The organism is Psychromonas sp. MB-3u-54 (assembly GCF_002836415.1).
Taxonomy (GTDB): Bacteria; Pseudomonadota; Gammaproteobacteria; order Enterobacterales; family Psychromonadaceae; genus Psychromonas.
The window spans coordinates 1-54,248 of sequence record NZ_PJBP01000164.1 but is presented as its reverse complement, the minus strand read 5'-3'; the positions used below and the strand labels follow the sequence as shown (position 1 = coordinate 54,248).

The 54,248-nt window shown below is 40.9% G+C and carries 45 protein-coding genes and 3 tRNA genes; 24 read left to right on the top strand and 24 right to left on the bottom strand.

Annotated elements, in window-relative coordinates; all coding sequences use genetic code 11:
- Positions 1-141 precede the first annotated feature (141 nt).
- From CXF72_RS12295 to CXF72_RS12260, 7 genes are all read right to left on the bottom strand, one after another.
- Positions 142-600, bottom strand: a complete 459-nt coding sequence (locus tag CXF72_RS12295) for an META domain-containing protein (RefSeq protein ID WP_101039305.1) — start codon at positions 598-600, stop codon at positions 142-144.
- Complete coding sequence (locus CXF72_RS12290) at positions 597-2,744, bottom strand: RelA/SpoT family protein (protein ID WP_101039304.1); 2,148 nt, start codon at positions 2,742-2,744, stop codon at positions 597-599. Before CXF72_RS12290 ends, CXF72_RS12295 begins: the two co-directional genes overlap by 4 nt.
- An 803-nt stretch (positions 2,745-3,547) precedes the next feature.
- Positions 3,548-4,672: an anhydro-N-acetylmuramic acid kinase gene (locus CXF72_RS12280; protein WP_101039303.1), complete on the bottom strand. Its 1,125-nt coding sequence runs from the start codon at positions 4,670-4,672 to the stop codon at positions 3,548-3,550.
- A complete protein-coding gene (gene hemN, locus CXF72_RS12275; RefSeq protein WP_101039302.1) occupies positions 4,662-6,029 on the bottom strand; it encodes an oxygen-independent coproporphyrinogen III oxidase in 1,368 nt (455 codons plus the stop codon). The genes CXF72_RS12280 and hemN overlap by 11 nt, the downstream gene beginning before the upstream one ends.
- Positions 6,030-6,039: 10 nt before the next feature.
- A complete protein-coding gene (locus CXF72_RS12270) occupies positions 6,040-6,525 on the bottom strand; it encodes a DUF2489 domain-containing protein (protein WP_101039301.1) in 486 nt (161 codons plus the stop codon).
- A gap of 169 nt (positions 6,526-6,694) precedes the next feature.
- Positions 6,695-7,264: a Der GTPase-activating protein YihI gene (gene yihI / locus CXF72_RS12265; RefSeq protein WP_101039300.1), complete on the bottom strand. Its 570-nt coding sequence runs from the start codon at positions 7,262-7,264 to the stop codon at positions 6,695-6,697.
- Positions 7,265-7,479: 215 nt separating this feature from the next.
- Complete coding sequence (locus tag CXF72_RS12260) at positions 7,480-8,082, bottom strand: c-type cytochrome (RefSeq protein ID WP_101039299.1); 603 nt, start codon at positions 8,080-8,082, stop codon at positions 7,480-7,482.
- A 330-nt stretch (positions 8,083-8,412) separates the two neighbouring features.
- On the opposite strand from CXF72_RS12260, the gene yihA reads away from it, so the two are divergent.
- Entirely contained in the window at positions 8,413-9,069 is a 657-nt protein-coding gene (yihA, locus tag CXF72_RS12255) for a ribosome biogenesis GTP-binding protein YihA/YsxC (RefSeq protein ID WP_101039298.1), read from the top strand.
- A 253-nt stretch (positions 9,070-9,322) separates the two neighbouring features.
- Positions 9,323-11,374, top strand: coding sequence for an oligopeptidase A (gene prlC, locus CXF72_RS12250; protein ID WP_101039297.1), 2,052 nt, complete (start codon positions 9,323-9,325; stop codon positions 11,372-11,374).
- Between the two features lie 103 nt (positions 11,375-11,477).
- On the opposite strand, the gene cobO is transcribed toward prlC, so the two are convergent.
- The 4 genes from cobO to leuA all read right to left on the bottom strand — a co-directional run bounded on the left by cobO (position 11,478) and on the right by leuA (position 16,324).
- Positions 11,478-12,074: a cob(I)yrinic acid a,c-diamide adenosyltransferase gene (cobO, locus tag CXF72_RS12245; protein WP_101039296.1), complete on the bottom strand. Its 597-nt coding sequence runs from the start codon at positions 12,072-12,074 to the stop codon at positions 11,478-11,480.
- A gap of 61 nt (positions 12,075-12,135) precedes the next feature.
- On the bottom strand, positions 12,136-13,455 hold the full coding sequence (gene nhaA / locus CXF72_RS12240) for a Na+/H+ antiporter NhaA (protein WP_101039295.1): 1,320 nt from the start codon (positions 13,453-13,455) through the stop codon (positions 12,136-12,138).
- Positions 13,456-14,053: 598 nt separating this feature from the next.
- Complete coding sequence (locus CXF72_RS12235; RefSeq protein WP_157823251.1) at positions 14,054-14,686, bottom strand: MBL fold metallo-hydrolase; 633 nt, start codon at positions 14,684-14,686, stop codon at positions 14,054-14,056.
- Positions 14,687-14,764: 78 nt separating this feature from the next.
- Positions 14,765-16,324 (bottom strand): 2-isopropylmalate synthase, encoded by a 1,560-nt coding sequence (leuA, locus tag CXF72_RS12230; RefSeq protein WP_101039293.1) that lies wholly within the window; start codon positions 16,322-16,324, stop codon positions 14,765-14,767.
- A 352-nt stretch (positions 16,325-16,676) separates the two neighbouring features.
- On the opposite strand from leuA, the gene msrB reads away from it, so the two are divergent.
- From msrB to CXF72_RS12200, 6 genes are all read left to right on the top strand, one after another.
- Complete coding sequence (msrB, locus tag CXF72_RS12225; protein ID WP_101039292.1) at positions 16,677-17,120, top strand: peptide-methionine (R)-S-oxide reductase MsrB; 444 nt, start codon at positions 16,677-16,679, stop codon at positions 17,118-17,120.
- A gap of 274 nt (positions 17,121-17,394) precedes the next feature.
- On the top strand, positions 17,395-18,459 hold the full coding sequence (gene murB, locus CXF72_RS12220) for a UDP-N-acetylmuramate dehydrogenase (protein WP_101039307.1): 1,065 nt from the start codon (positions 17,395-17,397) through the stop codon (positions 18,457-18,459).
- Positions 18,447-19,415, top strand: a complete 969-nt coding sequence (birA, locus tag CXF72_RS12215) for a bifunctional biotin--[acetyl-CoA-carboxylase] ligase/biotin operon repressor BirA (protein WP_101039291.1) — start codon at positions 18,447-18,449, stop codon at positions 19,413-19,415. Before murB ends, birA begins: the two co-directional genes overlap by 13 nt.
- 214 nt (positions 19,416-19,629) lie before the next feature.
- Positions 19,630-19,705, top strand: a tRNA-Thr gene (locus CXF72_RS12210).
- A 10-nt stretch (positions 19,706-19,715) separates the two neighbouring features.
- Positions 19,716-19,799 (top strand) — tRNA-Tyr (locus CXF72_RS12205).
- A 111-nt stretch (positions 19,800-19,910) separates the two neighbouring features.
- Positions 19,911-19,985 (top strand) — tRNA-Gly (locus CXF72_RS12200).
- Between the two features lie 147 nt (positions 19,986-20,132).
- Here CXF72_RS12200 and CXF72_RS12195 read toward each other — a convergent pair.
- Entirely contained in the window at positions 20,133-20,357 is a 225-nt protein-coding gene (locus CXF72_RS12195; protein WP_232784974.1) for a helix-turn-helix domain-containing protein, read from the bottom strand.
- Positions 20,358-20,397: 40 nt separating this feature from the next.
- Between CXF72_RS12195 and CXF72_RS12190 the strand changes: the two genes are divergently transcribed.
- From CXF72_RS12190 to CXF72_RS12185, 3 genes are all read left to right on the top strand, one after another.
- A complete protein-coding gene (locus CXF72_RS12190) occupies positions 20,398-20,658 on the top strand; it encodes a hypothetical protein (RefSeq protein ID WP_101039289.1) in 261 nt (86 codons plus the stop codon).
- 102 nt (positions 20,659-20,760) lie between these two features.
- Positions 20,761-20,931: a hypothetical protein gene (locus CXF72_RS19370; RefSeq protein ID WP_157823250.1), complete on the top strand. Its 171-nt coding sequence runs from the start codon at positions 20,761-20,763 to the stop codon at positions 20,929-20,931.
- Positions 20,932-20,949: 18 nt separating this feature from the next.
- Positions 20,950-21,219, top strand: a complete 270-nt coding sequence (locus CXF72_RS12185) for a hypothetical protein (RefSeq protein WP_101039288.1) — start codon at positions 20,950-20,952, stop codon at positions 21,217-21,219.
- Between the two features lie 129 nt (positions 21,220-21,348).
- On the opposite strand, the gene CXF72_RS12180 is transcribed toward CXF72_RS12185, so the two are convergent.
- The 3 genes from CXF72_RS12180 to CXF72_RS12170 are packed head-to-tail and all read right to left on the bottom strand — an operon-like array spanning position 21,349 to position 24,188.
- Positions 21,349-22,629, bottom strand: coding sequence for a TRAP transporter large permease (locus tag CXF72_RS12180; protein WP_101039287.1), 1,281 nt, complete (start codon positions 22,627-22,629; stop codon positions 21,349-21,351).
- Positions 22,626-23,153 carry a TRAP transporter small permease gene (locus CXF72_RS12175; protein ID WP_101039286.1) on the bottom strand — a complete coding sequence of 176 codons (528 nt, stop codon included), beginning with the start codon at positions 23,151-23,153 and terminating at the stop codon, positions 22,626-22,628. Before CXF72_RS12175 ends, CXF72_RS12180 begins: the two co-directional genes overlap by 4 nt.
- Before the next feature lie 39 nt (positions 23,154-23,192).
- A complete protein-coding gene (locus CXF72_RS12170) occupies positions 23,193-24,188 on the bottom strand; it encodes a TRAP transporter substrate-binding protein (RefSeq protein ID WP_101039285.1) in 996 nt (331 codons plus the stop codon).
- Positions 24,189-24,596: 408 nt separating this feature from the next.
- On the opposite strand from CXF72_RS12170, the gene CXF72_RS12165 reads away from it, so the two are divergent.
- From CXF72_RS12165 to CXF72_RS12155, 3 genes are read left to right on the top strand one after another with little or no spacing between them, the layout of a single operon-like run.
- A complete protein-coding gene (locus tag CXF72_RS12165) occupies positions 24,597-25,733 on the top strand; it encodes a hypothetical protein (RefSeq protein ID WP_101039284.1) in 1,137 nt (378 codons plus the stop codon).
- Positions 25,733-26,524, top strand: a complete 792-nt coding sequence (locus CXF72_RS12160) for an HpcH/HpaI aldolase family protein (protein WP_198552584.1) — start codon at positions 25,733-25,735, stop codon at positions 26,522-26,524. The genes CXF72_RS12165 and CXF72_RS12160 overlap by 1 nt, the downstream gene beginning before the upstream one ends.
- The gene (locus CXF72_RS12155; RefSeq protein WP_101039283.1) at positions 26,524-27,222 is read left to right on the top strand and encodes an alpha/beta fold hydrolase; all 699 of its coding nucleotides are present in this window, start codon (positions 26,524-26,526) and stop codon (positions 27,220-27,222) included. The genes CXF72_RS12160 and CXF72_RS12155 overlap by 1 nt, the downstream gene beginning before the upstream one ends.
- 269 nt (positions 27,223-27,491) lie before the next feature.
- On the opposite strand, the gene otnI is transcribed toward CXF72_RS12155, so the two are convergent.
- The 3 genes from otnI to otnK are packed head-to-tail and all read right to left on the bottom strand — an operon-like array spanning position 27,492 to position 30,165.
- Positions 27,492-28,280: a 2-oxo-tetronate isomerase gene (gene otnI / locus CXF72_RS12150; RefSeq protein ID WP_101039282.1), complete on the bottom strand. Its 789-nt coding sequence runs from the start codon at positions 28,278-28,280 to the stop codon at positions 27,492-27,494.
- Positions 28,280-28,912, bottom strand: a complete 633-nt coding sequence (otnC, locus tag CXF72_RS12145) for a 3-oxo-tetronate 4-phosphate decarboxylase (protein ID WP_101039281.1) — start codon at positions 28,910-28,912, stop codon at positions 28,280-28,282. Before otnC ends, otnI begins: the two co-directional genes overlap by 1 nt.
- Positions 28,909-30,165, bottom strand: a complete 1,257-nt coding sequence (gene otnK, locus CXF72_RS12140; RefSeq protein WP_101039280.1) for a 3-oxo-tetronate kinase — start codon at positions 30,163-30,165, stop codon at positions 28,909-28,911. Before otnK ends, otnC begins: the two co-directional genes overlap by 4 nt.
- 356 nt (positions 30,166-30,521) lie before the next feature.
- Here otnK and CXF72_RS12135 point away from each other — a divergent pair, with 356 nt between their 5' ends.
- Positions 30,522-31,280 carry a DeoR/GlpR family DNA-binding transcription regulator gene (locus tag CXF72_RS12135; protein ID WP_101039279.1) on the top strand — a complete coding sequence of 253 codons (759 nt, stop codon included), beginning with the start codon at positions 30,522-30,524 and terminating at the stop codon, positions 31,278-31,280.
- A 459-nt stretch (positions 31,281-31,739) separates the two neighbouring features.
- On the opposite strand, the gene CXF72_RS12130 is transcribed toward CXF72_RS12135, so the two are convergent.
- The gene (locus tag CXF72_RS12130; RefSeq protein ID WP_101039278.1) at positions 31,740-34,091 is read right to left on the bottom strand and encodes a bifunctional diguanylate cyclase/phosphodiesterase; all 2,352 of its coding nucleotides are present in this window, start codon (positions 34,089-34,091) and stop codon (positions 31,740-31,742) included.
- Between the two features lie 576 nt (positions 34,092-34,667).
- On the opposite strand from CXF72_RS12130, the gene CXF72_RS12125 reads away from it, so the two are divergent.
- Together CXF72_RS12125 and CXF72_RS12120 are read left to right on the top strand one after the other, a co-directional pair.
- On the top strand, positions 34,668-34,982 hold the full coding sequence (locus CXF72_RS12125) for a DMT family transporter (RefSeq protein WP_101039277.1): 315 nt from the start codon (positions 34,668-34,670) through the stop codon (positions 34,980-34,982).
- Positions 34,983-35,058: 76 nt separating this feature from the next.
- Entirely contained in the window at positions 35,059-35,385 is a 327-nt protein-coding gene (locus CXF72_RS12120) for a Na+/H+ antiporter NhaA (protein ID WP_232784972.1), read from the top strand.
- 213 nt (positions 35,386-35,598) lie between these two features.
- Here the strand turns inward: CXF72_RS12120 and CXF72_RS12115 are convergent, their stop codons facing one another.
- From CXF72_RS12115 to argE, 4 genes are all read right to left on the bottom strand, one after another.
- Positions 35,599-36,282, bottom strand: a complete 684-nt coding sequence (locus tag CXF72_RS12115; protein WP_101039276.1) for an SDR family oxidoreductase — start codon at positions 36,280-36,282, stop codon at positions 35,599-35,601.
- Positions 36,283-36,674: 392 nt separating this feature from the next.
- A complete protein-coding gene (gene tusA, locus CXF72_RS12110; RefSeq protein ID WP_101039275.1) occupies positions 36,675-36,911 on the bottom strand; it encodes a sulfurtransferase TusA in 237 nt (78 codons plus the stop codon).
- Between the two features lie 171 nt (positions 36,912-37,082).
- On the bottom strand, positions 37,083-39,719 hold the full coding sequence (gene ppc / locus CXF72_RS12105) for a phosphoenolpyruvate carboxylase (RefSeq protein WP_101039274.1): 2,637 nt from the start codon (positions 39,717-39,719) through the stop codon (positions 37,083-37,085).
- Between the two features lie 143 nt (positions 39,720-39,862).
- Entirely contained in the window at positions 39,863-41,011 is a 1,149-nt protein-coding gene (argE, locus tag CXF72_RS12100; protein ID WP_101039273.1) for an acetylornithine deacetylase, read from the bottom strand.
- A gap of 327 nt (positions 41,012-41,338) precedes the next feature.
- Here argE and CXF72_RS12095 point away from each other — a divergent pair, with 327 nt between their 5' ends.
- The 7 genes from CXF72_RS12095 to argH all read left to right on the top strand — a co-directional run bounded on the left by CXF72_RS12095 (position 41,339) and on the right by argH (position 53,394).
- A complete protein-coding gene (locus tag CXF72_RS12095) occupies positions 41,339-46,105 on the top strand; it encodes an ATP-binding protein (protein WP_101039272.1) in 4,767 nt (1,588 codons plus the stop codon).
- A complete protein-coding gene (locus CXF72_RS12090) occupies positions 46,105-47,190 on the top strand; it encodes an HD-GYP domain-containing protein (protein ID WP_101039271.1) in 1,086 nt (361 codons plus the stop codon). The genes CXF72_RS12095 and CXF72_RS12090 overlap by 1 nt, the downstream gene beginning before the upstream one ends.
- Positions 47,191-47,409: 219 nt before the next feature.
- Positions 47,410-48,420 carry an N-acetyl-gamma-glutamyl-phosphate reductase gene (gene argC, locus CXF72_RS12085; protein ID WP_101039270.1) on the top strand — a complete coding sequence of 337 codons (1,011 nt, stop codon included), beginning with the start codon at positions 47,410-47,412 and terminating at the stop codon, positions 48,418-48,420.
- Between the two features lie 15 nt (positions 48,421-48,435).
- Positions 48,436-49,218, top strand: coding sequence for an acetylglutamate kinase (argB, locus tag CXF72_RS12080; RefSeq protein WP_101039269.1), 783 nt, complete (start codon positions 48,436-48,438; stop codon positions 49,216-49,218).
- Positions 49,219-49,228: 10 nt separating this feature from the next.
- A complete protein-coding gene (locus CXF72_RS12075) occupies positions 49,229-50,137 on the top strand; it encodes an ornithine carbamoyltransferase (RefSeq protein WP_101039268.1) in 909 nt (302 codons plus the stop codon).
- Positions 50,138-50,161: 24 nt separating this feature from the next.
- Positions 50,162-51,370 carry an argininosuccinate synthase gene (locus CXF72_RS12070; protein ID WP_101039267.1) on the top strand — a complete coding sequence of 403 codons (1,209 nt, stop codon included), beginning with the start codon at positions 50,162-50,164 and terminating at the stop codon, positions 51,368-51,370.
- Positions 51,371-51,513: 143 nt separating this feature from the next.
- Positions 51,514-53,394, top strand: coding sequence for an argininosuccinate lyase (argH, locus tag CXF72_RS12065; protein ID WP_101039266.1), 1,881 nt, complete (start codon positions 51,514-51,516; stop codon positions 53,392-53,394).
- 48 nt (positions 53,395-53,442) lie between these two features.
- On the opposite strand, the gene CXF72_RS12060 is transcribed toward argH, so the two are convergent.
- Positions 53,443-53,982 carry a gamma carbonic anhydrase family protein gene (locus CXF72_RS12060; RefSeq protein ID WP_101039265.1) on the bottom strand — a complete coding sequence of 180 codons (540 nt, stop codon included), beginning with the start codon at positions 53,980-53,982 and terminating at the stop codon, positions 53,443-53,445.
- Between the last annotated feature and the right edge of the window lie 266 nt (positions 53,983-54,248).

Sequence of the window (54,248 nt, the reverse complement as noted above, 5' to 3'; positions counted from 1 at the left end):
TCTTTTTCCCGTTTAGTGGGACTTGTGCGAAGCCAGTCAGGTTAAGAGATTCAATTCCGGCTCTGCTAAAGCGTCTTTTTTCCGTTTAGTGGGACTTGTGCGAAGCCAGTCAGGTTAAGAGCTGCATGTTATTACAAAAATCTACCTGTCAGCGCGATAGATAAGGCTGTGCTTCTTACCTGCAAGAGATAATCTATTCTTCGTTAAGCTAATTTCTGAGCCGTTATTTAACACACTGGAAACGATCATTTCCACCCGATTCATTATCCCGGCACAAAGCATGCGTGTGCTGCCCATCTGCTCAATCTTAAGCATGTTATCTTTTAATGCCAACCTGCCAAAAAAGTGATTGCAGGCAAGTCTTCCGGTTGCCTGTCCCTGTGCATCGACCGCTAAGGTTGAGTTTATTTCCGCGCTAACAGGCGTGCCGTCAATGCTCTCTAATTGCCATTTTTTTTGTATCTGTGGGATTGTTATATTTTGCGACACCCTGTTTTCCGATGTGATGTTTTTCGATGACATGCTGTCAGCTGTTTCTACGCTGCAGGCGAACAGTGCTAATGAGATGAATAATAGCGAAAGCAGTTTAAAAAATTTCAATTAATTTGCCTTTTTGATCTGTCTTTTTGATTACTGCGTTTGACGCTTTTCACACTGGATAGTTTTTTAATTTGACGCATTACTTTGGACAAATGAATCCGGTTAATAACCACTAGGGTTAAATTTATCGAATAGAGATGATCGGGTAATTCCGTTGTTTGTATCTCAACAACATTCGCATTACATTTGGAAATCAGGTTAAATAGCTCGGCAAGGCCCGCTTTATGGTTAATCATCATGACTATCAGGTCAGTAGAGTATTCAAACTGATTCATGACATTCATGTCCCACTCAACAGGAATATATTTGTCCAGTTCACCTTCAAAGCCAGCAACATTATGGCAATGCTTGGCATGAACAACCAATCCTTTGCCTGGACTGGTATGTGCAATAACGGCATCGCCCGGTAAGGGTTTGCAGCATTTTGCATAGGAAACCATCATACCTTCTGTGCCTTTGATAGCACTTCTTCGATTCTGTTGTTTGAGCTCAGATTCCGTTAATTCAGCTGCATTGCCACGCAAACGGCGGGCAACAATAATGCTCATCAATTTACCGCTGCCTATTTCATTTAATAAACTGTCAAAATCATTGAGACGATGATCGGCAAGGAGTTTGTCGATATTTTCCTGCGGAATATCGGTTAAATTGGTAGTACCGAGTGCCTGTTTTAATAAACGTCTGCCTTCTGGCACCGTATGTTCCTGAGGTAGTTGTTTCAGGTACTGGCGAATATTGAGGCGGGCTTTATGGGTGGCAACAAAATTTAACCAATCGCCACAGGGATGTTCTTCATCCGATGTGATTATCTCAATGGTTTGTCCGCTTTCCAATTTATTACTCAGCAGGGCAAATTCGTTATCCACTCTTGTACCGATACATCTGTGACCTATTTTGGTGTGCAGTGCATAGGCAAAATCAACGGGAGTTGCATGTGCCGGCAAGACAATGATCTTACCCTGCGGGGTCAAAACATGTATTTCATTTTTTCCCAACTCTTGTTTTATATTTTCTAACATTAAAACTGAATTAGTTGTATGGTCTTCTTGATCAGACAAGCCCTGGAACCAGTTGCGGGTTTGTAACTGCGCTGTCATATTATTATTATTACTGCCCTCTTTATAACCCCAGTGTGCCGCTATGCCATACTTAGCCACTTCATCCATATCTTCAGTACGAATTTGAATTTCAATATTTACGCCATGATGAGTGAGCAGGGTAGTATGTATTGACTGATAACTATTGGCTTTGGGGATTGCGATATAATCTTTAAAGTGGCCCAATTTAGGCTGATAAAGATGGTGTACCTGGCCTAACGCCCGATAACAACTATCAAGGTCTTTGACTATAATTCGAAAAGCATAGACATCCATCACATCATGAAACTGGCAGCCTTTTTGACGCATTTTTGTATATAAACTATAAAGATCTTTTTGGCGGCCAATTACTTTTGCTTCCATCGGCAGGGTTTGCAGTTTATCTGCAATCTCAGCACAAATATTTTGGATAAAGTCTTTACGATTCTTCTGGGCTTTGTTAATTGCCTCTTTTAAGACATTATAACGTGCCCTATTTTGTGCTTTAAAGGCTAAATGCTCTAATTCGTTTTTGAGATTATGAAGACCTAATCGGTCGGCGATCGGTGTAAATATTTCAAATGTTTCCTGGGCGATACGACGGCGTTTATCTGGTCGCAGTGAACCTAAAGTGCGCATGTTATGGACACGATCCGCAAGTTTAATCAACATCACGCGAAAATCTTTGGACATTGCGATCAGCATTTTTCGGATATTTTCGGCTTGCGCTTCTTTGTGGTTTCTAAAGTTTACTTTATCTAACTTGGTTACCCCTTCAACGAGCTCCGCCACACTGCTATTAAATGCATCTGCGAGTTCTTTGTGGGTTGCATCGGTATCTTCCAGAACATCATGCAGTAAAGCAGCTGCTATTGCTTCATGATCAAGGTGCATCTCTGCCAGAATCTCAGCAACAGCAACGGGATGGGTAATATAAGGTTCGCCACTGGCACGCTTAACACCTTCATGGGCAAGATAAGCAAAGCGATAGGCACGTTCAATAAATGCACATTGCTCTGCCGAAAGGTAAGATTCAGTAAGATCTTTAAGTGTTTGAAATATGGACATCTTTTTCCTTTTATAACTCACTGAGTGTGCCATGATGGTTGTTCAAGAATTAAGTATTAGTAGTTTTTATATAGAACAATAACATAAAGATCAATCCTGCATTGCACAATATGTTGCCGTGATTCAAGCTGCAATTTATTATTATAATAATAAACACAGTTTGCAAGAGATAAAATATAACTTGTGGTCATTATCTGTCAATAAGAGAACTATTAATCTGCCGTAAATTATGTCTATTTTTTCAATTGCTGTATTTCTTGCGAGCAAATATTGGAATGGGTTGTTGCTAACAGCAATGGGATATTATCAAATCGGCTGTCCTGCATAATCAATATCAACCCATTTCCCCTACACCTAAGGAAGCAGTGCTGCCTTGCTATCATTAATGTGCATGGCAGTTAGAAACTCAAAGCCAAGGATATTTGCAAAGGCTGTAAAAAGGCTTGCCGGCTGCACCGATCATAACCTACTGTAAATACGTGGCAGGCATCAAGACACACACCAACCCGTGTTTTATCTTCAACATTTGGCTAACTGCTCAAAACGATACCCTAAGTTATACCAAAATAATTAATTAAGTGAGCAATGATTTTAACCAGCAAGGGTGATCACCTTTTTAGTTCTTTTGGTATTAGTACCTTGTCCTGCTGTATTTGCCGGGTTAATGCTTCAAGTTCACAGGGAATTGCAATTCTCTGCTGAGAGGTTTGATGGAAGTGAAAATCATTGGTAACGGTTTCAAAGACTCGCGGAGCTTTACTCTTGGAAAATACGAGGCATAAATGAAGTGTTAGCAAATAATATTAGGGTAGGTATACACAGCCCAATAGTGCATTCCGCCGGGCACCCGTTACGGCTTTTAGTGGGATTGTATTTTCTAATAGACGTTGTTCGGCAAGCCAGGCGAAAGCGATCGCTTCGACAAACATCGGGTCAATATTCAAAGCCCTTGTATCGCAGACCCGGTAGTCCGGCATTAAGGCTTGTAAGCGTTGCATTAACAGGGAATTCAATGATCCCCCTCCGCAAACAAAGACTGCACATGCAACGCTATTTTCTTGAATCTGGTCGCTGATCGAGACAGCACTGAGCTCTAACAAAGTACGTTGAATATCCGCATTCGAATTTGAACCGCTATCAAGTTGAGCTAATTGCCGTTCTAACCAAAGCAGGTTGAATTTTTCCCGCCCCGTACTCTTAGGTGGAGATTGGCTAAAGTATTGTTCGCTGAGTAACAACTTTAATAAGTCCGGTAAAACCTCACCTTGGAAGGCAAATTCCCCATCTTTATCATAGGACTCTCCATTTACTTTCTCACACCAGGCATCCATTAAGCTATTACCTGGACCGGTATCATAACCTAATACTTTTTTATCAGATTCGAGAATACTAATATTAGCAATACCACCAATATTAAGGATAACCCTATTTTCCCCGGCTTTTGCAAATAATGCCTGATGAAAAGCAGGTACTAAAGGCGCACCTTGTCCACCATAGGCCATATCCATACGCCTGAAATCGGCAACACAGGTAATGCCCGTTTTAGCGGCAATTAAATTGGCATCTCCTATTTGCTGGGTAAAAGGACAAGCGCCGTCTGGGGAGTGAAAAATAGTCTGCCCGTGACTGCCAATTGCCTCGATCTGCGCGGCACTAAGTCCGCTGTCTTTGAGCAGTTGATTAACCACTTGTGCGCAGGCACTGGCAAATTGAAAATCAACTTCTCCCAGTGTTTGCAGTTCAACTTTTTTATCCTGGCAGATAGTTAAAATTTGTTGGCGTAACTTATTATTCAACGCGGGTGCTGCCGCTGCAATTTGTACAAAACCATTCCGGGTGCGTTGGGCAATGGCCACATCAATCGCATCCAGACTGGTACCGGACATAATGCCGATATAATAGTTGCCAATAATAGGGTCAGATAACACGAGAAAACTGCTGCTGACGTGCCTTGTTACGTAAATAAATATCAAAACACATACAGATATTACGAATCAGTAATCGTCCTTTGGCTTGGACTATTATGCTGTCAGCGGTTATTTCAATAAGCTTATCATCAATAAAACATTGTAATAATTTAATGTCTTCAGCAAAATAATCTGTAAATTTCAAATTGAAACTTTTCTCTATCTCAGGGATATCTAACTTAAAGTTGCAAATCAGTTTTTTAATCACTTCCCGACGGATTAAATCATCTTCATTCAACCCAACACCACGCCATTGCGCATGTCCTGATTGTTCAATTTGTTTGTAATAGGTGGAAAGTTTTTTCTGGTTTTGTGAATAACTATGACCAATTTGACTGATCGCTGACACGCCCATCCCTAAAAGGTCGGCATCTTCCTGGGTGGTGTAGCCTTGAAAGTTACGATGCAAAACATCTTTTTGTTGTGCGATAGCCAGTTCATCGCTTGGCTTTGCAAAATGGTCCATCCCGATGAACTGATAACCCGCCTGAGTTAAAAATTCAATGGTATATTGTAGAATGTCCAGCTTTTCAGCGGGGCTGGGCATATCATCTTCATTGATTTTACGCTGTGCCGGAAAAATACTCGGCATGTGAGCGTAATTGAAAATAGATAAACGCGCGGGATCAAGCTCGACTATTTTTTCTAGAGTATGCGCAAAACTTTCTTTTGTCTGCAGTGGCAAGCCGTAGATCATATCCAGATTTGTTGATTGAAAACCTTGCTCTTTAGCGCGCTTTAATAACGCAACAATAAAGTCTTCGTCTTGATCGCGGTTGACCGCCTTTTGCACTTCTTTGTTAAAATCTTGTACACCAAGGCTGAGACGATTAAAACCCTCTTTAGCAAGGTGATCTATCGTGCTTAATTCAATTTCACGCGGATCGACTTCAATACTTAATTCCGCATTCGGGTTAAAGCTAAAGTTTTCACGAAGAATGGTCATTAAACGTGTGATTTGAGCGGGTAATAAAAAGGTTGGTGTTCCGCCGCCCCAATGTAACTGACTGACATGACGATTTTTAAAGTGGGGTGCTTGTTGTCTGATCTCTTTTTCTAAATAATCGAGATAAATATCTGCTTTTCCCTGATGACGTGTAATTATTTTATTACAACCACAAAAATAACAAATTTTATGACAAAACGGAATATGGATATACAGAGAAAGCGCTCGCTCGGGATAAACGTCAGTTGCCGCAATGGACTCCTGATAAGTAAAAGCTTGGTCAAACTCTAAGGCCGTAGGATAAGAAGTGTATCTTGGTCCACTGTAATTATATTTTTCGATTAATGCTTGATCCCAAATGAACTTATCCATGTTTTAGCCTTTATTGTGATACTGAGAAATTGGCGAGTTGTTGTGCTTCTATCATTATTTGTTGTTCAAGTTTAGATTCCACTTTTTCGCGTTTTTTATCCAATGCTTTGAGCTCTTTAGCCGGCACTTTTTTACGCTGATCGTGGGTTGGCATATCTTTTACTTGATCAAACATCTCAGATATAGCGGGGTAGCGAGTCATCATGTCAATGGGTTGCTTGAGCAATAAAGTTTCCAGCAGGACAGTCAGGCGGATTGCCGCTTCAGAAACATTACACTGTTGTTGCGCTGTCGCGAGCGCAATGACACGGATACTTTCGCAAATAGTGTCATTTCGTTGTTGTTTTGAGGCAGCTTGTTGCTTTTGTTGCTCAGCGACCATTTTCAGCTGATTAGCCTTTTGCACTTTGATCTTGTTAAGCAAAATGCCGACGTAAAAAGCTAAGCCAATAATGATGACAACCAAAAATATTGCTAATAAAACATCGAATTGCATTATAATCTCCCGTTATACCATAAGAATTAATGAAGTGATTGCGCAGGACAAATCAGACTAACAAAGCGTGAGTTGCAGAAGATCGTTGTTTTCTCTTCAACACTCACAACGCAGTTAGGGATGATTTTAACCAGCAAGGGTGATCATCTTTTTAGTTCTTTGGGTATTTTTATTTAAATTCATTTAACGCAGAGCCTGCGTCTTCAAATTGCTGGAGAAGATCTTCTTCACCTTTTTCGTCTAACCAACCGAGCTGTTTCATCAACTGTTGATGACGCAGCATCTGTTTATCAATCCAAGATTGATCCGTTTTCGAAATCTGTTCCCCATTATCAAGTTGTTCAAGCAGTTCATTGAGGCGTTGATCATTCTCAATTTCAACGATCTCTTGTTCAGGCGCTTGTTTTACTTCCGCTGGTGTTTTTACTTCAGCCGGGCTTTTTACAACTTTGGCTTTTGGCTTGGCAGTTACTTTGGCAACGTCGGCAGGTACTTCTGGAGTCGGCCTCATTAAAGGCACCGCTTTTTGGCTGCCGAGACGTTTATCATTGATGCCTTTTTGGGCATTTTGTTGTTGTTTTGGGGCTATCGCATTACGGGCGCCGGCTTTATTGCCTTTTAATTTAGACTGACGTTTATTTTCACGAGACTCCTGCGATTGTGAAGAGGATTCTTTTCGTTGGCCATCAAATTTTGCGTCTGAATTGCCTGCGGTGCGAGTTTTTTTAGTACGTGACATGCCAATTTACCTTTAGCTGTTATTTTTTATAGGGTGTTTAAATAGGGTATTAATATGTACGCAGAATAACAGATATTATCGTGTTTAAAAAGCAGATAGAAAAAGCGTTTCTAGGGGGGATAAAGAGATATAAATGCTTTTATACCCAATCTATCTCGAGATATTAATACATCTTGAGGTAGATTGGGTATCGCTATTGATCTAAGCTATTGTGCTTAATGTAATGCTGAAATGTACTTAGAAAGTAACTCGATATCCGCGTCACTTAATTTAGCCGCCACATCGGACATCATGCCGTTCGGTGAATTAGCGCGCTCTTTGCTGCGGAAGCTTTCAAGCTGTGCTTTTATATAAGCGGGATGTTGACTGGAAATTTTAGGAAATTTAGCAAGCTCCAGACCATTGCCACGCGGTCCGTGACAAGCGGTGCACGCAGCCATTTTCCGTTCTGAAGCGCCACCCATATAAAGTTTTTCCCCTGCTGCAACGATCTCAGATGAAACTGTTACAGGCGTCATTGTCTTGCTTGCATAATAGGCTGCCAGATCCTGCATATCTTGCGCTGAAAGCGCACCGGCCATGCCCATCATTATTGCATTTGCTCTTTCGCCATTTTTAAACTGCTGCAATTGTTTTTCTAAATATGGTGCATGCTGCCCCGCTAATTTGGGATATAGATTTGATGGGCTATTTCCATCAGCACCATGGCAAGCGGCACATGCTGCAGACTTTACTTTACCTGCTTCAATATTTCCTTGTGCTTGTACAAAGCTGGAGAAGCTCAGTACCGCAACTAATGCTATTAATAATTTATTCATAACTGTCCATTTTTTATTAAAAATATGTATTGGCCAAAACCATTTGCAAATCAGAATCCGTCACTCAACCCTAGCGATAACCTTAGCTGTCGATATTGTAACGTCAGTTAGCTTAACTGTTTAGTGACAATAGGGAAAAACGAGAGATAACTATCCTTGTTGTTGTATAAACGTCATTTAGCGTTGTTTAAGTGTTCTATTTTTTTCTGATTTCCGCGTTTGCAAATGATTTGGGTATATGTTTAAGCATGCTATAATCCGCCCAAACAGTAGTTTACACCAAATTTAATACAAGTAACAATTTTGCTACATGGCATAACGAGGCATATCTTGGAATTTCAAAAAATACATTTTCAAAAAGCGCATTTCTTAATCAGTGCGCCGGATATTCGTCATTTAGATAAGCACTTACCGCCTGAAAGCGGTATTGAAATTGCATTTGCCGGGCGTTCCAACGCAGGTAAATCCAGTGCGCTTAACCGATTGACTCGTCAGAAAGGCTTAGCACGTACCAGTAAAACACCTGGTCGTACCCAATTGATCAATGTTTTTGAGATTGAAGAGGGCAAGCGTTTAATTGATTTACCGGGATATGGTTTTGCTAAAGTACCGCTGGCAATGAAGTTGAAATGGCAAAAATCCTTAGGGGAATATTTACAGGAACGTGAATCATTAAAAGGTTTAGTTGTTTTAATGGATATTCGTCAACCCTTCAAAGAGCTTGACCAGCAATTGATTTATTGGGCAATTGATGCTGATATTCCGGTGTTAGCTTTATTAACTAAAGCTGATAAATTAAAGCAGGGTGCACGTAAAACAACCTTGTTGAAAATGCGTGAAGAAGCTAAAAACTTTGAAGGTGATGTGCAGGTGGAGTTATTTTCCTCCTTAAAAGGGATTGGTCTGGAGATGTTAGAGCAAAAAGTGACATCTTGGTATGCACAGGGCGAAGCCCCAGCTTTAGCCTTAAACGAGGTCAGCATTTAAGCCATGCTCCACCTTAGGTAAAGCGCCTCGCTAGCCTATCACCGATAAAACATTGCCGATAATAGATCGGCAATACTCATACCGATAATGACCTCTGCAAAAGTGAACCTTGAATCTCTATTAGCGAAGGCTTGATTTCTTCATCAAATGCCCCTATCTCTTTATAATAATCTATATCCAAATTACTTGAAGACTGGATCTTTAAGTCGTTTGCATATAAAGCCGTAATTTTTTCTTTATATAGAAGACTGCTATGAATAATTCTGAAATATCAAGTATCAAGCAAACAGATGGTTTGCCTTTATTTAGCCAAATAACACCCGATCAGATAGTACCCGCTGTGACCGAAGCGATCGCGGATAATAAGGCGCTAATCGAAGAGAAACTGCACAGCTTAACGCATTTCACCTGGGATAATTTTGTTAATGTATTGGATGAAGCGGATGATCATCTCGGCAAGTTATGGTCACCGATTGGACACATGAATGCGGTTGTCAGTAATGATTTGCTCCGTCAGGCACATGATGCCTGCGTACCTTTGTTTGCTGAATACGGAACTTTTGTGGGGCAACATCAAGGTCTCTATGATGCCTACCTCAGTATTTCAGAAAGTGATGAATTTGAGAATTTAAAAGAGGAACAGCAGAAGGTGATTAATAATGCCCTGCGTGATTTTAAATTATCGGGTATTGCTTTGCCTGAAGATAAAAAACGACGTTATGGTGAGATCAGCCAACAACTTTCGCAGTTGCAATCCCAGTTTAGTAACAATGTCATGGATGCGACACTAGCCTGGAGTAAATTAATTTCCGATGTTAAGGAATTAGACGGTTTACCTGAAAGTGCCTTAGCCGCTGCGCAACAAGCAGCTCAGGAAAAAGAGCAGCAGGGTTATTTATTAACCTTGGATTTTCCAAGTTATTTGCCGGTAATGACCTATGCGAAAAATCGTGCATTACGCCAGGAGGTCTACCAGGCTTTTGCAACGCGCGCATCTGATCAAGGTCCGCATGCCGGTGAGTTTGATAATTCAGATATTATTGAAAAAATATTAGCGCTGCGTCACGAATTGTCTTTATTATTAGGTTTTGAGAACTTCGCTGAATACAGTTTAGCCACTAAAATGGCGGAAAAACCACTGCAGGTTATTAATTTTTTAACCGAGCTTGCTGAAAAATCCTATCCTCAGGGGGAGCGAGAGCGCGACCAGGTATTGGCCTTTGCTAAAGGGTTAGACGGGATTGAGCATTTAGAGTCTTGGGATTTAAGTTATTATGCCGAACGTCTAAAGCAGCAGAAGTATGCTATTTCCGATGAGGCGCTGCGTCCTTATTTCCCTGAAAATAATGTAGTGAAAGGTTTGTTTGAAGTTGTTCACCGTCTCTTTGGATTAACTATCAAGGAGATTCCCGGGGTTGATACCTGGCATGCGGATGTACGCTTTTTTGCTATCTACGATCAACAGCAAACTCACCTGGGTAACTTTTATCTGGATCTCTATGCACGTGCCCATAAACGAGGTGGTGCATGGATGAACGATTGCCGGGTACGCCGCCGTTTAGTCAATGGAGAGCTGCAATTACCCGTGGCCTATTTGACCTGTAATTTTAATAAACCGATCGGTGACCAACCGGCGTTATTTACTCATGATGAAGTCATTACCCTGTTTCATGAGTTTGGTCATGGTCTCCACCATATGCTAACCAAAATCGAGTCTGCTTCGGTATCTGGCGTTAATGGGGTGCCCTGGGACGCGGTAGAGTTACCGAGTCAGTTTTTAGAAAATTGGTGCTGGGAACCACAAGCATTAGCCTTAATTTCCGGGCATGTGAAAACAGGTGAAACTCTGCCAAAGGAGTTGCTTGATAAAATGTTAGCCGCTAAAAACTACAACGGGGCATTAATGATGCTGCGTCAGATAGAGTTCTCTTTATTTGATTTTGTATTACATCATCAATACCAGCCGGAGAAAGGCTCGCAGGCTGAAAAAGTCTTGAGTGATGTGCGCGATCAGGTGGCCGTTATTAGACCGCCATCCTTTAACCGTTTCCAGCATGGTTTTAGCCATATATTTGCGGGCGGTTACGCGGCAGGTTATTACAGTTATAAATGGGCAGAAGTTTTATCCGCAGATGCCTTTTCCCGCTTTGAAGAGTTCGGTATTTTTGATCAGGAAACGGGTCGTGAATTTCTTCAGGCGATTTTAGAAAAAGGTGGCAGTTCCGACCCAATGGAACTGTTTAAAAACTTTATGGGCCGTGAACCCAATATTGATGCTTTATTACGCCATTCTGGCATAGAATAAGCATTCGAGCTTCGAGCTTCGGGCTTCGAGCTTCGAGCTTCGAGCTTCGAGCTTCGAGCTTCGAGCTCGTGACTCGTGACCCGTAGCTCGCAGCTCAATGCTTCTACCATTCAATCCCGGGCTGTGCTTTTACGCCCGCTTTAAAAGCATGCTTTTCATCTAAAATATGGCTATAGGTATCCACCGCATCAATTAACTCCTGCTTAGGACCTCGGCCGGTTAAAATGACATTCATTTTTTCAGGGCGATTTTTCAGCGCTTCCAAAGTTGGCTGGAGATCTAAATAGTTAAATTTGAACATATAGGTGATTTCATCAAGAATAACCAATTGGTAACGGTCGTCGGCTAATAAAGCTTCGGCTTTAGCCCAGGCTTTTTTTGCACTGGCAATATCCTGCTCTTTATTTTGCGTCTCCCAGGTAAAACCATCTCCCATAGCGTACCAATCAACATTATCCTGCTGACTAAAAAACATCTCTTCTCCGGTCGACATTGCACCCTTTAAAAACTGTACCACGGCCACTTTATGACCGTGCCCTAGGGAGCGCGCTAACATACCAAAAGCGGAGCTGCTTTTACCTTTACCCGGTCCTGCCAGTAAAATGGTGATACCGCGTTCCTGATCCGCAGCTGCGATTTTTTGATCTTGTTTTTCTTTAATGGCTTTCATTCTTTTTAAGTATTTCTGATCTGCGTTCATAAAAAATTCCTGTTGTAAAAAAGCCCGCGAAAGTCGCAGGCTTTGACTCATTAGACAATTTCTAAATATGTAATTTATTGTCTTTTTTAATAGACGGGACGCTGATCAAAATCACGTAACCTAAAATACCCGATATGATTGATGCTAACAGCACTGCAACTTTAGCGATGATCTGCTGCTCCGGATTAGAGAATGCCAGATCGGTAATAAATAAAGACATAGTAAAGCCCATACCCGCGAGGAAACCCGCACCGATAATATGTGTCCAGGTGACACCCTCGGGGAGTTGTCCCAATTTCATAATGGTCAGAAACTTGGCGAACAGGAAAATACCGAGGGGTTTACCAATAATAAGACCCGCTGCAATGCCTAATACAATAGGGTTAGTTAATTGTTCCAGCATGCTGTTATCAACAATAACACCGGCATTACCCAGTGCGAACAATGGCACAATAAACAGGGCTGAAATAGGGTGTAGTGCTTCCTCTTTAAGTTGTAAGGGGTTCGACGCCTGATAGCTTAATACTTTGATTTCGCGTAAAGAGGCGATAGCATGTTTAGTTAACACATCGGTTTTACTGTGGCGTTCCTTTTCCAGGCCACCAAGTAATTCTCGAGTCCGAACTAAATAATTACCCATGGAAATTTCCCTGCGTGAAGGGATGGTAAAGGCGACGGCAACGCCGGCAATAGTCGCATGGACGCCGGAAGCCAAAAAGCTGATCCAGACAATGATTAAACCAATAGAGTAATAAACTAAGCGGTTGCGTACGCCCATTTTATTGGCGACCGCCAGAATAATTAATCCGAAGAAACCAACCAGCAGTTCATTAACAAAGATTTGTTCGGTATAAAAGATAGCAATAACCAAGACGGCCATTAAATCATCACCGATCGCCAATGCTGACAGGAAGACCTTTAAAGAAAGAGGTACACGACTCCCCACCATTGCCAGCACACCTAATGCAAAGGCAATATCCGTAGCCATTGGAATACCCCAGCCATTAACGGTATCGGTCCCCATATTGAAAAAGTAATAAATACTGGCGGGAAAAACAACGCCCCCTAGGGCAGAAAACAAGGGTAAAGCGGCTTTTTTAAAACTGGAAAGGTCATCATCTAACAGTTCACGTTTCATTTCTAAGCCAATGAAAAAGAAGAAAATCGCCATCAAAAATTCGTTTACAATCTGATGGAGATTAATCGAGTAGATGGTGGCGCTAAATCCCGAAGAAACCGTGAATAGGGAATCATGCCAAGCGTGATGGTAGAGTGTAGGGGCTAAATTTGCCCAGAACAGTGCAGTTGTTGCTGCAATAATTAAAAGAATACCACCTGTTATAGGGCTGTGTAGCCAGGACCATTTACCATGAGAACTCATTGTTACTCCTAAAAAAATAATGCTGCCAATCGACATAAATATCCAATCAATCCTGTTAACCGTTATCTTTTTATTATTGATTTTACGGTGTTATTTCAGGCGAATTAATTATATTGATTGGTGTTATAAAAATAAAATGCACTTATACCCAAACTACTTGCCGATGCAGAGTTTCGCTCGAATGCTAGAACAAGGCGTAACATGACCTTTCGAGCGATTAACTGCGTTAATCCTCTCGCGGGAGATGTAAATGCAACCATTTACATCTTAAATGGTTATTCCCTTCTCAAGTGTTACAACGCAGTGCTAGTTTTCGGGCGAATCTCCCGAAGGGCAAGGCGATAAACGACGATCTTCGTTGTTAGAAAGCGTCGATTTAGAATAACGAGATCATCAGCCTTCTGCCTAGAATTTCATCATTTATCGTCTTGCTGATTCTTGCATCTTCAAATAATTTGGGTATATACATCTGTATGTTTGCACTCGGGTGTTTTAATTGTAAATAATACTCATTTACATAAAAAATGAAAAGATTAATTCGCCTTACAAAGTGGACAATGCCTGATTAAAAAAAAGAAAATCTGGCAAGCCCTCTCTTTTACAAACGTAAAAAAGGATTGCTTGCTTTCTCTTTACCAATAGTAGTAGTGGGGCCATGGCCCGGATAAACCCTTGTTTCAGGCGGCAGTGTTAATAATTTCTCTTTAATGCCGCTGATAAGCTGGGAGCGATTGCCGCGGGGGAAATCAAAACGACCAATGCCGCCGTTAAATAAAATATCGCCAACAATAACCTGTTTGCTTTGCTTATCATACAGGGCGATATGACCGGGTGTATGACCCGGAATATGCAGTACTTTTAGTTTTATTCTACCGACGTTAAGCACCTCTCCCTCTGTCAACCAGCGCGTCGGAGAAAAACTTTCCGTTGCGGGTAAACCAAAACGCTGACTTTGCGCTTCTAATTGATCTAACCAGAATAAATCTTCCTTTTCCGGGCCGATTACCGGCACATTCAATTTACCGGCAACGGCCTGAGTGCCACCGACATGATCTAAATGACCATGAGTTAATATGATTTTATCAACTTTCACACCTTGTTTTTCAACTACATTTAAAATGTGCAACGGATCTCCACCGGGATCAACTATGGCGGCTATTTTCGTTTCCTCACAAATAATCAGACTGCAGTTTTGTTCATAGGGAGTAACGGGTATAACGATAATTTTCATGCTGTTATTACTCATAGAAATAAAAAAAGGCAACCCATAGGTTACCTTATGAATTTGCAACTTAGCTGCAAGGTTAGTTTAAACTTGCTCCGTATTAATAAGTTGTTTTTTCTCGATGGCAACGGCTTTTGCCAGATGGATATGATTCATGACATGCACCATCGCTTTGGTAGATGATTCTACGATATCCGTCGATAAGCCTAAACCGTGAAATTTCTGCCCTTTGTAGGTGGCGACAATATCGACCTGGCCAAGAGCGTCTTTACCGGCACCTTTAGCATTAATATGGTAATCATCCATGTTAATGTCTAAACCCGAGATGCGCATTAGACACTGGTATGCGGCATCAATAGGCCCGTTACCGGTGGCTGCTTCAACTACTTTTTTATCCTCACCAAGACTCATCACAATGGTCGCCGTCGCAACTAACCCTGAACCGGACTGCACATTAATGCTTTCCAGTCTGTAGTACTGCGGATCCGAATCGACTTTATTAAAGAACATTAAGGCTTCTAAATCATAATCGAAGACTTGCCCTTTTTTATCTGCTAATTCGACAAAGCTAGCATACAACTGTTCCAGGTCATAGTCTGTATCACGGTAGCCTAATTCCTGCATGCGATGCTGGATAACATGGCGGCCGGAGCGTGACGTTAAGTTCAACTTGTTGGTTGAAATGCCGACACTTTCAGGGGTCATAATCTCATAGGTATTCTGTGATTTTAGAACACCATCCTGGTGAATACCCGAGGAGTGTGAAAACGCATTAGCACCGACAATTGCTTTGTTTGCTTGAATGGGCATATTACAAAGTTGGCTGACCAGTTGACTGGTACGCGAAATTTCCATGGGATTGATGTTGGTGGTAAATCCCAATTTATCTTTGCGAGTCTGTAAAATCATAGCCACTTCTTCAAGTGAGCAGTTCCCTGCACGTTCACCGAGGCCATTCATAGTACATTCAATTTGACGCGCCCCATTTTCAACTGCGGTAATAGAGTTGGCCACGGACATACCCAAATCGTCATGACAATGCACCGAAATAATGGCTTGATCTATATTAGGTACGCGATTAAATAAGGTTTTGATAATGCCGCCAAATTCACTCGGGTAGGTATAACCTACGGTATCCGGAATGTTAATGGTGGTTGCGCCCGCCTTAATGGCTTCCTCAACGATCCGGCATAAATTATCGATTGGGGTACGACCTGCATCTTCGCAGGAAAACTCAACATCATCGGTATAGTTACGCGCATGTTTTACCGCATTAATACCCATCTCCAATACCGCATCAAAGGTACGTTTTAATTTATTTTCTACATGGATGGTGGAAGTAGAAATAAAAGTATGGATACGGAAGGCATCCGCCCCCTTTAATGCATTCCATGCTGCATCGATATCTTTTGGCAATGCGCGAGATAATCCACAGACCCGGCTATTTTTAATTTCTCTGGCAATGGTTTGCACAGACTCAAAATCACCGGGAGAAGAGATAGGAAAACCAACCTCCATCACATCAACACCTAAACGTTCGAGAGCAAATGCGATCTGTAGTTTTTCTTTAACGGTCAGGCTAGCACTTAATGCCTGCTCTCCATCACGAAGTGTAGTGTCGAAAATTATTACTTGATCGGACATAAAACATCCCTCTTTTTATTAATATTGTGTATTTATCGCGGATATAAAAAAACCCGCGCATGGCACGGGTTTTTTGAAGATTTAACTGATTTTATTCAGCCGCCGAGCACCCGTACGCATTTGGCATCAGGAGTAAGGATAGCAGGATAGGGCTGAACGCTTTCATCGCTTAATCTCAAAAATTAGTTTATCTATATTGGAAGTTAAATTAATACCGTTTTTTATTATATTCGTCAAGCAGTTCTTAACAATAAGTTTACAAATCCAGCTTGAGTTTTGATATTATTTGATCCGTATCGCTAAAAGTAATTTGGGTCTAAATAATGACAATAATGATAATAAAGGTAAAAAAATGACTGAATATAAAAAACCAGATGAGCAGAAATTACGAACACAATTAAATGACGTTCAGTATCGGGTCACTCAGCAGGATGCTACCGAGCCGCCTTTTGAAAATGCCTACTGGGATAATCAAGCCGCCGGAATTTATGTTGATATTGTTTCCGGAGAGCCTCTGTTTAGCTCGCTAGATAAATTTGATGCACACTGCGGATGGCCTAGTTTTACCCAACCCATGCAACCCAGCAAAGTGGTAGAAAAGGTTGATACACAATTATTTGCAACGCGAACGGAAGTGCGCAGTACTGTTGCAGATTCACATCTGGGGCATGTCTTTGACGATGGCCCGGCGCCCGGTGGATTACGTTATTGTATCAATTCTGCCTCACTGCGGTTTATTAAACTTGAAGATATGGCCGAGCAGGGTTACCAATCATTGCTTTATCTTTTTGATTAATTTATTGATATCAGCCTCTAATTAATCGGATAACAGATTCGTAACGCCATTTTTGTGAATAACGGGCAGGCGTTTTATCGGAGTGGCAGCACCAAACCAGGCTGTCATTAAATGTTTTCACCCGCTCAGCTCTCCCCGGGGTTATTATTGTCGCCGGAGCATTTTGTTTGCAGGTTAGGGATAAGGTAAACTCAGTGAAAATACCTAAACGGCCTGAAGATGCTGATGCCTGAATCTGCAGTACAGGGTTTACACTTCACATAGCGGGATAATGATGATCGAAACTAATACTTCTCTCAAGGATTTTAATACTTTTTCTATTGATGTTAACGCACAGCTATTATTTCATTTTAACAATCTTAAACAGATTCCCGAACTGTTAGATTTAGTAAAAACCACCCGTGCCCAAAATAAACCGGTCTTAATTTTAGGTGGCGGCAGTAATATATTATTCTGTGAAGATTTTTCAGGCTTAGTGATCAAAGTTGATTTGTCGGGAGTCGATGTAACTGAATCTGCTGATAGTTATTTATTGAAGGTCGCAGCGGGAGAAAACTGGCATCAGTTAGTGGCCGACTGTATTGATAAAGGCATCGATGGACTGGAAAACTTAGCCTTGATTCCTGGGGTTGTTGGCGCTGCACCGGTGCAAAATATCGGTGCCTATGGCACCGAATTTAAAGATTTTTGTGAGTCGGTTGAATATCTTGATTTGAATTCGGGATCATTACAGCGTTTGAGCGCCAAAGAGTGTTTATTTGCCTATCGCGACAGTATTTTTAAAACACTAAAAATGCAGGATGCATTAATCACCAGCGTATCCCTTAAATTAACTAAGGACTGGCAGGCGCATAATCAATATGGTCGCCTGAAAAATGCAGCCGAACCGGCTCAAAAACCGAGTGCAAAACAGATTTTTGCTTCTGTGTGTCAAATTCGCAGTGAAAAATTACCCGATCCGGCCAAGTTGGGTAATGCCGGCAGTTTCTTTAAAAATCCATTAGTAACAGCGCAACACTCCGCACAGTTACTGGCTTTATATCCGCACATGCCCCATTACCCGCAGGCGGATGGACAAGTGAAGTTAGCGGCGGGGTGGCTTATCGAGCAGGCCAATCTGAAAGGGGCTCATATTGGCGGTGCAGCTGTGCATCAGCAGCAAGCATTAGTGTTAATTAATCAAAACAACGCCTGCGCTGCAGATGTTATTCAATTGGCGAATTTGGTGCGGACAACCGTCAAAGAAAAATTTAATATAAACTTAGAGCACGAAGTGCGCTTTATCTGCGCGATGGGCGAGAGCAACTTAACGAAGGCGGTTAACAAATGTCGGAACTGAATGAACAGGGTAATCTTCTCTTAACGTTACTTGCCGATGGTGAGTTTCATTCGGGTGAAAAAATAGGGGAACGTTTAGGTGTTTCACGCACTTCAGTCAATAACTATATCAAAGGGTTACAGGGGATTGGTGTGGATATTTATAAAGTCCCCGGACGCGGTTATCAAAGTGCAACGCTGATCAAATTATTAAATGAGCAGAAAATTCGCCAACTTTGCGGGTATGACAATATAAAAGTTGAGCAAATTGTTGATTCAACAAATCAAATTTTATTAGATCAAATTCCTAATTTAGAAAATGGGCAAACCTGTATTGCTGAATATCAGTTAGCAGGAAGGGGAAGGCGAGGCCGTACCTGGGTTTCACCCTTTGCTTCGCATCTGTATTTTTCATTTTATTGGTATTTCGATTCTGGTCTGGATAAAATCTCGGGGCTGAGTTTGCTGGTCGGGATCGCCGTGGTTAATACTCTGGAAAAAATGGGCATCCAGGGTGTTTCATTAAAATGGCCAAACGATATTTATTATCAGGGCAAAAAATTGGCGGGTATTCTAATTGAGCTAAATGCTCAGGCAACAGCTGCTTGCCACTGCGTGATAGGTATCGGCATTAATATTAAAATGCCGCCTGAGCAGGCGAAATTAATAAGCCAACCCTGGGCAGATTTAAATGCATTAATGCCGACGGGCGTGGATAGAAACGAATTAAGTGCAACTTTAATTAAAGAGCTGCAATATTTATTACCCCGTTATGAAAAATTCGGTTTAACACCCTATTTACCCCGCTGGTTTGAATTAGATTGTTTTTTAGATAAAAAGGTCAACTTACTGATTGCAGATACCGTCACCACGGGCATCTGCCGCGGTGTTAATACTCAGGGTGCCCTGTTATTGGAGATAGAGGGACAAGTTAAAGAGTTTATCGGCGGAGAGATTTCCCTGCGTTTGGCAAACTAAGCCCTTATTTTAAATAGTTGAGTGCAAAAACTAAAAATTGTATTGCGTCACCATAAAATCAAACGGACCTAAAAACAGATGGTTGTTTGATTAGTAAACGAAAACAGGCATTGTTGATTTTTTTTTAAGCAAACAGTCAATAAATGCCAAGTATTTCCAAGAAAGGCTTGCAAGCCTTGCCCAACTTCTCTATTATTCGCACCACTTAGACGGAGCCGACTTAGCTCAGTTGGTAGAGCAACTGACTTGTAATCAGTAGGTCACCAGTTCGATTCCGGTAGTCGGCACCATTTAAGTCTAGGAGGGGTTCCCGAGTGGCCAAAGGGAGCAGATTGTAAATCTGCCGCGAAAGCTTCGATGGTTCGAATCCGTCCCCCTCCACCATATTTATTTCACAACGCCACATTGTGAAACGCAGCGCATTTATGCATTGCAACGTAAATTACAATGCCTGGCATTGTTTTTTGCTATTTAGAATAAAATTTAAAATATTATGCGGGCATCGTATAATGGCTATTACTCCAGCCTTCCAAGCTGATAATGCGGGTTCGATTCCCGCTGCCCGCTCCAATTATTCTTAGTAATAAGAATCTCAAAATCAACCTATAGGGTTGATTTTTGCGTTTTAGCCTTCCTAAAATAATTTCGGTGACTGGATGCTGTCCAATCCGTTTTTGAGCATAAAAAAACGGTGCCGGAATTGAAGCACTTAAAATCCTAATCTTCTATTTTTCCTTCTATATTTTTCTTCGCAAGTTCATAAAGATCCCCCTCTTCAATTTTTAAATATTCATCTAGCGTTTCAACCATATTTAATTCAACTCTTGTTGCTGTTTCATTAAATATACCTCTAAGAGTATCTGAATTAATTCCAGTATTACGAGAAAAATCACTCATTTTTAAGCGTTTTTCTCCCAATATTTTTGATAAATGACACTTCAAAAAAGTCTTCTGTATGCAAATCAAGTTATTAGGAAATTGGATGATGGATATTACATATATGACAACTTCAGAATTATCCGATATTTGCTTTAATGAAAAAGAGGTCGAATGGCGTAAAAGTCATAAAGAATCTATTGAGGAGATTTTAGAGCTGCATATTCTGTCTGCATTTGGACAAATGAAGAGCAGCGCTATCACAAAACAAGATATCCTAACGGTCCGAGATACCCTCGCAAAAGTTCAGAGTCGAACTAAAAAACAGTATCTGCTTCACGCATCAATCATCTTATTATGCCATTAAGAATGCTGCTTAATGAAGCCGCTGATCGATAGGAGTTTACCTCGCCTCGGAAAAAATTAAAAACACCGCGTACAGAAGTAAATCCATTCTCCTTAAGGGGAGGTGGAAAAATTAATTAAAGTCGCTCCTGATGATTTTAAACCTGATCACACAGTACTTTTTACAGGACTGCGTACCGGTGAAATTGATGCTTTGCACTGGGGCAAAGTCGATTTAGAGAATAAACTGCTTTATATTGATCAAAGCTTTGTTAAAGGGGAGAAGAGCACCTAGCACTTGAAGAGTTAGAGGATGATAAATATTTACGCAGCATTGCCAAAAATGCACCTTTTTGAAATCTCTAAAGTCTGCCATTGGCAAGGTGTTCGTGCAACAATTACTAGCGTAGGTGCTGCAATCGAAAGCGCTCTGCGTGGTATAGAACAAGCTAAGCAAAAATTCCTTTATCGCATATTTGGTGATGCACAGTGGAGCAACAAAAATAAGCAGTCGAATACCTTACTCATTAACTTAGTAGGGTACTTTCCATCGTGTATCAATAGTACTCTTGTTTTTTTATAATTAAGCTATAGAGCTAGCAGTATTGCCTCTAGCTCTATAGCGGTCTTATTATTGAAAATTAATGTGTCTATAAAATAGGCCTTAAGTGCCATTTTCACTCAATAGCTTTCATTAAAGGTAATGCTTATATTACGACATTATATTCGGTAACCATAAAGAAATACCTGGTATGAAAGTGATTAATAAAAGTGCTGCAATCATCGTCATTATCCAACCTAAAACTGCTCTGGATAAATCTTCAAATGGTATTTTTCCGACTTGCGATGCCATGAATAAGTTTGCACCTAATGGTGGCGTGACAAACCCAATCGCTAAGTTCACCACCATAACAATACCAAAGTGGACAGGATCCATTCCGACAGATGTCACAACAGGTAATAATATTGGTGTGAGTATTACAATTGCAGCTAGGGTTTCTAAAAATGTACCAATAATTAACAGTAAAATATTGATGGCAAGTAATATAAGAATTTTATTGTCAGTGAGATTAAGAATAAAATCAGTGATCATTAATGGAATTCTTTCAATGGTCAGTATACGGCCGAAAGATACCGATGCACCAACAATAACCAGTACCGTTGCAACTAATAACGCTGATTCAAGGGTTATTTTTGCTAAGCCTTTTAATGTTAATTCTTTATAGTAGAGCATGCTTAATACTATCCCGTAAGCAACAGCAACAGCTGCTGATTCAGTTGGTGTAAATAAGCCACTATAAATACCTCCTAAAATAATTACAGGGAGTAATAACGCCTCTTTAGCATATTTAAATGCATTCCATCGTTCATTCCATGTAGCTTTATTATCTAACCCCTTATAAGAGTGCTTTTTAGACTGAATATAATTATAACCTAATAGAAATAAACCAACGAGGATGCCTGGTATAACGCCCGCCATAAACATTTTAGAGACGGATTGACCAGACACAATCGCATAAACAATCATCACCACACTCGGTGGAATGATGACACCTATTCCACCGGCAGTTGCGATCATTGCGCCAGAATAGGCTTTGTCATAGCCATTCTTTACCATCATTGGGATCATCGTTAAGCCTATTGCTGCAACAGTCGCTGAGCCTGTTCCAGAAATTGAAGCGAAGAATATACATGAGGTAATAGCAACAACGCCCAGTCCACCGGTAAGGTGTCCAAAAACTGATTGGCAAAGTGCTAATAACCGCCCTGATATTCCGCCATGGCTCATTATATTAGCGGCTAGAGTAAATAATAAAATTGCAATCAGTGGAAAAGAATCAAGACCTGAAACCAATCCTTGGGTATAAAAGTTGATGCTTAAAAATGGCAAATTTAATATAGATAAAATACTAGCAGAGCCAAGTGCCATGCCGATAGGAACACCAACGGCCACAAGTAATGCAAATGAGAAAAACAATATGAAAGAAGTCATGTGATAACCTTATGCTTTACATTCTCGATAGAAGATGAATCTTTTTTTGAAAATAAGTTTTTAAAATCTAACTTTATATTATATGAGAGACGAATGATGGACAGAAATGCACTCATAATTAAGCAGCTATATAATACAGCAAGTGGTATTTCCATTGCCGGAGCAAGTTGCCCCAGCCGATAACTTTTTTCTGTTATTTTTATAGCGTAAAAAAATACAATGCCTTGATAAGATAAAAAAACTAAATTACTAAAAAGGTTGAGGAACAACTGAACCTTAATTGGAAATAATTTAACAAGAGAAAGGACTCTTATATGTCTGCCATCCCGGATCGCATAACTAATACCTAGATAAACAATCCAAACAAATAGGTATCTTGCTGCTTCACCCGACCATGCCAATGATATGCCAAATGGTCTTAAAATTATTTCTGCGAATATGAATGAAAACAAAAGAAATGTGAATGAGACTATGATTGATGGTTCAAAATACTTATCCAGTAAGTGGAAGATTCTTTTTATCATGTGATAATGCGGGTATATAGCTACCCGCCTCCAATTAAATTAACGAAGTTCTTTAGTTGCTTTGATAACTAAATTATATAGTTCTGTACCTGTTTTTTGCTTAATCTCTTCATAAATTGCAGAGTTTAATGAAGATTTTAGTTTTGCACGGACCTCTGGACTGACGGTGTTAAAGATGACTCCTGCTTTCTTAAGGATATCTAGGGTGTCTTCGTTTTGTTGTCCAGCTAAATCTCTTTGATTTTTAATGAATTTCTTTATTGAAGCATTAATTAAATTTTTATCTTTATCTGATAGTGATGACCAGAATTCATTGTTAGTGAATAAAACATGATTACTATACATATGATCAGTTAAAGATAGGTATTTTTGAACTTCGTAAAATCGTTGCGTGTAGATAGAGTCAATGGCACTTTCTTGTCCATCAATTAAACCTTGTTGTAAAGATGTGTATATTTCCCCCCAAGCAAGTGGAATGGGTGAAAGACCTATTGCTTTCCATGCTGCTATTTGACTTGGATTAGCTGCAGAACGAATTTTTAAGCCTTCAAAGTCTTTAACAGTTTTTAATGGGTGATCGTTATTTGTGAAGCTACGGAAGCCTAGTTCAGGGTAGCCTAAACCATGGTATCCTTTTTTATCCATTGCGTTAAGTAAGGCTTGGCCTGCTTCACTGTCTAAAACTCGGTGAGCATGCTCTCGATCATCAAACATATAAAATGTATCTAGAACACTAAACTCAGGAATGATGGGAGAAAGTAAAACAGATGCAGCTGTAGTCATTTGTAAATTATTTTCTTGTACCATTTCAGCCGTTTCTCTAACTCCTCCCAGTTGGCCAGCACCATAAAGTTCAACGTCAATAGTGCCATTAGAAGTTTTCTCAAGGTCTTTTTCAAAGCTTGTAAAGGCCTTGTCTAAAGGAGAACCTGGCTGGCTATCGTGAGCAATCCGTATGACGGTATCTGCGTAGACAGAGAATGAAGCAATACTGGTAAGTGAAATTGCAAGTAAAGTTTTATTTATAATATTCATATTAAAATTCCATTTGAGTCATAAGCTTGGAGTTAGAAACCTAACACTAAGTCAGGTTACGGTTTTATGTTCATCGACATGTTCATCGATATGTTCATAATTTAACAAAAGAGTGTTACTTGCAATATATATTTAACAAAATATCACAAACAATGAGATTGATCACTCTTTGAACGGGGGGGGGGATTAATTGGAATATTTAAATGTTTTTTGTTAACCTATTGATTTGCAATTCTTTTTAATGATTTTTTGATGTGCGCGGGCTTTATTTGTAGAGATGTTAATCACAATTTACAAATTTTGAAAGTAACAATTATGTTAATTATTGTGATTAAAAGGTATTATGTGATAATTAAAATAAAAAAATGAAGACTGTATGTAACATCTAACATATTAAGGAAGAATTTTATGAAGGTAACACAGAGCGAAGCGATAGAACGCTTAATTAAAAATGACGAATATACTTCGTGTACTGAAGCTTTTCTTGACTGTCGCTTACCAGGAGCTGTACCTAAAGGTAACTATTCTATTATTGGGCCAGGTGTGACACAAAGTGAGCATCAAGTGGTCAATTTTCGAGAACCACACAGTTTCAATATTGGTGCGGCTTCTATGCCAAATGGTGTGACGAATAATTTACATATTCATTTTTCGGCGGAAGTCTTTATGTGTACTTATGGGGAGTATACTTTTCGCTGGGGGTCTAATGGTGAATATGAATATATAGCAAAAGAAGGGGATATTCTTTCTGTCCCGACTTGGTTATTCCGAGGGTTTACGAATACTGGTCCTGATGGTAGCTGGCTATTTACCTGTTTAGGTGAAGATAATACAGGAGGGGTAATCTGGCACCCCGGTATTATGCAAGCGGCTAATGAATCTGGTATGTATTTAACAAAAAACAACATGCTGATTGATTTAAAAAATGGCGGCCACTTGCCAGAAGATAAAACGCAGTTAATGGATCACTTTCCTGAAAGTGAGTTTGTTAATTTAAGAAAAGTTAGTTTAGCTGATATGTCACAACGTGTTAGTGCTCGTGATAATAGAGTATTTTCTTCTTGTGCATTGTTAGATTCTGTTATTCCAGGACATAGCTGCGAGATAGCTCCAGTTATTGGTTACGGTGTATCACAAGACCGAAATTCACAACCCCCGATTACTAATCCCCATAATTTCACCATTGAAGTAGTTAAAATTCCTGCTGGGAATGAAATAGGCTCATTCAGAATTGATGAAAAAATGGTCATTATTCAAACGTCAGGGGAAGTTGAAATTATATTTAATCAAGAAAAAGATATTAGTATTACGGTAGGAGATAAAGACACTTATTCAATTCCTAAAAATGCATGGCGTACTATTGCAAATAAATCTGCAAACGAAGCTGAGTTTATAATGATTACAGCAGGAGATATGCGTAAACGTCCTGAGTTTGAAAATAAAATCAAAACCCTAGCTTATGAATTAGGTTACACAATTGATAGTAGTGGTTATGTGGTAAAAGCTAACCTTATTATTGAAGATAGTCTTCTTTTGGATGAATAATGATGAAAAAAAATCAAATTTTACAAAAATACGCTGAGGGTAAAACCCTAGTTAATGGCTGGATTTCTATTCCTAGTAGCTATGCCGCTGAAGTGATGGCGCATACAGGTGTTGATAGTGTTACTGTTGATATGCAACATGGGATGATTGGTTTTGCAGATTTAATGCATATCTTGCAAGCAGTCTCAAGTTCTACAGCTACTCCGCTTGTTAGGGTTCCTTCAAGTGAACCTAGTATGATAATGAAGACATTAGATGCTGGCTCATATGGCATTATTTGTCCAAGTGTTGATGATCCAAAAATCTGTAAAACCGTTGTCGATGCTTGTCGTTATCCTCCTTTAGGTAATCGTTCATTCGGGCCTTCACGAGGCCTCACTTATGGTGGCGCTGACTATGTAAAATACGCAAACGATGAAATTATGATACTTGCCATGATTGAGTCTCAGCAAGCCTTAGATAACCTGGACGAAATTTTAGACACACCAGGTTTGACAGGTATTTACATTGGGCCGAATGATCTTGCTTTTAGTTTAGGGGTAATACCTGGCTCAGCTAGCGATAAAGTTGAGACTGCTATCTCGCATATTTTATCTGAAGCAAAGAAACGGAATTTATTTACAGGTATATTTTGTTCCGGGTTAGAAAATGCCCAATACCGTAAAGAGCAAGGCTTTAATTTGGTCACTCCTGGAAATGATGCTGGGGCTCTTCGGAATGCTTATCAGACATTTGTTGGTAAGTTGAATGATGAGGACAAGTCGGAAATCGAGAGTACTGGTGGCTATTGATGAAGACTCCTTCTGTTGTTTTATTATCAGGTACGTTATGTAATGAGAAAATGTGGAATGAAATAGGTAACACTATTGAACATAAATATAATGCGATCGCACTTTCAATTGGGCATAGTTCAAATTGGAAGCAAGAATTAGACGAACTAATTAAATTTTTACCAGAAAAGTTCATCTTAGTCGGCTTCTCTTTAGGTGGCATAGCGGCATTAGCTATGCTTTCCCAATATAAAGAGCGAATTATAGAGCTTGTTTTAATTTCTTCAACGGCAAGATTGGATCCACCTGAATCTCAGCAGAAACGTTTAAAAATATTGTCAGAAGTATCGGCCGACGACAACTTTTTACGTATAGCTAATGAACAAATATCGGATGTTGATCGCGCTAATTTAGGTAATGATAAGGTTAATTTTATTACGGATATGGCGCAAGATATATCACTGACACAATTTGAGCACCAAACGATGCTAGCTTGCTCTCGCAAGGAAAGTTTGTCATTACTTGCTAAGTGTGATCTTCCTATACATTTAATATATGGGACAGAAGATAAAGCTTGTGGTGAAGATAAACAGATAGAGATTGTAGAGGTTTGCTCAAGTGCTACCTTATACCCTATTCATGGTGGTGGGCACTGGCTGCCTTTATCTCACCCTAACTTAGTGGCTACGTTGATAAAAAAGATTACCAATTCAATATAAATATAAAAGAGGAGCAAATGATCAGCTCCTCTTTTATATTTCAATCGTGATCTGCTTTATAATACCAAAGGAATTAATAGCATGGCAAAAGATAAATGAGCACTAACAAGGCGAGAGTTGCAGGAGATAGTTGTTCTCACTTCACAAAAATCGTATGGAACGATTTTGAACAGCTTTAGCTGGCCACGAAGTGGTGAAGAACAGGACGTTCTGAATAAAACTCACAACGCGGTTAGGGCTAATTTTAACCAGCAAGGCTGATCACCTTTTTAGTTCTTTTGGTATAAGTAAGATCTGACCCAGTATAAACCGACTTCAGTATTGTTTTTAGGATTGTATTCACAGCCAATCCAGCTGTTGTAGCCAGACTCATCTAATACACTAAATAAGTGAGGATAATTAATCTCTCCTTCAGAAGGTTCACTTCTTTCAGGTACTGACGCAATTTGGATGTGTCCAATATAAGGCGCAAGATCTTCGATTAAACGAGTTAAATCCCCATCCATAATTTGTGCGTGGTAGAGATCGAGTTGCAGTTTCACATTCGCTCGGTCGACTTGTTTGATTAACTCGACAGCCACTCTTTGGTGAGCCACAAAGTAGTTGGGTACATCTCGATTATTCAAAGGCTCGATCATGAGCGCTATATCGTGTTTGGCAAAAACATCAGCCGCGTAACGAATATTGTGAATAAAAGTGCTTACATGCTCGTCATAAGAAAAGCGAGGGTCGATTAATCCAGACATGGCATGCACTTTTTTGCAGTTAAGCGCTATCGCATAAGTGAGGGTAATTTCAACACTTTGTTGAAATTCATCTTCACGACCAGGAATTGCGGCAAAACCTCGTTCACCTGTATCCCAATCACCGGGAGGCATATTAAAAAGTACTTGTTCCAAGCGATATTTCTCAAGTGTTTGAGCCAAAGTTTGTGCTTCAAACCCATAAGGAAATAAAAACTCAACCGCTTTAAAGCCGGCGTTGTGTGCTTTTTCAAAACGATCTAAAAAAGGTACCTCAGTAAATAGCATACTGAGATTTGCTGCAAACTTAGCCATTATTTCCCTGTTCCTTTTAAATCTATGACTTCTTCACCTGTTAAGTAACGAGTCGCTTTTCCACTTAATAAGAAGGCGAGTTTTGCAGTTTCTTCTAATTCTTCTGCGTTATCGACAGCGTCAACAAAGTCTGTTCCTGTAATAATTGGGCCATGATTCGCGAGTAAGAACGCGCGATATTTACCTGCCAATTTCGATAATTCTTTTGCAATTTGAGGGTCGCCAGGGCGAAAATATTTCACTACGGGTAGCTCACCGACACGCATAACGTAATAGGGTGTAAAGGCTTGAATGGCATTGTTGTGGTTTAAACTGTCTAAACATGAAAGCGCCGTTAGGTAAGTTGAATGCAGATGAACAATGGCATTACAACTCGAATCTTTTTTATAAATAGCCAAGTGGAAAGCGACTTCTTTAGAGGGGCGTTTGCCTGAAATATAGTTGCCATCTTTATCAACAACAGAAAGATCATCGGCGATTAAACGCCCAAATGAAGATCCTGTTGGGGTTGCTAGAAAATGTCCGTTAGGCAGCTTGAGTGATAGATTTCCAGCACCACCGGTGGCGTAGCCTCGCTCAAACATCGAACGGGCAAGCTCAACCATTTGCTGTCTTAATTCAGCTTCGTTCATTGAAAATACTCCTGAGCGGTAGTGAAGAAGGATTCATTTCCAAAATTTCCAGATTTTAGAGCAAGCGAAAGTTCGCTGTTTATTGATTTCACCCAAGGTACACCTGGAGCGATTTGAGGGCCAATATGAAAGCCGTTTACTTGTAAACTTTGTGTTACGATCCCAGAGGTTTCACCACCAGCCACAATAAAGTTACGAATACCAAATGCTTGAAGTTTAATGGCCAGTTGACTGAAAAATTGCTCAACCGCTTGACTAGATACTCGTGCGCCGTACTGCTGTTGGATATCTTTTAATTCATTCGCATCGGCAGTGGCATAAATCATTGGTGCCATAGCATGATTTAAGTGGTTAACGACCCAATGAAATACTTGATCACTGTAATTTTCTTGATTTAGGCACTGCTCTATATTGATGGCGAAATGTGGCGCTTTGGCTTTATAAGCATTCACTTGTTGGTTAGTCATAACAGAGCAAGAACCCGAGAAAATGACAGTAGCGGCTTTTTGTGGGTAGCCAGCTTGTTTCGCATTTGTTTGATCTTGTAAGTGTTTGCTCCAGCTTTTTGCAATACTCGCAGCTAAGCCTGAACCGCCAGTTATGAGTTTTAGGTCGGTAATTGATTCTCCAATGGCATCCAGATGTTCTGCTCTGAAAGCATCAACTACGGCATAACGCTTGCCTTCTAATTTGAGTTGAGTAAAGCGATCTTTTATATGGCTAACACCTTTTTCAATCGTTTGATAGTCAACAAGGCCACTTTTACCTTGAGATTGAGCATTCATTAAATGGATTAAATTTGAATCTGTCATAGGCGTTACTGGGTGATTACGCATACCTGATTCACTAAGCAGCTGCCCCATAACAAATAGATGACCATTAAACACGGTACGGCCATTAACCGGTAATGCTGGGCAAATAAGTGTGAAATCTTCATTTAATGCATTGAGTAGGGCATCGGTAACAGGGCCAATGTTGCCTTGAGCTGTACTGTCAAAGGTTGAGCAATACTTGAAATAAAATTGCTGGCAGCCTTGTTGCTTGAGCCATTCAAGAGCGTTAAGTGAATCGATGATAGCTTCTTCGCTTGGACAAGAGCGTGATTTTAAGCTAACTACAACAGCATCTGCATTTGAATCTAAAGGTTGAAAAGGAACACCGTTTACTTGAATTGTGCGCATCCCGTTTTCAACCAAAAAGCTTGCGATATCAGTTGCGCCAGTAAAGTCGTCTGCAATGACTCCTAATAGCATATATTTTTCCTTAAATGTTATGAGGGCTGTTCAGATAGGAGGAGAGTTAGTTGTCGCTTTTTGAGCTCTAGCGTACGGAGTATAATCGGATTTTAACATATTACACTCATCCCATCTGATTGGTTATGTTAATATAAGTTTAAATTTGTTAAAAATAAACACCTCTCAGCTATTAAAGTGCATTGCGTCACATTAATTAACAAATTCGAACACTTTTGAATGTTTAGTATTTGTATTGTCATTTCAGGTTTAAAAGCCTTAACTCATCTTTTTATCTATATTGCAACACATAACTTAACATTTATTCACAATTTTGATATGGTATATGTTTCAATTATAGGGTTGATGATAATTATATGATTCCAGCAGAAAGACAAAAAAAAATGTTGAGTTTATTAAAAAGTCAGGAAGTCATAAGTATTTCTGAATTGGTTGATTTACTTGATGTTTCTCATATGACTATTCGCAGAGATATTGAAAAACTTGAATCTATTGGTAAAGTTAATTCAGTCTCAGGTGGGGTTCAACTAGCACAAGCAATTCATAGTGAGCTTTCTCATGATATGAAGATATCGCAATTTTCACATGAAAAAGAAAAAATAGGTCATCTTGCTGCTAACGCTATTACTCCTAATGCTACTATCTATTTAGATGCAGGTACTACAGCGTTGGAAATAGCTCATCAAATTATCCAACGCAACGACTTACTGATTATTACCAATGATTTTGTGATTGCGACTTATTTAATGACTCATTCTTCAAATGATATCTATCACACTGGCGGAAAGGTTGACGGGGCTAATCAGTCTACAGTGGGAGCTAAGGTGGCGGATTTTTTATTGAATATGAATATTGATATTGCTTTTATTTCTACATCATCATGGGACATGAAAGGTCTGTCTACACCCAGTGAAGATAAAGTAGTGGTTAAACAAGCCATTGCGAAATCTTCCAAATTGGTTTATCTGATCTCAGATGCTTCTAAATATGGACACATTGCCACATTTCATGCGTTAGATATTGAAAAAGTTGACTTTATTATTACGGATTCATTGTTACCAGAAAGCGTTTGTTCAGAGTTAAAAGAGAAAGATATAATTGTTTTGAAAGCCTAGTTTGAGCCTTTTCATTGCTCTTATACCAAATCCATTAATTTTCTGCTCATTTATGGATTTGGTATTAGCCTTCCAAGCTGATAATGCGGGTTCGATCCCCGCTGCCCGCTCCAATTATTCTTAGTCATAAGAATCTCAAAATCAACCTTCCATGGTTGATTTTTGCGTTTTAGCTGATCTGAAAAATATCCTCGGTGGCCAAACGCTGAAATCCGACTCTTCTATTTTTTATTCGAAAGCTGATAAAAATATAGCTCTTCAATCTTCCCATAGCGTTTCAACAGGGCTCTCAGATTAACACTGAAAATTTTAATCAATATTGAACGATAAAGGCAACTTTGATGGCGATTTAAATAACTTTAATGAGCCGGATTTGGTTGCTTAACCCTTTATTTTACTGGGGCAGTGATCCGTTTCTGTTTATCTTTTAAGCAGGTGTAAAATTAAGATATAACAGCTCTAGGCCTGGCTTTTTGATTTCATTTGTATCACCTGATGCTGTTTCTCATCCAACCAGTTTTTAAGTTCGCTCAAGGGCATCGGTTTAGCAAAATAATAACCTTGAATCTGCGAGCATCCTAAAACCATTAATCTATCCAGTTCGATTTGGGTCTCGACCCCTTCAGCAATAATACTCATGCCCAACTCTTTGCCTATATTGATAATATTTCGGACCATTACATCATCTCCCCGGCCTAGCGAAGTCACAAAGCTGCGATCGATTTTCAGCGTATCAAAGGGGAGATTCTTGAGACGATCAAGCGAAGAATGTCCGGTGCCAAAGTCATCTAAGTGAAATTTTAAGCCATGCTTAACCAGTTTTTGCATCATAGGCAATACATCTGTTTCCGCCTCGACCACCATGCTTTCCGTCAGTTCTAAATGGAAAGCCGATGTCGGCAACTGATATTTATTCAGGCAGGAGGTGATCTCGGTAAATAAATCCCCATCCCGGAATTGTCTGACCGATAGATTAATATTACATTCAAGATTCGGGTGTTCTGTTCGTAGTTCCTGCAAAGCGCAGCCCACCTTGTCAAATAATTGTTGTCCCAGTGGTACAATCATGCCCGTTATTTCTGCAATATTAATAAACTCTTCCGGTGGAATAAATTCTCCGGCAAGTGACCAGCGTGATAGCGCCTCCATGCTTATTACCTTGCCGCTGTTTAAATCAACTATCGGTTGAAACCATACTTCAAGCTGATGATCATTAAGTGCGGAATGCAGCGCCTGCTCTAACAGCATCCGGCGGGAAACCACATCGAGCAGCGCCATTTTAAAAATGGTCACTTGCCCCTTACCACGTCGTTTGGCCTCATACATCGCTAAATCAGCATATCTGATCATATTTTCTTTGCACTGGCTGGTGTTTACTGCTGTTAGCCCAATCGAAGCCCTTATACTCAGATTTTGACCGTCCTGCTGAAAGGGTTGAGTGATATTAATCAGCAGCCGTTCGGCAAAAGGCTCTGCCATCTCCAGTCCAACACCATCGAGCAGGATAGCGAACTCATCACCGCCCAAGCGAACAACCGTATCGTAATTGCGTACTTGTGAGAGCATGCGCAGGGAGATGAGTTTAAGGATATCGTCTCCCGCAGTATGTCCCAGCCCGTCATTGAGTAATTTGAATTCATCGAGATCGATAAACAAAAGCGTACTGGCAAAAGTTGGATCGCGTTGCTGCCGACTCATATTGGCATCGAGCCGTGTCATCAATAGGCGGCGGTTACCTAATCCGGTAAGAGGATCATGGTCTGCAAGAAAACTCATTTCTTCATGCCTCATTTCCACTTCGGACATTAACTCATTAAAAGCAAAGGCAAGATTATCTAGTTCATCGTTATTTTTAATCGGCCAGCGTACAGGCTGTTGTGGTGAGCATCGGCGCTGATCCGCAAGCTGAGAAAAAATATGCAGTCTTTTCAGAATCCTAAAATGAAGGGATAGATAAATACCCAGCAATGAAAATAAAGTCAAGCCCGCAACGCTGCTACCCAATAATACAAGGCTCATGTGACGCTCTTTTTTTAAATGTGTGGTTCCCTGTATTTCAATCATAGCGGGTAAATCATTCAGGCTTTTGCTGACTATCCAGGCTGGCTGATCCATGTCGGACAAGGTCTGCACCTTAAAGTCTGTTTTATTGTTTTCGGGCTGCGGCAGTAAAGTAAAATCGACCGAAGTTAAGGATCTGAATCCATCTAATATAGCGCTATCAAAATGACGAAAAAACAGCAGATAACCGCTTGGGCGCCTTGATTCATTAGAATCTGTGATAGTGACACCAGAAACAAAAATGGCCTGCTTATTAAACCAAAATAGCTTGGTGTTGGCTGTCGGTTTATCGACCGTCATTAAAGCGGGTAACAGGGGAGCCAATGCCGACCTGATCTCTGCGGGCATGGGGATAAGAGCATTATCGGAAAGTATCATAGGGGGAGCCGCAAAGGATCCATCCAATTTGGCAATAAGATAGCCGCTGATCTGATTGTTCGCGAGCGATATTGGGCTAAAGTTTTCTTCTATATAAACGGGATAGTCGCCTGACACAAATGCTTCTGTATCATCCCAATGGGCATAGTCTTTTATTTGCCGTTCGAATGAGAGTTGCTCCTGTTTTAGCACACCGTCAACTCTTTTTAATTCATTTTCATAATAGCTAACGTCAAAAGCATCAAAGCTTGCGGCAAGTTGGCTATATGCTCCCCACCAAAACAATGTGCCGATACTGACTAATAACCCCGTCATACAAATTAACGTGCAGCGCCCCAGGCTGGTTTTTCGAGATTTTAAAATTCGATCCATGAATTTAGTCCTTAGGTTCAATCGCTGATATTCCACATTGAACAATATGCTCAATGTGGCAGAGGAGACAAGCTTTGTGATTATGTTTTAATGACTTTATCATTTTTTTGCGATCGTTTCCCCGCGCCTTATTATGATTATGTGAAGTAAAATCGTTAATTTGTCAGCTTCCTTTACTGTTGTCCTTCGTGCCTGAAAATAATACTTTTTACAGCCTGGTTGGCTAGCCAACCCGTAATTGAACCGTTATTATCTAAATTCAATGAAATTTAATCGGGAAGTGAGGACGACCTCACCGCTCTATCAAATTCAGGGGACGGCCTCATATATAATACCAAAAGAACTAAAAGGTGATCACCCTTGCTGGTTAAAATTATCCCTAACTGCGTTGTGAGTTTTATTCAGAACATCCAGTTCTTCACCACTTCGTGGTCAGCTAAAGCTGTTCAAAATCGTTCCAGACGATTTTTGTGAAGTGAGAATAACGATCGAATGCAACTTACGTCTTGTTAGTACTAATTTTTCCTTCGCAATCATTGATCACTTCATTAATTCTTTTGGTATAAGGTTAAATATATGGCGTGGTTAATCCTCTTTCTTGCCGGGCTCAGTGAAGTCGCCTGGGCTGTCGGTTTAAAGTACACCGAAGGCTTCAGTAAACCGCTCGCCTCGATCGTGACGTTATTATTTCTTGCTGTCAGTATTGCACTTTTAGGTTGGTCCTTAAGAATCTTACCTTTAAGTCTGGCTTATGGCGTTTGGGTTGGTATAGGCACAGTCGGTACGGCGATAGCCAGTGTATTACTTTTTGGTGAAGCGTTAAGTGTTTTAAAACTAATCCGTTTAGGGTTGATAGTCGCCGGAATAGTGGGAATGAAGTTGGCTTCGTAGCTCGACAAGTGCTGTCGAAGGCGCGGCGTTATAGTCGTTGGCTGTACACTTTTCCAGCCTTTACGGGTGTTGACTTTTGTATAACGAACTTTACTGCACCGTGGTCTTGATAACCCCTTTTTCAAACTTTATCCGTGCGCAGGCAACGGCCAGTCTGTTTCTTCTGCTTGCAACATGGTGGAATAATTCAGATTATTCATCTACCTATCAAACGCTAACGCATATGCAGATTGGTTTTTTCCTGAGTGATATCGAGCTGCAGGCTTCACTTAAACACGTTATTAATGACGGTTTGATGATTATCTTTTTCTTCTTTATCGGACTGGAGAAAACGCGAAGTGCTCGCCGGGGATCTCGCTATCAGAGAAAACCGGCGCAAATTTTTTTCAACCTTATTTTCTAAAGAGACCAGTTATCCATATTAAAATTTTAAAGGCACCAATACGAGTGTGAATAAAATATTACCATAATCGAACCGTCAAAGGTGTACGAAAGAAACAGCTCCCATATCGGCAAAGGTATATCGTTTACATAAAAAACTCATCCCCGAAGCTTCAGCAATGGCAGCTCATATAACCGAGTCACTCTCTCTTGTTATTAATTTTTTTAATTTTGACTATTCCAGCTCAACCATAGGACGGCAAGTCAATTCATGTATCACGACATCGACGGGATTGCTGAGTAATTGGCTGACCAGCGTTGCGACGCTCGCAGGCTGCATGTATTGTGGACGTTCCTGCTCGCGGAAAGTCGTATTTATTCCTCCGGGGTAAACGGCGGTCACTTTGATCCCATGGGGCTGTGCTTCTTTCATCAAAACGTTATTCAGCCCGGCAAAGCCCTGTTTCATTGTGCTATAAATACTCATGGTCGGATTACTGCGTTTAGCTGCTGTACTGACAATATTGATAATATAACCGTGCTTCTTAGGTAACATCTGCTGCATCGCTTCCCGGCAAAGCAGATAAGGTGCACGCAAATTGATGGCATATTGTTGCTCAAACTCCTCCAGTGTCGTCTCGGCTAATTCACATTTTCGTGAATTCATGCCGGCATTATTGATAAGTACATCAATATGGCCCAGCGCTTTTGTGGCTTTCTGAAAAAGCGCTACTGCAGCTTCAGCTTGGCTGAGGTCGCAACTGGCCCCTAAGCAGCCTGTTTGCTGCATAAGTTGCTGCAGCTGTGTTTCATCACGTCCGCTGGCAAAAACGCGATATCCTTTGCTGCAGAGATCGATAACTAGCGCTCGACCCAGGCCTTTTGTCGCACCGGTAATAAATACCGTTTGATAGTTCATAGCTGTACTTCCTTAGATTAACGGCCAATTAAAAGATCCAGCCGCGATGGGTTACTTTTCTATAAGGGTAACAAATGGCTTAGTACTTTGCGCCGTGCTTGAAATTATTTTGTAAAATAATCATACCCCTGTGCCGCCATTCAGGAAACATAATGCCTTCTCGGTCCATAGCTGGCGACGTTTTCATGAAGGTGATTTTGTGGCGTATTCAAACATTTAGGATAAGGTTAATATGATTTATGAAGTGGTCAATCCTGCGTTTTTTAAAACTGAGTAACCGGACGGATCAACGAGTACCAATAAACTTAAGCTCAGATGATTAATTAGGTTTTAAAGCAGTAGATGAATGATCCAACTAAGAAAAGTTATTGTTTTACAAGCGCTTAGTGAATCTAAGCGCCTTTACGGATTAAATAGCGGTACGGCACTTGCTGAATGTCGACTTCAACTAAAGTATGATCCATAAACCGGCAAAAACTGGGGATATCTCGAGTGGTTGCCGGATCATCGGCAATAACGCTTAATAATTCTCCTTCCTGCATTCTTCTTACGGTCTTACGGAGCATCATGACAGGCTCTGGGCAGCGTAAGCCTAGGGTATTTAACGCCTGTATTTTCTCTTCGCTCATGGTAACTCTCTTGTTCAGGAATTTTTTGTTAACTGTAAAATGCGTTAAATAACGCATGGGGTATTATTATACCCGATAGCAGGGCGATAAATAAATGATTGTATTACGACTTATCTTATCAGGCAGGAAAAGGTATAGATGCCGGCTACAGACCGGCACCTTATTTTCTGTTTAACCGGTATTACGAAGTCCTGCTGCAATACCTGCAATAGTGACCATCAGTGCCTGATCGACCACCGGGCATATTTCATCACCATTTTCGCGTGAACGGGAAAGGAGCTCTGCTTGTAGCATGTTGAGCGGATCAACATAAGGGTTACGCAGTGAAATAGACTCCTTAATCCAAGGCTGTTCCTGCATCAATTGATGATCTGGAATAGTTTCTAAAACGGTCTCTCGAGTGAGTGTGAGGTTATCACGTAAACGTTGTCCGAGTGGCCATAATTCTTTTGGCACCAGGCGTTCTTCGTAGAATTTAGTTAATTCCTCATCCGCTTTTAAAAATACCATTTCAAACATTTCTAAACGGGTGTGGAAAAATGGCCAGTGTTGATACATCTCCTGAAGCAGCGGTTTTTTTCCTTCATTCAATAATGTTTTCAGTGAAGTACCTGCCCCGAGCCATGCCGGCAACATTAAACGATTTTGACTCCAGGCGAAAATCCAGGGAATAGCGCGCAAGCTTTCAATGCCACCCGTTGGTTTACGCTTAGCAGGACGACTGCCCAAGGCTAACTTACCAAGTTCAACTTCCGGTGTTACGCTGCGGAAGTAGGGAACAAAATCCGGCTCTTCGCGCACAAAATGACGGTATTCCTGACAAGACTGATCTGAAAACTGCTCCATTACGTCACGCCATTCCTGTTTTGGTGCCGGTGGCGGCAGCAGGTTCGCTTCTAACACTGCAGCGGCATATTGGTTTAAACTTTGTACTGCTACTTTCGGTAAACCAAATTTAAAGCGGATCATCTCTCCCTGTTCAGTGACCCGTAAACCACCTTTTAACGAGCCCGGGGGTTGTGATAATAAGGCTTGACGAGCTGGCGCACCGCCACGACCTATTGTGCCGCCACGTCCGTGGAATAAAACCAGATTGATATCATTTTCGGCACTGAGTTTAACCAATGCTTCCTGCGATGTATATTGTGCCCAGTTGGCGGCGATCACTCCCGCATCTTTGGCTGAATCGGAGTAACCGATCATGACATGCTGTACACCATTGATGTAACCACGATACCAGTCGATAGCAAACAAGCGCTTCATCACTGCTGCCGAGTTATTCAAATCGTCAAGGGTTTCGAATAACGGCGCAACAGGAATACGGAACGGGCAGCCCACTTCTTTTAATATTAACTGTACAGCCAGTACATCGGATGCCTGGCGTGCCATAGAGATAATATAGATACCTAAGGCTTCAGGATCTGTTTGCGCAATAACTTTACAGGTATCTAATACTTCCTGTACTTCTACAGATGGGCTCCACTTCGTTGGAAATAGTGGGCGCTTATTATTAAGTTCCTGCAGTAAAAAGGCCTGCTTATCTTCTTCATTCCAGGCATTGTAATCACCAATGCCCAGGTAGCGGGTTAATTCCGATAATGTATTACCGTGGCGTTCAGCATCCTGACGGATGTCCAGTTTTAACAGGTTGATACCAAAACAGTTGAGGCGGCGTAAAATATCTAAAATTAAACCCTCGGCAATGGAATCCATCCCCATATTCTTAAGGGAGTGATAGCATAAAAGCAGCGGTTCTTTTAATTGTTTGCTGGTGGTGATGATATCTTGCTCATCACTGCGCTGATCCTGCAAAGTGGCACTTAAGGATGCTAAGGTTTCTTTTAATTGCGTGCGTAATTTGCGTAACACAGCACGGTAAGGTTCAGCCGTATCTTCTCCAACCACTGCTCGAAGAGCTGGATCGCAGTTATCCATTGATAACTCATCGGTGAGTTGGCTAATATCTTTAAGGTATAAACTGACCGCGACCCAACGGCTGGATAACAATACTTCCTGGGTTACTTTGGCGGTTACAAAAGGGTTGCCGTCTCGGTCACCGCCCATCCATGAGGTAAAAGTGATCGGAGAAGCTTCAAGTGGTAGTGATAAACCCAGACCACTTTGTAATTCACTTTCCAGATCGCGAATAAATTGCGGAACAGCCTGCCATAAACTTTTTTCAATGGTCGCAAATCCCCATTTAGCTTCATCTACCGGCGTCGGACGCTTTTGGCGAATATCATTGGTATGCCATGCTTGGGTTATTAACTGCTCTAAACGATTTAACAAAAGATCGCGTTCTTTATCTGAAATATCGCTAATTTCTAAATAACTCAGACAGTCATTAATGGCGATATGCTTATGGATAAGGGTGCGCCGCGTTATTTCCGTAGGGTGAGCGGTCAGTACCATTTCCATTTTTAATTCATTAACGCTCTGCTGCATTTCCTGCTGCGATAAATCGGAATTTTTAAATTTGCTCATTAAATCTTTGATGGGATCCGGTGCACAGACCCCACTGTCGCAGTGTCGAGAAATACCATGAAACTGCTCAGCGATATTCGCCAGGTTTAGAAAGTGGGTAAAAGCGCGCGCAACAGGAACTAATTCATCATCGGAAAGATGGGTCAACATATCGATCAGCGTTACACCGTCCTGTTGATTACCGGCACGGGATGATTTGGATAGTTGGCGAATAGTTTCTATTTTATCCAGAAACGCTTTACCGAGATGACCATCGATGCTTTTACCAAGCAGCTGTCCTAATAAACCGACGTTACTGCGTAAATTTGAATATTCTTCTGTCATATGCTCCTCCGAATTGGTAATAAAATTACACAAAAATCATATAAAAAATAAAATAATAACAATAAACTATCAGATAAAGACCTGCAGTCAACGTTCCATCACAAAAAAAGGTCTTTATTTGATCTGATAACGTCATTAGGTAATTAAGTTACACAATAGTGCGTAATTAATTTTTTAATTACCTCTTTGGTGGGTTTGACAAAGGAAAGATCTAAATACTCATTGGGCTGGTGGGCTTGGGTTATGTGTCCCGGTCCTAAAATGATGGTATCGCAGCCAAGCTGTTGTATAAAAGGGGCTTCGGTACAGTAATTAGCGCTTTGTGCTGGGTTACCGGTGAAAATTTCAGCGCGATTAATCAGATCGGAATGTTCCGGGCATTGATATGAAGGAATGGGCTCATGTAAATGGTAGACCTCTACACTTTTAGGGTAGCGCTTTTCAATTTCAGACAAAGCCTGTTTGACGGTAATAAATAGCTCGCTGGTGGTAATGCCCGGAATAGGGCGCATATCAATGTGCAATTCACAGCAGCCGCAAATTCGGTTGGGGCTGTCACCGCCACTTATTGATCCGAAATTAAGGGTTGGATAGGGCACATCAAAGTGAGGATTGTGGTATTTTTCTTTAAACCGCTGCTGTACTTTCTTTAATTCTCCAATCACTAAATGCATTATTTCAATTGCGTTCAGGCCTTTATCCGGATCTGAACTGTGCCCGCTGCTGCCGGTAATGCGTATACCCTCTGACATATGGCCTTTATGCATGGTAACAGGCGCCATTCCCGTCGGTTCGCCAATCACGGCATAATCGGGGCGGAAGGTTTTTTGCTCGGCTATCTCCTGCGCACCGGCCATAGTGGTTTCTTCATCTGCGGTTGCTAAAATACGCAGGGGTTTATTCAGTTTATTGATATCTATCTCTTTTAAAACCTCAATAACAAAGGCAAAAAAACCTTTCATATCAATGCTGCCCAGACCATATAAACGATTGTCTTTTTCGGTCAATGTAAAAGGATCCGTTGTCCACTTGCCGGCATCGTAGGGGACTGTATCCGTATGACCGGCGAGTAATAACCCCCCATCACCCTCACCGAGTGTGGCGATCAAATTATATTTTCCGGGCGCACTGCGGACAGCTTGTATCTCACTTTTAAAGCCCAACTCTTCTAACCAGCTGGCAAGCTGATTAATAACGTTTAAGTTACTTTGATCCCAGGATGGATCCGTTGAACTGATGGACGGGATCGAAATAAGATCTTTGTAGAGGTTTAAAAAAGTAGGTAAAGCCATAGGAGCACCTTTTAAAAAATAAAGAAAAGAGAGAGTAAGCTAACAGAAAATATATTACACCCAAAGGATAACGATCGGTAAAAAGTATTACTGTCATGATTCTGAGCGTTTAATCTTCTCATCCTGAGTGTTAATCGCTCATTTTTGCTCTCCTAATAAGACGACGGTTTTACTGATTAATGATATTCCTGCTGAGTGCAAATTTGAGGCGTTAAATAAAGCTTTGGTTTATTGTAATAACTTGTTGAAAAGGTATCATGTGAACATAAAAAAGACATCTTATCGATATTTATCAATATCTTGAACTAATTAAAGTGATTTGCACCTATGAGAGTTATCCCTTTCTCTATACTTTTTCTTCTGTGTGTATTGGTGAGTTCCGGTATCGGTAATGCAGCCGATGCCAATGATGAAATCTCTCCGACCACAAACACAGCCGCGCGCGTCAATGATTGGTTTGACACTGCTACCAACCAAACCGTGCCCTTAAGTGAATTGTTCTATAGCAACACGCATAAAATGGCCTGGGGAAATGACGCTAAAATTGCGTGGGTAAAGCAGCATCCGATTATCTCTGTAGGGATCGAAGCGCGTTTCCCGCCATTTGATTATATTGATAAAAATGGAAAATCCCTCGGGGTGGGTGAACAGATTAGAGCCGAATTCTCGCGCCTGCTGCCTGTTAGCCTGCAGGTCGTTTCGCAGGGTACTTTTGCCGAGCAAATCACCAAGCTTCAGGAAAATAAAATTGATGTGATCACCTTCTGTGCTAAAACGGAGGATCGCGAGGGTGCGATGTTATTTACTGACCCTTTTATCACCCTTAGGCCTATTCTTGTGATCAATAAAAACAGTGTCTATCGAGCAGTGGGGGACATTCCTAAGGATGCGAAAATTGCGGTGCCCCGTGCTTACGCGTCAATCAAAGTTGCAGAAAGTATTGTTGGCCAGGGTAATGCTGTCAGCGTTCCCAACAGCGAAGCGGGTCTTAATATGGTCAATGAGGGAGTCTTAGACGGTTTTATTGCCTTCTCATTTGTAAATGATTTTTTTGTCCAGCAACAGGGTATTACTAATCTGCGCGTGTTGCCGCTGGTTGATACACCGGAAATATCAATGGGTTTTTGTGTTAATAAAAATAAACCCGAACTGGTTGAGTTGCTTAATAACAATATTAAACGCCTGGGGAAGGGTTACTTTAGTCAGTTATTAATTGATTGGCTGGCTGATCACCATGATTCTGAAGTAGAAGTTAGTAATAGTTATTCTTCATGGTTAATTAATGCATTGATTTTCGCCGTGATTATTTGCCTCGTGCTAGTACTTGTATATCGTTACCTCGGCATTCTGGTTAATAAATTTGAAACCCGCAGATTTAGACTGATTTATTTCATCCTTATTTCCCTGTTATTTTTAGGTACCTTTATTGCTTTGGGTTTGTATTTTGAACAATTCAAACAACAGCTTGCAAACGCGCAGCAGGAAAGTTTGCGGGTAACAAATAAGAACGTCGAAAAAAGATTTGATTATTGGTATGCCAAGGAACGTACCGCTATTAAAAATAATATTAATACCTCCTATTTTAAAAATACCGTGGGGCAACTGATATCGGCTCGGCAAAGCAGTAATAACCAACAAGTGAAACAAACAAAAATATTATTGTCTGCCTGGTTTGATAAACAGCAAAATCCACTCAATTATTATCCTCATTATGCCCTTCTCAATTTGAAGGGGGAATATTTAGTCAATACTGATTCAAATATCATCGATAAAACCAGTCCGATACAAATCTATCGCCCATCACTGTTTGCAAAAGCCTTAACGGGTGACCCCATATTTATTCCACCGGTGTGGTCTGATTTTGATGGTCAGCACTCGGTCTTAGATAAACCGCCGTCGGTTTATCTTGTTGAGCCGATCCGCGATACGGCTGGAAATGTACAGGCATTATTGAGTGTTGCTTTTGACATTAACAAAGAATATTCGTCATTTTTTTCGAATCTGGGCTTAGAGAAATCGGGTAAAATTTATGCAGTAGATAAACGCGGTTATATGCTCTCTGAAAGTCGTTTTATGGACAGTTTATATAAACAGAAGATTATCTCTCCGGGCGTATCAAGCATTTTACGTATACGTTTACCTGATCCAAAAAACAATCCTGTTGTGCAGAGCGCGTTATTGGAGAGCAGCCATTATAATATTGCAGGTTATAAGGATTATCTCGGCAATACTGTTACGGGGCGGTGGTTGTGGTTGAATAAATTCAATTTGATGCTGGTCAGTGAAGTGAATAATAATGAGACTTATCATTATTATAACCAGTTACGTAATATTATATTCGTCATTATGTTGGTATCAATGGGATTGGTCAGTGGACTGTCCTTGTTTATCATGATGCTTTCATATCGTTCTACCGCGTTGAGCAGAGACTCAAAGAATAAACTGTCTGCGCTGGTCAACAGAAGGACACGTGAACTGCTCAATGCTGAATATAAAAACAGCATGATTGTAAACAATGTGGTTGATGGTATTTTTGGTGTCGATCAAAGGGGCAAAATTGTTTTCTTTAATGCATCGGCTGAAAAACTGCTGGGTTATCGGGAGCAGGAAGTCTTTAACCGTGATTATCGTGAAGTAATCTATAATAACCATCCTGCAGAGGCACAATCCTGGCAAGCATTACGCACGCAAATTCTAACCTGTATTCACACTGCTCAGGATAAGCAGATAGATCAAGATTATTTTTTCTCTCGGGCAGGAAAAAAGATCCCGGTTACCTACAGCATCTCAGTGATCAAGGATAAAGCCTCTTATTTTAAAGCGGTTATTACCTTTCATAGTATTTCCGATCAAGCGCTTGAAGCTCAAAAAATGCAGAGACTACTGACCTCGCTGCCGGTTGCTACCTTTTTAATTAATAAAAATAGAAAGATCATTGAAGTTAATATCGCGGGTCAAAAATTATTGGGTTATGAAAAAAAAGAAATGATAAATAAAGAAATGAAGACGTTTATTCCTAAAGAGCGCTTAGACGAGCATCTAAAAAACATGGATGAGTATTTTTCTGCTCCAAAATCTGTGCATATCGGGAAGGATAAACGTGTGACGGTACAGCGGAAGTCAGGACAAATTATTGATGTTGAATTTTTTTTCACGCCCGTAGAGTTAGAAAAGGAGACTATTTTTGTCGTCAGTATGTTGGATATTACCGAAGCTAACCAAGCCAAAAATTTACTGCTTAAAGCCAAAGGGTTAGCAGATGATGCCAGCCGCTCAAAATCTGAATTTTTAGCCAATATGAGCCATGAAATTCGCACCCCGATGAACGCTATTATTGGAATGTCACAGCTCGCGTTAGAAGGTTTTTTACAAGATAAAGAGTGTAATTACATTACTAAAGTACATAGCGAGGCAACCAGTCTGTTGGGTATTCTTAATGATATTTTAGACTATTCAAAAATGGAAGCCGGAAAATTAGAATTGGAAAAAAGGCCTTTTAATCTCTCTTCTCTGTTCGATAGTGTAAGTACTATTTTTGCGCTTAAAGTGCGCAAGAAAGGGATAACCTTATTTTATCGTATTGAAAAAGATGTGCCCCTTTATCTGCTTGGTGATGCATTGCGCTTAAAACAAATTTTTGTCAATCTAGTCAGTAACGCGGTCAAATTTACTGAACAGGGAGAGATAGTGCTAACCGTCAGTGTGGCTGAATGTGATGCTGCTAACATTAAGCTGCAAATATCAGTTCGGGATAACGGTATTGGTATGACTGCGGAGCAGCAAAGCAAATTGTTTCGTGCATTTTCACAGGCAGATGCCTCAACAACGCGAAAATACGGTGGTACTGGCTTAGGGTTATCGATCTGCAAAAATTTAGTAACCCTAATGGGCGGAGATATTTGGATTGAAAGCCGGGAAGGGGCGGGCAGTGAATTTTTATTTACCGTTGGCTTGGAGATCGATCTGAATAGAGGGGATAATGGCGTTGTTGATACTGAATACAAGGGTGAAATGCAAAGTCAACAAACGCTGCTTGGCGCGCATATACTGTTGGTGGAAGATAATGTGCTTAATCAGGAGCTTGCCACCGCGCTGTTAAAGGGAAAAGGGATACGGGTTAGCCATGCGAGCGATGGTGCGATAGCCGTTGAAAAAGCCCGGCGACATAACTATCACGCTATATTGATGGATATGCAGATGCCGGTGATGGATGGTTATCGTGCGACTGCCACAATCCGTCAATTTAATAAAAAGATCCCTATTATTGCAATGACTGCGAATGTAATGGATGGTGAACGGGGGAGAGTGACGGATGCCGGTATGAACGATTATATTAGCAAGCCGATTGATGTCTCGCTGATGTTTAAAGTGTTAGTTAAATGGATTGATCTGGATCCTCAAAAAGAGACTAAGAGTATGATTTTTTCTACAGATCAGGGCTTCGAGTCTTTGATCGACTGTTTAGCGCATTTTAATGAGATCGATAAAAAATCAGGGTTGGCAGTGTGTGCTGACAGTGTAGACTTATACATCAGTATCCTGACTAAATTTAAAGCATTAAATATCCATTTTTCGGCGGATTTTAAGCAACTGTGTCTGGCGTTCGAGTGGCAGAATGCACAGCGTATGGCGCATAGTTTAAAAGGGGCGGCGGGAAATATTGGTGCGACCGGCTTATACCGGCATTGCCATAATCTCGAACAGGCCTGTCAGAATAATGACAATGCGCAGGATATTGACAAATTAGTGGCTCAAGTCGATACGCACTTAAGCAAGGTTATCGATGAAATTGTGGTAATGCAAACATCACAGGCCAAGCAGCAGCAACCTGTGTTGGTTAATGAAAAGCAATTAAGCCCGCTGGAAATCCAGCAAAAATTACAGATCTTACGGTCGCTAGTGGATAATTTCGATACCAGTGCATTGGATATTGCATTGCAGTTAACTGCCAGCATTTCCAATCAGCAAGCATTAATGCTGATCCGTGAGTTTATCGAACAGTTAGAAAATTTTAATTTTGACAGTGCGCAATTGCTCCTTTCGGAGTTGATTAAGCTATTGTCAGGAAAATGTGAACAACAGGATAAGAAGTAATGGATGTTAATGAGATGGAGCTTAAGCAAACAATCTTAGTCGTTGATGATAATCCGGAAAATATTCATCTGTTAAGTGCAATTTTACGCCCCCATTATAGAGTGAAAGCGGCTATCAACGGGGCACTTGCGTTAAAATTGGCCAAGGGAGAAGATAAACCCGATCTGATTTTGTTAGATATTATACTGCCGGATATCGACGGTTATGAAATTTGCCGACAACTTCAGCTTTTGCCCGAGACGGCTGAAATACCGATTATATTCGTCAGTGCAAAAAGTACCGTAGCCGATGAAAATAAAGGCTTTGGGTTAGGCGGCGTTGATTACATTACCAAACCCGTCAGCCCTGGGCGCTTATTAGCCAGAATCGCGACGCATTTGAAATTAGCAAACCAAAAATTTCATCTGCTCAGTTTGGTACAGGAAAGAACCAAATCTTTGGAAAAAGCGCATATGGAAATTGTCCAATGCTTAGGTCGTGCTGCTGAATTTAAAGATAACGAAACGGGTTTGCATGTGCTGCGTATGAGTCGTTACTCCGGTGTATTAGCACAACAAGTGACCGATAATGACAGTTGGTCCGAATTGCTTTTTAATGCCGCATCGATGCATGATATAGGCAAAATAGGCGTTCCTGATAATATCTTATTAAAGCCTGGTAAGCTGAATTCTGAAGAATGGGCAATTATGCAGAAACATGTTGAATACGGTGTTAACATTTTAGGCTTGCCCGAATCAGACTTATTAATTCTGGCCGTTGAAGTAGCGCAATATCATCATGAAAAATGGGATGGCACGGGTTATCCGGGTGGGATCAGTGGTAAACATATTCCATTAAGTGCGCGTATTGTGGCTATTGCCGATGTGTTTGATGCGTTGACCAGTGAGCGGCCCTATAAAGCCGCCTGGTCAGTTGAAAAAGCGCTGGCATTGATTGAAAGTCAATCGGGCAAACACTTTGATCCTGAGTTAGTGTTACACTTTCAAATTTGTCTGCCTAAGGTGTTGCAGATTAAAGCGCAATATATTGATCTGCCGATCAAAGCCGCGGCTGAAGAATGGCTAAGCAGTAAAGTGCTCTCATAACAAGAGTTCACAGGCGCATTTAAACATTATATTTTATGTTCCTGCTGCATTAATACACTATTTTTTGGGCTGCAGGGTTAAAACGCAATGCGGCTTAAGTAAATATTCATTATTATTGCATAAATAATCAAATTTAATTAAGATGCTCCTCTCTCGGGAATATTTCTATGTATACTATTTTCCCTCTTTTTAATACCGCAAATGAAACGGGAACTTCTTATGTTAAAAGCCATTGTAGTGGGTGCAAGTGGTTATACGGGCGCCGAATTAGCACATTTTTTAGTACGTCATCCGCACATTGAATTGGCTGGTTTGTATGTGTCGACAGGCAGTCTTGATAAAGGCAAAAAGTTATCTGCGCTTTACGGGCATTTATCGGGTGTAGTGGATTTACCTCTGCAGCCTTTAGGCAATGCTGATATTAAAACAGTATGTGCCGATATAGATATTGTTATTTTGGCAACGGCGCATGAAGTGAGTCATGATTTAGTACCGCTTTTTCTCGCTGAAAATACAGTGGTATTTGATCTTTCCGGTGCATTTCGTGTTCAGGAAGCCGGTTTTTACGATAAATTTTACGGCTTTACGCACCAGTATCCAGCGTTATTAGAAAAAGCTGTTTACGGTTTAGCCGAATGGAATTTTGACGCCGTGAAGAAAACCGATTTAATCGCAGTACCGGGCTGTTACACCACCGCCTCTTTAACCGCGTTAAAACCGCTGGTCGAAGCCGGATTAATTAAAGCTGATACAAAACCCACTATTAATGCCACCAGTGGTGCGAGTGGGGCCGGGCGTAAAGCCAGCCTAGCCAGTAGTTTTTGTGAAGTGAGTCTGCAACCTTATGGCGTGTTTACCCATCGTCATAAACCGGAAATTGATCAGCATTTGGGCATGCCGGTGGTATTTACACCCCATTTAGGCAGTTTCAAACGTGGTATTTTAGCCAGCATTAATGTGCAGCTAAAAGCGGGTGTGACAGCTGATGAGGTTAATCAGGCTTATCAGAATGCTTATGCAGATAAACCCATTGTACGTTTAATGGATGGGACTTATCCTGCCCTTAAAAACGTGGTGGGTACTCCCTTCTGTGATTTAGGTTGGGCTGTGGAAGGTGAAGATCTGGTCGCTTTCAGTGCTATCGATAACCTTTTAAAAGGGGCTTCATCGCAGGCAATACAATGTATTAATTTACGTTTTGGTTTTGCTATAACCACTTCTCTTTTGTAAGCAGGATTTTTAAATATGACACAAGCATTAAAACCTTTATTAATTAAGCTTGGTGGTGCAGTACTTGAAAATGAGCAGGCATTAGAAAATTTATTTTCAGCGCTCACTCTTTATTTGCAAACCGAGCAACGACCTCTTCTCATTGTGCATGGCGGAGGTGTCATTGTTGAAGATGTTTTAAATAAAATGAACATCGTCAGTCACAAAAAAGAAGGTTTGCGCATTACACCCTTTGAGCAAATTCCCTATGTGGCCGGCGCTCTAGCGGGCACTTCAAATAAACTGTTGATGGCCAAAGCACTAAAGGCAGGCCTTTCTGCTGTCGGTTTATCGCTTGCGGACGGTTTTAGCTGTAAAGTCACTCAGCTTGATCCTGATTTAGGCGCGGTCGGTATTTGCAGTCCTAATAATCCTGCACTGTTAAATACGTTATTAACAGCGGGGTACTTGCCGGTTATTTCATCAATCGCTATTGGTGAAGACGGACGCTTGTACAATGTCAATGCCGATCAGGCTGCGATAACGATTTGTGAGCTGCTGGATGCGGAGTTAGTTTTTTTGTCCGATGTTGATGGCGTATGGGATGCGCACAAGCAAGTTATTCCCGAGCTAAACACACAATTAGCTGATAGACTTATTGCCGAAAAGGTAATCCAGGACGGGATGGCGGTTAAAGTAAAAGCCGCGCTGCAAGCTGCCGAGCAATTAGGTTATGTGATGCTGGCAAGTTGGAAAAATCCTGAAAATTTAGTATCATTGCTTGCTGGTCAGGCCGTGGGTACAAAGGTCATTAAGTAGAGAATTAGATATGAAAAATTTGCTAACAGGGTTTGAAATGACTCAGCAACAGGCGTTAGATCTGATTGCTTTGGGAAAAGATTTAAAAGCTAATCCGGCTAAATACAGTCAAGCATTAGCAGGCAAAAGTGTTGTTACTTTATTTGAAAAGCAATCCTTAAGAACGCGTGTGACTTTTGATATTGGCGTTAATAAATTAGGCGGTCACGTTGTTTATTTAGATCAAGCCAACGGTGAAATGGGCAGTCGTGAAGATGTTAAAGATTTTGCTGCCAATATTTCCCGCTGGGCGGACTGTATTGTAGCGCGTGTTTTTGACCACAAAACCTTAGTTGAAATGCAGGCGCATTCAAGTGTGCCGGTGATTAACTCATTATGTGATTTGTACCACCCATGCCAGGCCATGGCTGATTTTTTAACTATCGCTCAGCAGTATGATGATCTCTCTAAAGTGAAACTTGCTTACATTGGTGATGGCAATAATGTCACTCATTCGCTGTTTATTGCCGGTGCTATTTTAGGTGCGACCGTGACCGCAGTTTGTCCCATCGGCCATAGCCCGGACGCGCAAATATTCAAAATGGCCGAGAAGATTGCCGCTAAAAATGGTGGCAGCATCCACGTCACCGACAATATTGAAGATATTAAAGGTTATGATGTGGTTTATGGTGATACTTGGCTTTCAATGGGTGATGAAACACCGCTTGAACAGATCAAAGCTAAATTTATGCCATACCAAATCAATCAGGAATTATTAGATTTAACCGGTATTAAACACGTATTACATTGCCAGCCGGCGCATCGTGGTTTAGATATCACCTCCGATGTAATGGATGGTCCTGCTTCGTTAATTTTTGACCAGGCAGAAAATAGAATGCACATTCAAAACGCCATTATGCTTACCTTAATTAATAAATAAATGCAGACGAAAGGAAAATAATCAATGAGTAAAGTTAAAAAAGTGGTACTCGCTTATTCTGGTGGCTTGGATACTTCGGCAATCATTCCATGGTTAAAAGAGACTTATGATGATTGTGAGATCATCGCTTTTTGTGCCGATGTTGGCCAGGGCGCAGAAGAGTTAGTCGGACTTGAAGAAAAAGCATTAGCATCGGGCGCTTCTGAGTGCCATATTGTTGATCTGAAAGAAGAGTTTGTTAAAGATTATATCTATCCGACTATGGCATCTGGTGCTGTTTATGAGGGTACTTACCTGTTGGGCACCGCAATGGCGCGCCCAATTATTGCTAAAGCGCAGGTTGAAGTGGCGCTTAAAGTTGGTGCTGACGCGTTATGTCACGGTTGTACCGGTAAAGGTAATGACCAAATCCGTTTTGAAAGCTGTTTTGCCGCATTGGCACCTGAATTACAGGTAATTGCGCCTTGGCGTGAATGGGAAATGGAATCGCGTGAAGATTTACTCGATTACCTTGCAGAGCGTAATATCGAAACAACAGCGAGTGCGACTAAAATCTATAGTCGTGATGCAAATGCATGGCATATCTCTCACGAAGGCGGTGAGTTAGAAAATCCATGGAATGCACCAAGCAAAGGTGTTTGGACCTTAACCGTTGATCCTGAAGATGCACCCGAGAAACCTGAATACTTAACTATTAAAGTTGAAAATGCCCGTGTTGTTGCCGTTGACGGTGTTGAGCTTTCTCCCTATGACGCATTGATGCTGTTAAATGATAAAGCAGCCGCGCACGGTGTCGGTCGTGTTGATATTACTGAAAACCGTACTGTTGGTATGAAGTCTCGTGGTTGTTACGAAACCCCTGGAGGCACCGTTATGGTGACTGCACTGCGTGGTATCGATGAACTCGTTCATGACAAACCAGCCCGTAAATGGCGCGATCAAGTAGGTCAGGAATTTACTCACTTAGTCTATGACGGGCGTTGGTTTACACCGCTTTGCGGCTCTTTATTAGCAGCTTCAGAAGCGTTGGCAAAAGATGTTAACGGTGAAGTGGTTGTTAAAATGTATAAAGGTCAAGTGACTGCAGAGCAAAAACGCTCTCCAAACAGCTTATATTCTGAAGAGTTTGCTACATTTGGTGATGATAACGTTTATAATCAAAAACACGCAGAAGGTTTTATCCGTTTATATTCTCTTTCAAGCCGTATTCGTACCTTGAACAGCAAAAAATAAGCGCTAACTCTTAAATAATACAATTCCCGTCCTGTATTTTTACAGGGCGGGAATTTCTATTTTTATCTGTTTTTTTTTAAAGTATATAAAAATAGATTCTAAAAAATAGCTACAACAAACCAAGAAAGTGATGGAGCATCAAAATGGCATTATGGGGCGGACGTTTTAGCCACGCGGCAGACGTAAAATTTAAATTGTTTAATGATTCATTAAGGTTCGATTACCGTCTTGCGGAGCAAGACATTATTGGTTCAATAGCTTGGTCAAAAGCGTTACAAACAGTTGATGTGTTAACCTTTGATGAACAAAAATCGATAGAAGTTGCATTGAATGAATTATTAAGATCAGTTCAAGATAATCCTGAGTTGGTTTTACAATCCGATGCCGAAGATATCCATTCTTGGACAGAAGGGCAGCTGATTAATAAAATCGGTGACTTAGGCAAAAAATTACACACCGGCCGCAGCCGTAATGATCAGGTTGCAACGGACTTAAAACTTTGGTGTAAAAAAAGAGCACAAGAATTAGTTGTCCATCTGGATGCATTAGAAGCCAAATTAATTGAACTTGCACGTATTCACCAGGGGGTTGTTCTACCGGGTTATACACATTTACAACGCGCGCAACCGGTGACCTTTTCGCACTGGTGTTTAGCCTATTTAGAAATGTTAGAGCGCGACCATGATCGTTTGGAAGGCTGTCTTAAACGCCTTGATACTTGTCCTTTAGGCAGTGGCGCATTAGCAGGAACAGGTTATGCAATAGATCGTACTGCATTAGCACACTCTCTTGGATTTGAACGTGCGACGCGTAACAGCTTAGATTCTGTTTCCGACCGTGACCATGTTGTTGAGCTGATGAGTTGTGCAACTATGTCCATGATGCATATGTCGCGCATGGCAGAAGATCTTATCTTCTATAACAGTGGTGAGTCAGGTTTTATTGAGATGTCTGATTTAGTGACGTCCGGATCATCATTAATGCCGCAAAAGAAAAATCCCGATGCAATGGAATTGATTCGTGGCAGAACAGGCCGTGTATTTGGTTCATTAGCCGCGATGTTAATGACGCTTAAAGGTCTGCCGCTTGCTTATAACAAAGATATGCAAGAAGACAAAGAAGGTTTATTCGACTCTCTGGACACTTGGAGCGATTGTTTAGAAATGGCAGCAATGGCGTTAACTGATCTTAAAGTGAACGAAGAACGCACCAAAGAAGCAGCCCAAGGTGGGTATTCAAACGCCACCGAACTTGCGGACTACTTGGTTGCTAAAGGTATTCCATTCCGTGAAGCGCATCATATCGTAGGTGTTGCCGTTGTCGGCGCGATTGAAAAAGGTCTGCCGCTTGAAGATTTAACGGTCGCCCAATTTAAAGAGTTTTCTCCGGTGATCGAAGAAGATGTTTATCCTGTTCTGACCCTTGAAGCAACATTAGCTGCACGTAAAGCACTCGGTGGTGTTTCACCTGTGCAGATTGAATATGCACTAACAGAAGCTGAACAACGCTTAGCAGAGCGTCAGACATCGGGCATTGTGATAAGAGCGGCGCGTTTAACAGACATTGATCGTATTGAAGCAATGGTTAACCACCTGGCTGATAAAGGCGAAAACCTTCGAAGAGATAAGACGGACTTAGCGGAGTCGGTGGCTGAATTTGCAGTAGCAGAAATAGATGGCCAAGTCACTGCTTGTGCTTCAGTACATATCTATGACACCGGTTTAGCCGAAATTCGCTCATTAGGTGTAGAACCTGGCTTTGAACGCCGCGGTCAAGGTAGCGCACTAGTGGCGTTTTTAATTAAACACACAGAAAAACAAGCGATCCAGCGTCTATTCGTATTAACCCGCATGCCAGACTTCTTTATGAAGCTTGGTTTTAGTCCCGAAAGTAAGACTACGATGCCGGAAAAAGTTTTAAAAGATTGTTCAATGTTTGTGAGTGAACATGCAAGTGACGAAAAGGCACTAGAGTTGAATTACAAAACAAGTATGTTGCTCCATAAAGGAATGAGCAAAACTTAAAATAACCCATCTTTTCGTTCCCACGTTTATGCGTGGGAACGAATAAAGTTACCCCTGAGCAATATACTCATCTTTGAGTTTTACATAATGTGCTGCAGAGCGTGGCAGAAAGGCAAGTTCATCGTTAGTTAATTTGCGGGCTGCTTTAGCGGGAGAGCCGAGATAAAGGTAACCCGATTCAAGATGTTTGTTTGGCGGTACTAATGCACCGGCGGCTAAAATAACATCATCATCAATTTGCGCATTATCTAATACGATAGCGCCCATACCAATTAAAACCCGATTACCAATCCTGCAGGCATGTAACATAGCTTTATGACCGACGGTCACATCTTCCCCAATAATTAAAGAGTACCCATCAACGCTTGCTTCACCTTTACGAGCGACATGTAATATCGATCCATCCTGAATATTGGTGCGTTTACCTATCGTTATCGCGTTAACATCCCCTCTTACAACGCACATTGGCCAAATATTGACATCGTCACCTAAAGTGACATCGCCAATAATAGAAGAAAAAGGATCAATATAAACAGAATCGCCAAGAACAGGAAAAGAATTTTTGTAACCGCGTAATACAGGAAGCATAATAAACCTCAATAAATAAACAAGAAAACGAACTATACGGCAAAATCATGTGGGTAATAAAGCAAAGTTTGTGGATAAGTTGTTTGTAAGGCGTGTATAAAAACTAATTGCAAAAACAGGCTGTTTTATGCAAATAAACCCTTGCCAACGTGATCAAAATCCCTATAATGCGCCCCACGGAAACGGGAAAGACGCAAGTCAAACCGGTTACTCAGAACGAAAGAGATTAAGTTTTTAATAACGTTAAACGTTGATTAAAAACATTG

Coding starts and splice junctions, on each gene's coding strand:
- otnI (WP_101039282.1), bottom strand. CDS start 28,280: ATGGCTAAGTTTGCAGCAAATCTCAGTATGCTATTTACTGAGGTACCT.
- CXF72_RS12135 (WP_101039279.1), top strand. CDS start 30,522: ATGATTCCAGCAGAAAGACAAAAAAAAATGTTGAGTTTATTAAAAAGT.
- CXF72_RS12075 (WP_101039268.1), top strand. CDS start 49,229: ATGAAAAATTTGCTAACAGGGTTTGAAATGACTCAGCAACAGGCGTTA.
- CXF72_RS12125 (WP_101039277.1), top strand. CDS start 34,668: ATGGCGTGGTTAATCCTCTTTCTTGCCGGGCTCAGTGAAGTCGCCTGG.
- prlC (WP_101039297.1), top strand. CDS start 9,323: ATGAATAATTCTGAAATATCAAGTATCAAGCAAACAGATGGTTTGCCT.
- CXF72_RS12115 (WP_101039276.1), bottom strand. CDS start 36,282: ATGAACTATCAAACGGTATTTATTACCGGTGCGACAAAAGGCCTGGGT.
- hemN (WP_101039302.1), bottom strand. CDS start 6,029: ATGGATAAGTTCATTTGGGATCAAGCATTAATCGAAAAATATAATTAC.
- birA (WP_101039291.1), top strand. CDS start 18,447: ATGTCGGAACTGAATGAACAGGGTAATCTTCTCTTAACGTTACTTGCC.
- CXF72_RS12170 (WP_101039285.1), bottom strand. CDS start 24,188: ATGAATATTATAAATAAAACTTTACTTGCAATTTCACTTACCAGTATT.
- otnK (WP_101039280.1), bottom strand. CDS start 30,165: ATGCTATTAGGAGTCATTGCAGACGACTTTACTGGCGCAACTGATATC.
- murB (WP_101039307.1), top strand. CDS start 17,395: ATGATCGAAACTAATACTTCTCTCAAGGATTTTAATACTTTTTCTATT.
- CXF72_RS12175 (WP_101039286.1), bottom strand. CDS start 23,153: ATGATAAAAAGAATCTTCCACTTACTGGATAAGTATTTTGAACCATCA.
- ppc (WP_101039274.1), bottom strand. CDS start 39,719: ATGACAGAAGAATATTCAAATTTACGCAGTAACGTCGGTTTATTAGGA.
- cobO (WP_101039296.1), bottom strand. CDS start 12,074: ATGAACGCAGATCAGAAATACTTAAAAAGAATGAAAGCCATTAAAGAA.
- CXF72_RS12070 (WP_101039267.1), top strand. CDS start 50,162: ATGAGTAAAGTTAAAAAAGTGGTACTCGCTTATTCTGGTGGCTTGGAT.
- CXF72_RS12270 (WP_101039301.1), bottom strand. CDS start 6,525: ATGCAATTCGATGTTTTATTAGCAATATTTTTGGTTGTCATCATTATT.
- yihI (WP_101039300.1), bottom strand. CDS start 7,264: ATGTCACGTACTAAAAAAACTCGCACCGCAGGCAATTCAGACGCAAAA.
- otnC (WP_101039281.1), bottom strand. CDS start 28,912: ATGAACGAAGCTGAATTAAGACAGCAAATGGTTGAGCTTGCCCGTTCG.
- CXF72_RS12160 (WP_198552584.1), top strand. CDS start 25,733: ATGATGAAAAAAAATCAAATTTTACAAAAATACGCTGAGGGTAAAACC.
- leuA (WP_101039293.1), bottom strand. CDS start 16,324: ATGTCCGATCAAGTAATAATTTTCGACACTACACTTCGTGATGGAGAG.
- argH (WP_101039266.1), top strand. CDS start 51,514: ATGGCATTATGGGGCGGACGTTTTAGCCACGCGGCAGACGTAAAATTT.
- tusA (WP_101039275.1), bottom strand. CDS start 36,911: ATGAGCGAAGAGAAAATACAGGCGTTAAATACCCTAGGCTTACGCTGC.
- CXF72_RS12290 (WP_101039304.1), bottom strand. CDS start 2,744: ATGTCCATATTTCAAACACTTAAAGATCTTACTGAATCTTACCTTTCG.
- CXF72_RS12155 (WP_101039283.1), top strand. CDS start 26,524: ATGAAGACTCCTTCTGTTGTTTTATTATCAGGTACGTTATGTAATGAG.
- CXF72_RS12185 (WP_101039288.1), top strand. CDS start 20,950: ATGATAAATATTTACGCAGCATTGCCAAAAATGCACCTTTTTGAAATC.
- CXF72_RS12180 (WP_101039287.1), bottom strand. CDS start 22,629: ATGACTTCTTTCATATTGTTTTTCTCATTTGCATTACTTGTGGCCGTT.
- msrB (WP_101039292.1), top strand. CDS start 16,677: ATGACTGAATATAAAAAACCAGATGAGCAGAAATTACGAACACAATTA.
- CXF72_RS12060 (WP_101039265.1), bottom strand. CDS start 53,982: ATGCTTCCTGTATTACGCGGTTACAAAAATTCTTTTCCTGTTCTTGGC.
- nhaA (WP_101039295.1), bottom strand. CDS start 13,455: ATGAGTTCTCATGGTAAATGGTCCTGGCTACACAGCCCTATAACAGGT.
- argC (WP_101039270.1), top strand. CDS start 47,410: ATGTTAAAAGCCATTGTAGTGGGTGCAAGTGGTTATACGGGCGCCGAA.
- CXF72_RS12260 (WP_101039299.1), bottom strand. CDS start 8,082: ATGAATAAATTATTAATAGCATTAGTTGCGGTACTGAGCTTCTCCAGC.
- CXF72_RS12190 (WP_101039289.1), top strand. CDS start 20,398: ATGATGGATATTACATATATGACAACTTCAGAATTATCCGATATTTGC.
- CXF72_RS12165 (WP_101039284.1), top strand. CDS start 24,597: ATGAAGGTAACACAGAGCGAAGCGATAGAACGCTTAATTAAAAATGAC.
- CXF72_RS12235 (WP_157823251.1), bottom strand. CDS start 14,686: ATGAAAATTATCGTTATACCCGTTACTCCCTATGAACAAAACTGCAGT.
- CXF72_RS12090 (WP_101039271.1), top strand. CDS start 46,105: ATGGATGTTAATGAGATGGAGCTTAAGCAAACAATCTTAGTCGTTGAT.
- argB (WP_101039269.1), top strand. CDS start 48,436: ATGACACAAGCATTAAAACCTTTATTAATTAAGCTTGGTGGTGCAGTA.
- argE (WP_101039273.1), bottom strand. CDS start 41,011: ATGGCTTTACCTACTTTTTTAAACCTCTACAAAGATCTTATTTCGATC.
- CXF72_RS12095 (WP_101039272.1), top strand. CDS start 41,339: ATGAGAGTTATCCCTTTCTCTATACTTTTTCTTCTGTGTGTATTGGTG.
- CXF72_RS12130 (WP_101039278.1), bottom strand. CDS start 34,091: ATGGATCGAATTTTAAAATCTCGAAAAACCAGCCTGGGGCGCTGCACG.